The sequence below is a fragment of the Proteobacteria bacterium CG1_02_64_396 genome (genome assembly GCA_001872725.1).
GTDB lineage: Bacteria > Pseudomonadota > MNWR01 > CG1-02-64-396 > CG1-02-64-396 > CG1-02-64-396.
The window spans coordinates 1-48,234 of sequence record MNWR01000092.1; the positions used below are offsets into that span (position 1 = coordinate 1).

The window sequence follows — 48,234 nt, forward strand, 5'->3', positions numbered from 1 at the left end:
AATCGAGGCCAAATTTTCACGGTTTTGAGGATCATAGTGGTGGCTATGTGACGAAAAACCGGGGAAATTTGGACCGATTACCCGCCGGCGCACGACTGCATGGATGCAGGAGCAATTGCCGAGTAGGACGATCTCAAGTCCGACAGACTCCTAGGGGATCGGTGGTGCCGAGCAGCCACCCTTCGGGCATGTATTGGTCGCCAACATGTCGGGCCTCAGCACCACTGCCGCGACAGGTATCGGTCAGGCGACCACGAGGTAGGTAAACGCTGCGTTCATTCCTGACGATGTCACCTCGGCCAAGGCACCCTGGGGCGTTTTGCGGATGGTGCTGGTCCTCCCCTGTGGGGTGGTGACGGTGGTGGTTAGGGTGGCGGCGTCATAGGTGGAGGTGGTGACCCGACCGTTTTGATTCACGGCGCCCGTTTGGGTGAGCAGGCTCAGGGGTCGGCGGCGCTTGCCAGGGAGATCGTGTGGGTGGCCTGGGCCGCATAAGTCAGCCCCGAGAGCAGAACGACGGATTGCGCCGCGGTCATCGGGGCCTGCTGGCCGAAACGGGGATCAGGGCGGGGGAGTGGCATATCAAGACCCCGTTCTCTTGATATGGGGTGGTGGTTTTCGACATGAGGGGCCCCTACGGTTTGGCGGCGATGGCGTAGACGTGGTTGAGCGGGTGTTGATCCAGTTCCAGATGCAGCACTTCAAGCCCTCGCCCCCACAGAAGTTCAAGGTTTTGCCGGATCCCGATGGAGCTGTAATAAAAAGTGTCGTCGTGCCAGCGGTCGGTGTGTTCGCCGCTGGCGTTGCCGAAGGTGTAGATCAAAACCCCCTGCGGGCGGAGCCAATCGCACAGTTGGGTCAGCACCCGGGGATGTAGGGCCAGGGGCAGATGGAAGAGGCTGTCCCAGGCCACGATCAGATCGAATGGCTCATCGTTCTGCCAAGTGGCGATGTCGTGGTGGAAAAACCGGTGTTCGGGATGGGCCGCCCGCGCCAGATCCACCATCGCCCGCGACACGTCGACCCCCGTCACCGCAAACCCACGATCTTGCAGCAGCCGGATCACCCGCCCCCCCGCGCCGCAACCCACATCGAGCGCCTTGCCCCCCGTCGGCGCGAAACCCAGCGCCTGCTCGATCTGGGCAAGGCCGTAGTCGGAGCCGTCATGCCGGTCGCGCCACCAGTCGGCGATCTTGTCGTACTTGGTTCCAAGAACAGTGGGATCCATCGCACCCCTCCATTGCCACAAACATCCGCCTCAAAACAGCGACGGCCCGGACGGCAGATATTGCTCCAACGCCCCGAAAGGAGCCGAGGTCATGAACTGGGCGTGGGCGACGAGCTTGAGCCCCGCCGCCATCGCCAGCGTCTGCGCCGCGCGGTTGCACCCCGGCACCGCCAGCCGCACCTCGCCCCCCGCCCCCGCCGCCTCGCGCAGCGCCAGGGCGAGCACCGCGGGGCCGTCCGCGGGGGCGCGCCAGGCCACCGGACCGACCGTCCCCAACCGGTGGCGAAAATAGCCGATTTCCTCCCCGCCGCGCACGACGGCCCGTCCCATCAGCCCCCCCTCCTCCCAAAAACGGTGATCGACCATCCGTCCGGCGCCCCGCACCTGCCGGTCGAGCGCCTGCGCGACCGACGTTTCGAGGGGGACGGTTGTGGTGTCCGACGCCGCTTCGGGGAGCGATTTTGGGATCCCCTCGAATTGCAGAATCGGGCCGCCCGGCCACATCCCCAGCTTCAGGTAGGCCGCCATGGCGCTCGGGTCGATGGAGGACCAGGTGAAAAACCGCTCGGCCCCCCGCGCCGCCCCCTCCCTGTGCACCCGGCGCAGCAGCGGCATCCCGATCCCCTCCCGCTGCCGGGCGGGCAAGACCCAAAAGGCGCTCAGGAACCACAGCCGATCCCGCACCACCGCCCCGGCGATCCCGACGATCTCCCCCTCGATTTCGGCCACCTGGAAGATCCCGGTTTCGAGCACGTGGAGGTACCCCCGCTCCACCGCAGCGCGGGGGGGGATCGGGGTGGCGACGCCGTGGCGGTCGAACATGTCGGCCACCGCCTCCAGGAAAACCCCAGCCAGGGCGGGGATATCCTCGGGACGGGCATCCCGATAACCGATTGCGCTCATTGGATTTTCCTCACGGTGTGGTTGCCGTAGTCGCTCACAAAAAGGGCGCCGCCCAGACTCACCACCCCCGACGGATCGGTGAAGCGGGCCGCAGCGCCGCCCCCGTCGCTGGATCCCGCCATCCCCGCCGAACCGGCCAGGGTGGCGACCGCTCCGGTCACCGGATCGACGGTTCGGATCAACCGGTTGAGCGGTCGGTCACGTACAGGGTCGATCCGTCGCCGGCGATCCCCTGCGGATTGGCAAACCTGGCGGCGGCGCCGATCCCGTCGCTGGCCCCCCCCTGACCCGTCGTTCCGGCCAGGGTGGTCACCGTTTGGGGGGTAATCAGAATCTGGCGGATCGTGTTGTTGCCGCTGTCGGCCACGAACAACGAGGCGCCGTCGCAGGCGATGCCGTAGGGGCCGTTGAAGGTCGCAGCCGTGCCGACGCCGTCGTCGCTCCCCCACACCCCCGCGCTCCCCGCCAGGGTGGTGACCGCGCCGGTGATCGGGTCGATGCGGCGGATGGTGCTGTTGCCGTAATCGCTGACGTACAGGTCGATCCCGTCGGTCGTGATGCCGTAGGGGTTGTTGAAGCGGGCCGCCGCGCCGACCCCGTCGCCCGATCCCGACAATCCCGCCGTGCCCGCTAGGGTGGTCACCCGGGTCGTGGCCAGATCGATCTTGCGAATGGTGTGGTTGGCGTAGTCGGCCACATACAGGCTGGCTCCGTCGCAGACGATGCCACTGGGACCGTTGAAACTCGCCGCTGCCCCGATGCCATCCGCGCCGCCCCAGGTGCCAGGGCTCCCTGCCAGGGTGGTCACCATGCCGTTGGCGGGATCGATTCTGCGAATGGTGCTGTTGCCGAAATCGGCCACATACAGGTAGGTGCCGTTGCCGGTCAGACTGTAGGGGCCGTTGAACTGAGCCAGGGGACCGGCATTGTCGACCGCGCCGCCGATTCCGGCGGTTCCAGCCACGGTGGTCACCGCCCCGGCAAGGCTCAGGGAGGCCCCGATGATACCGCCCCCCACCAGCCCGGTACGCACCACCCGCGCCCGGATTTCGAGGGGAACTCCACCCAAGGGGGGGGCGGCGGCGAAGTTGTAGGCGGCCACGACGAGGGCATTCACCCCGGCCGGATCGAGCGGCGGCAGGGGAACGGTCGTCCCTGTACCGGTAGACACCGCAATTGCACCACCGCTCGCGCCGATCCCGTCGAGTTTGCCATCGGCCAGATCGTCGCTCAGAGCGACGTTCACCGCGAAGGGATCGGCGCCACCGAGCCCCGCCACCGTCAAGGCCGGGTCCCGACCGAGCAGCGCCAGCCCCCCGAGTAGGGCGGCATATTGTTTCTGAGCCGCGCTCGACCCGGCAGGCAAGTTCAGGGGATCGACCGGCTCCGTGGCAAAGGGGTCGATGCCGAAGCGGTTGCGGGTTTCGATCCGCGCCCGCGCCGCAGCGGTCGTGATCGCCATCCCCCCCGCGGCCAGACTGCGTGCTCTCAGATCGGCGGCGTGGGTCAAGGGAGTGACCGCCACCGTCAGGATAGCGTCGGCGCCGGGCAGGGTTTCGATCAAGCCGCGCAGCTCCCCACCCATGGCGACGCTGGCTCCAGTGGCCGGATCGACGTAATTCCCCCCGCTGGCGACCACCTCCAGCGGCAGGCTTGCCCCGGCGGGAATCCGCCCCACCCAGCTGCCGGAGCCGTTCGTTGCAAAGGGGCCGGCCACCGCCGCCCCCCGCGCCCCTCCGGTCTTCAAGGTGTACACGGTGACTGTCGCCCCGCCAACTGGGGTCACGACGACCGTTCCCTGGATGGTGACGGTGGGAACCGGCTTGGTGGACGAGGAGGCGACGAAGCAACCGCTCAAGGCAATGCAGACAGCGCTCCCGAACAAGAGCGATTTTATGGGAATCGAGGTATTCATCATCGGTCTCCTTGCTGGCATCACTGGGCTGTGAAGTCCCAGGTAGCGGTCAGGTCACGCCCCAGACAGCTCCAGGTCCCGGTCAGACGGGCGGCATCGGTGTGGTGGACCAACCCACTGCCGCCGGTGGAGCAGGCGGCTGTCCCCACCATGAAGAGCAGCCCCGAAGCGGGGTATGGGGTTGCCACACCACCGCAGGTCAGGTTGATGACGGCGGTCGGATCGACCTTGAGGGTGAAGTTGTGAGACAGGGTGTAGGGGGCGGTGGCCTGGCCGTTGAAAGCGGTCAACAGCGAATCGGGGTTGAGTGCGTCGCCGCTCGAAATGGCAAGCGAAAAGGTCGCCGGGGTGCAGCCGGGAACGGTCAGGGTGCCATCCAGAGTGCCGCTGCCCAGATAGCCGCCGTAGTCGATTTGGCTGTCGTACAGGCTCCAGTTCAAAGTGGCGACCGCGTCGAGATCGGAACGGAGCAGATGGACACTTCCGACATAGGTCACCGGGGTGGTGGCGGTGCTGCCGCTCCCCCCCGAAGGGTTGGCGACGGTCGTGTCGCCGCCGTTGCAGCCGGGCAGCAGCGCGACTGCCAAACCGGCAATCAGAAGGATGGGATCGATTTTCATGGCGGCTCCTTGGGCAGGCTCCTAGAACGGGGGTAAGAGGTTGACTCGCAAAGGTTTGCGACGGGGCGCAGTCTCGACACCCTCCACCGCAACCACATCGCCCAAAAGAGCCATTGCCCCCCTCGAAAAGAGCCATCACCCTTGCGTTTGTGAACGCAGTCACGCCATCCATCTCCTCCCCAGCGGTTGCCCCATGACCTTCGATCCCGCCACCCCTTTTTTGCGCGCCAAGACCCAACCTCCACGACTACGCACCGAGTTGATCCCCCGTCCTGCGCTGGAGGCACGGCTGGCCTCCGCAGTGGGGGCCACACGGCTGGTGCTGGTCTGCGCCCCGGCGGGCTACGGCAAGACCAGCCTGCTCAGTCGGGTGTTGACCGAGGGGCGGGAGGGGACGGTGCGGGGGTGGCTGTCGCTCGACGCCGAGGACGACCTGCCGAGGGTGTTGCTGGCGCTGGTCGAGGCGCTCGATCCCTTCGATCTGCCCTGGCGCATCGCCCCCGAGGCGCTGGCCCAAATGGCGGGGCGGGAGGACGGCGGGGCGCAGCGGGCCGCCGAGGTGGTGCTCGATGCCCTGGCGGGGTGCGAAGCGACCGCTGGGGTGGTGGTGTTCGAAGAGCTCCACCGCGTCGTCCATCCCCCCTTGTTTACCTGGCTGGAGCGGATGGTCGAGCGGCTCCCCCCCGGCTGGAGTTTCGTGCTCGCCACCCGTGTCGATCCCCCTCTCCCCCTGGCCCGTCTACGGGCTCAAGAGGAGCTCACCGAATTCCGGGACGAGGATCTGCGGTTTTCGAAACAGGAGGCGCTGGCCCTGGGGCAGCGGATCGGTAGCGACAATCCGGCCTTGATCGAACCGCTTTGGCAACGCACCGGGGGGTGGCCCGCCGGGCTGCGGCTGGCGCTGCAAACCGGTGATCTGGCCCATGCATCCTGGGCCACCGACCGCCACGCCTTCGACTACCTCGCCAGCGAGGTACTCGATCAAATGCCGACCGAATTGCGGATCTTCCTGCTGCGTTGTTCGGTATTGCCCGAACTGACCGCCGAGCGTTGCCAGGCGGTGAGCGGCGATCCCGAGGTGGCGGCCCGGCTCGATGAAATCGAACGGCGCCGCCTCTTCGTCGCGGTACTGGAGGGGGAGGAGCGGACCCTGCGGTTGCACGACCTCTTCCGCGATTTTTTGCAGATGCAACTGCGCCGCTGGCGGGGCGAGGAGCTGCCCGAGCTGCTGCGCCGGGCCGCCAACTGCGAGCGCGATCCGGCCCGCCGGGTCGATTGGTGGCTTCAGGCTGGCGACCTGACCGCCGCCCAACAATCGCTGGCCGAGGCGGCCCCGCTGCTGCTGCTGGCGGGGGACGATGGCCGGTTGCTTCGGTTGGTCGAGACTTTTCCCCCCGAGATCCGCAACAGCTCCCCAGTGCTGGCCTTCGTTCGGGGGATGTGGGCTTGGCCCCGTTTCAAATGGCACACGATGATCGATGCGATGGGGCAGGCGACGCAGGGGTTCTCGGCGCTGGGGATGGAGGAGCGGGCGCAACAGACCCGGGTTTTCGGCGCCCTGGGGGCCATCGCCGTCGGTCGGATCGAGCAGGCACAGGCACTGGAGCAAGAGGTCTTACAGGGACCGAGTTTCCCCGAGTTGGAGGTCATGAGCGCCCTGATGGCCTATTGGCTCGAAGGGTTGCGCGGCCCCGCCGAGGGGCCCGCCCGGCAATTGGAGCGGATGATCGACGGACTGATTCGGCTCCCTAGCCCTCAGCTTTGGCTGCGCTGCACCCCCCACTCCATCTTCATGGGCCGCCCCGGCGTCGCCTCGGCGATGGAGCGATTTGCCCGGCAGGCGGCGCTGCTGGCGGGGGAGGAGCACCCCCAATTGGCGGCGACCGCCCGCACCCTGATGGTGTGGGTTCTCTTTTGGCGGGGACGGGTCACCGAGGCGCAGCAAGCGATGCGGGCGTGTCTGAGCGACGAGCGCTGGTTTGGCCAGACGGCGCAAATGCGCATCGCCCGGGCCTCGTTCGAGTGCATCCTGCAACTGCTGCGGGGCAGCCACGAGGGGTGCCTTCAGGCGGGGATTGCTCTGGTGGCCGAGGTCGACCGAGACGAGCAGCGCAGCAAAACCGGACGGGGGGTCTACCTCTTTCAAGCGGGGAGAATCTCAGCCGCCGTCGGCGACTGGGATACGGTACGGCTTCGCCTCGACGACCTGGCGATCACCCCCACCGACACCGAGTGGCCCTACATGGCGGTGGCCCGCCCCAATCTATTGGCCCGGTTGGCGCTGCACGAGGGGGATTTTGAACGGGTGGTCGCCCTGCTCGAACCGGTGCTGGATTCCTCAGCCGCCCACGATCTGTTTTCGTGCGACGAAATGGTGCGGGCGACCCTGGCGGCGGCGCAGGTGGGTTTGGGGCGGATGGCTCAAGGCTGGAACAGCCTTGCCCCAGCGATTGCGGCGGCGCGTAGAAGCGGCGAAATCATGGGGTTGCTCATGGTGGGGAGCGAACTGCTCGAAACCCTAGCCCGGACCGACTGGGGGGCGGTCGCCCCCGAGGCCGACCGCATCTGGCTTTCGACCCTACTCAAACAAAGCCGGGCACTGCGCCAAGCCGAACCCGAAGCGCGCCCCCTCACCGACCTGGAGGCGCTTTCCCCCAGGGAGCAAGAGGTGCTGGCCCTGATCGCCGCAGGCAGCAGCAACAAACAGATCGCCCGCGACCTGGCCCTTTCGACCCATACGGTCAAGCGGCATGTCGCCAACATCCTCGACAAACTCGACCTTGCCACCCGAGGACAGGCCGCCGCATGGTGGCACAGCCATCATCCCGCCTGATCGGATCGTCCATGCCCCCTCGGCGCACCGCCTCAAAAAGTGGTCCCAAGAAAGCTGGTGCGGGTCGGCCCAAGGGCGGATGGAGGTGGTAATGCGCGACGGCACCCGCTGCGACTGCCTGACCGCGACCCACGCTGTCGAGATCGATTACGCCAAGAAGTGGGCCGAGGTGATCGGGCAGGCGTTGCACTACGGGGCGCTGACCGGCAAAGAGGCGGGGATCCTGCTGATCGTGCTCAAACCGGAGGAGGAGAAATACGTGCGCGGATCAAACACGACCGATGGGGATCAGGACCGATGGGGTCTACCATCGGATTTTCCAGCAAAGTCGGACTTGGGGTTCGGCCACGGGGTGGCCTCCTACGCGCAATGGTTCCTGCGTCGGTCCAGGCCTGACCTGCCCCCCCCATCCCGGCGTCATCCCCGCGCAGGCGGGGATCCAACGGTCGCGGGGGCGACAGCGCTGGGTGGGATGGGGTCGCTGCGGGGGCGAGGCTGCCCCGGTGAGCCCACCGTGCATTCGGGCTCCGAGTTCGGGCTCCGAACGGGACGCAATCGCGCCGAGGGCGGCGCTCCTACCACGCCGTCTCATGGCGCCTATTGTTGGTTTTTGCGAAGCGGCGCTGAAAAAGGCAGGAGACCTTTATTCAGCGTTTCTCTAAGAAGACGGTTGCATTGCTTGGTTTGGCCTGTGAGTCCCTTCGTCATCGGCACTCCAAACCTCCACCCGCCTTGCCCCCCTCGACACCCGATTCAGCCCATACACCCAAGCCTCGACCCTCCGACCCGAATCGAGCCTTACCTCCACCAACCGCCTGCCAAACAAACCCCGCCGCGATGCCACCCCGAGCGGTTCTTCGTAGTGATCGAGCAGCGGCAGCAATGCCGAGGGGCTGCGTAGACGCAGCAGCACGCCGCGCACCCGATCACCCTTGCCCCCCGAAAGAATCACGCCAGGGTAGGCCCCCAGGTCGTACAAACGCCCCCGAACGGATCCGCGCCCAACCCGGCTGCAGCCCAGCTTGACCCGGCTTTGAATCCCCGGATCGGCCCGCCCCCAGATCAGGGTGCCGTACACAAAAAGGTACCGGTTCATCGCCGCTTTAAACCCCCTCCTCCCATCCCGCCAGTTGCCGTTCCAGGGCTTGCAACCGCTCTGTCCACGGCACGATCCAGCTCTCTTCCACCAACGCCCCCAACCTGTGGGCGGTGGCGGAGTCGATGCGGGCTTCGGCCATGGGGTAGAGAACCCGATCCTCCTTGAGGATGTGTTGCCCGATCAAAAAGGTGTACTGGCGCACCGCTCGACAGAAGGCCTCGCCGCCCCCCCGCTCCCCTGCCGCGATTTGCTGGGCAGCAGCCCCCATTGCCTCAAGGTATTTTCGCCCGTTGTCATGTTCGAACAGCATCACCCCCAGCGGCCCCCCCTCGCGTGGCACCCCTGCAGCCTCCATGGCGGAGAAGAGCAGCTGTTCCTCCTTGTGGTGGTGCCAGTGGTCGGCGTATTCGACCAGCCACCCCACCCCCCGCAGCGCCGCCTGACCATCGACCGGCTCGCCCCCGCGAATGGCCACGCACCAGTGGTCGAGCACGTTGAGCATGCGCTCGATGGTGCGGTGTTCCTGTCGGAGGAGCTCGGTAAGCTTCATGGCAACCCCTTTCTGGGGTGAAAAACCCAGCCGTTCCAAAATCATCTGGTATCGACTAATTAAGGTATCGTAATACTTAAATAGAGATAGGGCCACGCAGGCTGTACAACCCACCCACGCACCAGTCAGGATGGTCAGGAACTGTCAACGTCGACCCGACTCAAGCAACACGGGACGTTGGCCCCAAGGGAACAGGAACCCACACTCGGAGCGACCATGACTGCCCTGCCGCTGGCCCAGCACCATTGCACCGCACTCCCCCCCGGCACCCCCCCTTTGAACGAAGAGGCGGCGGGGCTTTTGCTGCAACAACTCAACCACGGTTGGACCATCAAAGTCGGCCCCATACTGAACAAACGTTTCGATCTGCCCGACTTTGCCCGGGCCTTGGCCCTGACCCAAACCATCGGCGCCCTGGCCGAGTCCGAAAACCATCACCCCGAAATCTGCCTGGCCTGGGGCAAGGTTGAGGTCCGGCTGCGGACCCATTCGGTGGGGGGCTTGAGTTTGAATGACTTCATTCTTGCGGCCCGTATTGAGGAGCAACGGGGTTCGGGTTTGGGGTAAGCAGGGGTCAACGACGTTGTATCAAAAAGCGGCGTGGCGCACAGTTTGCACCACTTAAATATGCTCGGATCATGCAAATTTAGTCACCTATCGCGACAACGAGACTGAGGATGGACAAGCCCCCTTTCCCCGCGCAGATCCTCGACTCACGCAAGATGTTGACCGTCACCCTCACAGGCCTGGGGATCGCCCTGTTGGTCTGGTCGCAAGCGGTGAACTTCCTGATCTTCCACGCCCTCGTCGAATTCTTCTCGGTGGTGGTCGCCTTCACCATCGGGGTGGTCGCCTGGCAAACCCACCCCTTCACCCGCAACCACTTTCTGCTGTTTCTGGGCTGTATGTTTCCCTGGATCGGCGGCCTGGATCTGATGCACACCCTGCTCTACAAAGGGATGAATCTTCTGCCGACCGACGCCAATCCCCCCACCCAATTTTGGGTGGTGGCCCGCCTGCTTCAGGGGGTGGCGCTGCTCTGTGCCCCCGTTTACCTCACCCGAACCCTACGTCCCGTCCCGATCTTGATCGGGATCGGTACCCTCGCCGTCACCCTGTCGATCGCCATTCTCACCGGCCATTTTCCCGACGCCTACATCGAGGGGATGGGGCTGACCTCCTTCAAGGTGGGGATGGAGGTGGTGGTGATCGCCCTGCTCGTGGGGAGCCGGCTGTTCCTCATGGCCCGTCGCCGCCTGGTGGACGAACAAACGCTGACCTGGATGACCCTGGCCATCGGGTTTTCCATCGTCTCGGAGCTTGCCTTCACCTTCTACACCGACCTCTTCGGACTCTCGAACCTGATCGGCCACATCTTCAAGGTGGGCGCCTTCTGGTTCATTTTTTTAGCGCTGGTCCACACCACCCTGCACGAACCCTTCCGGCAATTGGCCCGACAGGTCTCCACCTACGACTCGATCCCCGACCCCATCGTGGTGGTCGACAAACAGGGGGTGATCCGCCAAAGCAACCGCGTTGCCGAGGCTGTGTCGGGCTCTGCCACCCTGGTCGGGGCAGCTTTGCATGAGCGGTTGCACTCCCCCTCCACCCCCATCGAGCAATGCCCGGTCTGCCGTCTGCTGGCGCTGGGGGAATCGAGCCATGGAGTGGAGCTGCACCTGCCCGAGGTGGGACGGTGGCAAATGGTGGTGGTCTCCCCCCTGTGGACCGGCACCGATCCCAGCGCCATGGTGTTGGTCGTCCACGACATCACCGCCAAAAAACGGGGGGAGTTCCGTCTGCGTCGTCTCAACCGGGCCCTTTACACCTTAATCACCTGCAACCACGCCATGATTCACGCCCACAGCGAGGAGGGTCTGTTCCAGGATGTCTGCGATCTAATCGTGCGCCGGGGGGGGTACGCCATGGCCTGGGTGGGGCTACGGGGGGATGACCCGGAGCGGCGGATCGTCCCGGTCGCCCATGCGGGAAAAGAGGATGGATTTCTCGAAACGGTCCCCTTCTTCTGGGACGGCCCCCCCGAAACCCATTGCCCGGCGACGCGGGCGCTGCGCCGGGGAAAAACCACTTATATCAACGATATCGTTCACGAAATTGTTTATCCCCGGTTGCGCGAAGAGGCGCTCAAACGGGGGTACGCATCGACCCTGGCCATCCCGCTACGCGGTGATGGGGGCCAACCCTGGGGGGTCCTGACCGTCTACGCCGACCGCCCCCACTTCTTCACCGACGACGAGCTGGTGTTGCTCGACAATCTGTCGGGCGATCTGGCCTTCGGGGTCGAATCGCTGCGTAACGAAAAGGCCCGCACTCAGGCCCAGCAAGAGCATCGCTCCAGCCTGGAACGGCTCAACCGCTCGATGGAACAAGTGGTGGAGGCGGTAGCCCGCACCATTGAAAAACGGGACCCTTACACAGCGGGGCATCAACAACGGGTCGCCACACTGGCGGTCGCCATCGCCCGCGCCATGAGCCTGCCCGAGGAGCAAATCCGGGGGATCGAACTGGGGGCCTCGATTCATGATCTGGGCAAGATCAACATCCCCACCGAAATCCTCACCCGCCCCGGCAAACTCAATCCCTACGAGATGGAGATCATCCGCACCCATTCCCAAAGCGGCTGGGAGATCATGGATGGGGTCGACCTGCCCTGGCCGGTGGCGACCATGATTTTGCAGCACCACGAACGGCTCGACGGTTCGGGCTACCCTCATGGCATTCAAGACGGGGAGATCCTGCTCGAAGCCCGGATCATCGCGGTGGCCGACGTGGTCGAGGCGATGAGCTCCCACCGCCCCTACCGAGCCCGCAATCCCCTGGATGCCGCCTTGAGCGAGATCGAAACCCACGCCGGGAGCTTTTACGACCCGGAGGTGGTACGGGCCTGTTTGCACCTGTTCCGAGAGGAGGGGTTCAACCTGGAGGGATGATCGCACGCACCGTTGAAAACCACGTCCCGAACCCGAACCAGATGAAGTAGCATCATCCGACGTACCCCCCGCCGGAGACCCCATGCCCCCCACGCACGACACCAACCTTGAACACCTGATGCAGCAGCTCCGCGACGGACGCCTGCCGGTTGAGGCGTTGCGTTCCGCTGTCACCGCCCTGCTCGACGCCCCCGACACCCCCCCAAAAACCTTGGTCCGGGTCGGCCACGACCTGCTCAACTTGGTGCAAGAGCTGGAGCTCAGTCGTCGGGGCATCGAACGGGCGCGCAGGGAGTGGACCGCAGCCATCGACGCCGTTACCGAGCCTGTGTTTTTGCACGACCGCGAATTCAACATCATCCGGGCCAACAAGGCCTACGCCGAAGCGGCCGGCCTTCCCCTGCCCGAACTCCTCGGGCGTCCCTACTACGAGGTCTTCCCTAAAAGCAAAGGGCCCACCCACCTCTGCCAAGGGGCGCTCGAAACCAAGCAGCTCGATCCAGCCCGCGAAGAGCTCCACCTGGTCGACGGCAAGGTGTTCGTCAGTCGCGACTACCCGCTGCGCGATCTGCGCGATCAATACCTGTATTCGGTCCACCTGCTCGACGACGTCACCGAGGCGCGCAGCGCCGAACAGGCGCTACGGCGCAGTGAGGCGATGCTCAACCGGGCCGAGCGCCTGGCCCATCTGGGCAGTTGGGCATTCGATCCCCGCAGCGGCAAGATGATCTGGTCGGCCGAGGTGGCCCACATCTTCGGGCTTGAGGAGCAAACCGAGTCCGGCAACTTGGAGACCCTGCTGCGGCTGGTCCACCCCGACGACCGGGAGCGGGTTGCCCAAACCCTGAAGGGGCACCTGACCGATGCGGTCGATCTCGATTTTCGCATCGCCCCCTTCGAGGATCTTGAGCTACTGATCCACGAACATGCCGAGCCGCTTGAAGGCGACGGCGCAGGGGTGGTCGGGACCTTTCAAGATGTCACCGAGAGCAGGGCCACCGAGGCGGCGCTGCTGCAACGTTCCCTCGATCTCGGGGAGCGGGTCAAAGAGCTCGACACCCTGTTCAAGCTCTCGCGGCTGATCGACGAACCGGGCATCGACGCCCCGCGGCTGTTGCAACAAACCGCCGCGTTGATTCCTGTCGGCATGCAGCACCCCGAGCGGGTTTCGGTCCTCGTCGAGTTGTCGGAACACCGCTTCCACGCCGGTTGCACCCCCTTCCTCCCCGGCCAGGCCGAAGAGCTGGCCCTGCCCATCAAAATCGAACATCGCCAAGTGGGCACCGTCGCAGTGGCGGTGCAGCGCGGGGCGGGCGAGAAGGAAACGATTCAGCCCGAAGAGCGCAATATGCTGGCCGCCATTGCCGAACGGCTGGGCCATGTGCTGGGACGCTGGCAACTGGCCCAAGCCCGACGCGAGGCGGAGCACAAGGTGCGCGACAGCAACGCCCTGCTCGAACAGGTCTTCGAAAACGTCCATCTGCTGATCGCCTACCTCGACGCCGATTTCAACTTCTTGCGGGTCAACAGCGCCTACGCCGCCATCGAGGGGCAGCTCCCCGCCTATTTCGTCGGCAAAAACCACTTTGCCCTGTACCCCAATGCCGAAAACGAGGCGATCTTCCGTCGGGTGGTGCGCAGCGGGGAGCGGTTTCAGGTACAGGCCAAACCCTTCAGCTACCCCAACCACCCCGAATGGGGAATCAGCTATTGGGATTGGACCCTGACCCCGGTGAAAAACGAGCAGGGGGTGGCGACAGGGGTGGTGCTGGCGCTGCTGGACGTCACCGAGCGCACCCGCGCCGAGGGTGAGGTCCACCGCAGCGAAACCAGCCTAAAACAGGCCCAAGCCATCGCCCATTTGGGCAATTGGGACTGGAACATCGTCAGCAACGAGCTGGCCTGGTCCGACGAGATCTACCGCATCTTTGGGCTACATCCCCAGCAGTTTGGCGCCACCTACATCGCCTTTTTAGAGAGGGTTCACCCCGACGACCGCCAGGCAGTGATCGACGCGGTGAACCACGCCGTCGCGCAGCATACCCCCTACGGCATCGTCCACCGTCTGGTTCGCCCCAACGGAGACATTCGGGTGGTTCGGGAGCAGGGGCAGGTGACCTACGGCCCAGAGGGGCAGCCGCTGCGTATGGTCGGGGTGATCCACGACATCACCCAGATCGTCCAGGCCGAGGCGATGAGCCAGCGGTTGGGCAGGATTCTCGACCACGCCCCCACCCTGGTGCTGGTCCTCGACGCCGCCACCCTGCTCATCGTTCAGGTCAACGAGGGGACGGCCCAGCGCCTGGGCTCCCCCAGTCAAAACCTGCTTGGGCACTCGGTGGCCGAGCTGCTGGGTGAGGTCGATCTGGCCCGTTTGCGGTCCGAAGGGGCGTGTCTGCGCTCGGGCGAAACAACCCAAGCGCAGTTCGACATCGAGCTGCACCCCCACCACGGCGACCCCTTTCCCGCCGAGGTGCGACTGAGTTACGCCGCCGACGAACCGACCCCCTTGCTGTTGCTCATCGCTCAGGACATCACCCAGCGCAAACAGACCGAGGCGGAGTTGCTGGCAACCCTGCGCGCCCTCAAGACGATCTCAACCTGCAACAAAACCTTGATCCACGCCGTGGACGAAACCCGGCTGCTGGGCGACATCTGCAAACTGGTGGTCGAGGTGGGGGGATACCCCATGGCATGGGTCGGACTGGCGCGGCAAGACGAACGGCGCACCGTGGATCCGGTCGCCTGGGCAAGCAACTCCGGGGAGGATGTCACCCAGGAGTTTATCGCCTCCCTCGAACCGAGCTGGTCCGTCGACACCCCCAAGGGATACGGGCCGGCCGGCCGGGCGATTCGCACCGGGGCGCCGGTGGTCCTCGATGTGACCGATCCCGACTTCGAGCCGTGGCGCGAACTGGCGACCGAGCACGGTTTCGCGTCGGCACTGGCGCTACCCCTGACTTCAGAAGGGATCCCCCTCGGCGCCCTGACCATCTACGCCGACCAGCCCCAACTTTTTACCGAGGCCGAGATCGCCATCTTGTCCGAGCTGGCCGACGACCTGGCCTTCGGCATGACCACGCTGCACACCCGCGCCGCCCGTCACCACGCCGAACATCTGGCCCACCAGCGCATGGAGCAACTGGGACGAGCGATGGAGCAGACGATTCGAGCCATTGCCCTGACCATCGAAAAACGGGATCCCTACACGGCGGGGCATCAACTACGGGTCGCCGATCTGGCTGCCCATATCGCCCAAGAGATGGGGCTTTTGCCGGAGCAGATCGAGGCGATTCATATGGGGGGGCAGATCCACGACATCGGTAAAATCTATGTCCCGGCCGAGATTCTGGGCCGCCCCGGCACGTTGACAACCAACGAAATGAACCTGATCCGAGCCCACCCCGAGATCGGCCACGAGATCGTGGCGGGGATCGAATTTCCCTGGCCGGTGGCCGACATCATTCGCTACCACCACGAGCGGCTCGACGGCTCAGGCTATCCCGACGGACTCAAGGGGGAGGCAATCCCCTTAGAGGCCAGGGTTCTGGCGGTGGCCGACGTGGTCGAGGCGATGGCCTCCCACCGCCCCTACCGACCCGGATGGGGCATCGAACCGGCGCTGGCCGAAGTCGAGGCCAACGCAGGCACCCTATACGACCGCGATGCGGTCGCCGCTTGTCTGCGTCTGTTTCGCGAAAGGGGGTATGTCATCCCTCCGCCCGAAGAGCGGGCCATCCCCAACCCTTGACCTAAGGAGACGCTGATTAAAGGCAAAACTCCGCCATTGAAGCGCCTGTAAATCCCCCCTGTCCCCCCTTGAACAGGGGGGGGAGGGACGCTCACGGGAGGCGTTCGGGTCGAGTGCATCAGCGCTTCCGAGCAGCCCAGGGATGGGCCGCCACAGTGGTGCGCAGTCGTAGGAGGCGACCTAAGTCGCCGAAGCTCTGCTTTTGGTTTTTGCGTAGCGTGCTGATTCAAGGCAGGAACCTTTAATCAGCGTTTCCCTAAGGAGTTCTCATGGCCCTGGTCGAATCGATCGACATCCCCCTCGGCACACCGATGCCCCCCTTCGATCTGCCCGACCCCAACGGCAACGTGCACACTTTGCGAGGGGCGCTCGGTCCCAAAGGGCTGTTGATCGCCTTTACCTGCAACCACTGCCCCTACGCCATTGCCGTCTGGCCCCGGCTTGTGGCGTTGGCAGCGCGGGGTCGGGCGCTGGGGATCGCCACCGTGGCGATCAATCCCAACATCCACCCTAGCTACCCCGACGACGCCCCCCCAAAAATGAAAGAGGCGGTGGCCCGTTGGGGGGTCGACTTCCCCTATCTGGTCGACGAATCCCAGACGGTGGCCCGCGCCTACAAGGCGCAGTGCACCCCCGACCTCTATCTGCTCGACGGGGGGGGCAAGCTGGCCTACCACGGCCGGATCGACGACTGCTGGCAGAACGAGGCCAAGGTAACCCGGCGCGAATTGCTGGCCGCCATCGAGGCGGTGGCGACGGGGCAAACGGTGGACTTGGAGCAGATCCCCTCGCTGGGGTGCTCGATCAAATGGAAGGGGTGAGTCCCAGTTTGGATGCGGGGGTAGGCTCGGGTACCATCGCGCCCCCTTGTCCCCCACCCCCCATCGATCTGAAATCCCATGCCTTTAGAAGCAACCGACAACTGGCTCGACCAAGCCGCCATGCGCCAGGCTTTTTCGAAGGCGGCCCCCCGCTACGAGGCTGCCGCCACCTTTCAGGCGGCGGTCGGGGCGGAGCTGGTGCAACAACTTGAGGTGATCCGCCGTTTTCAGCCCCGCCGCATCCTCGATTTGGGTTGCGGCCCCGGCAACGTGGGGCGCTTGGTCGCCAAGATGTACCCCAAGGCCGAGGTGGTGATGGCCGACATCGCCGAGGGGATGGTGGTGCAGGCCAGAAGCCACAAGCGCTGGTTGGCCAAACAACGTTTCGCCTGCGCCGACGCTCAATTGCTCCCCTTTGCGGGGCGCAGCTTCGATCTGGTGATTTCGAACCTGGCCTTGCAATGGTGTCCCGATCTGCCGCTCGCCCTGAAAGAGATTCACCGGGTGCTCGCCGGCGGCGGACTGCTGCTGGCCACCACCATGGGGGAGCGCACCCTCGAAGAGCTGCGCACCGCCGCCGCCCAGGCCGACCAAACCCTGGGGCACAATCCCGCCCCCCACACCTCCCCCTTCATCGACCTGCACCATTTCGGCGACCTGGTTTCGGTGAGTGGCTTTCGTCAGCCGGTGGCCGACTCCGACCGCTACCCCCGCCGTTTTGCCACCCTGCGCGATCTGATGGGGGAGCTCAAAGCCATCGGCGCCCACAACGCCGACCGCCGCCGCCGCCGCGGCTTGAATACCCGCCGCTGGCTGGAGGCGCTCGAATCCCATTACCCTCGCCGCGACGAGCAGGGAATCGTCGCTACCTTCGAGGTGCTGTCGGTACTGGGTTGGAAGGAGGAGGCGAGTATTGGGGGGATTCCGGTGGCGGGGGGATGAGTCCTCCATCGGGCGCAGTCCCAAAAACAAAAAGGCCGGGGAGACCCGGCCTTTTTGTTTTTGGGACTGCGCGACCTCGAAGGTTTTACCCCCGCATCGCTACCATCTCAATCTCGACCTGCGCCCCCAGAGGGAGCGCCGCCACCTGCACGGTGGACCTGGCCGGGCGGTGATCGCCCAGGGCGGATGCGTAAGCGGCGTTGACGACCGCGAAGTGAGCCAGATCGGTAACGAAGATGGTCGATTTGACCACGGCGGTGAAATCGAGCCCCGCTGCCGTCAGCACCGCCCGCAGGTTGGCCATCGCCCGCTCGGTTTGGGCTACCACGTCCCCCTCGATCATCTTGCCGGTGGCCGGATCCAGGGCGATTTGCCCCGAGGTGTAGAGCAGATTCCCGGCCCAACGGGCTTGAACATAAGGGCCGACCGCCTGGGGGGCATGAGGGGTGGCGACGATGGTTTCACTCATGGGTACTCTCCTGGATGGCGGATTGACTGGGCGATTCCAAACCACTTTTGTAAGCCTCGGCGGCGACCAGATCGTTTTGACGGTCTGGGTCCTCCTCCTCTTGCTCCTTAAACAAACGACCGATCTCCTGCACCCCCTCCAGGTAACGCAGGCGGGCGGTGAGCTCCTCGATTTGACCGGCGTCGTGCACCTGAACCGAGAAAATCAACTCGGCAATACGCCCCACCCGATTGACGGTGCGCGATTCGCGGATGTTGATCCCCAACTCGGCCACCGCGTTGGTGATCGAGGCGAGCATGCCGGGTCGGTCCTGGGCGACCAGGTGCATCCGGGCGGTGTAGACCTCCTCCCCCTTGGGGGCCCAGTTGACCTCAAGGCAGTGCACGGTGGGATCGCTCAACGCCCGCACCCGCGGGCATTCGCGGTGGTGGATCTCGACCACCAGCCGCCCCTCCTGAATCAACCCCACCAAGGGATCCCCATGGACCGGCATGCAGCAGGTCCCCAGGCGAATCAAGGCTCCATCCATGCGGGCGATCCCCAAGGGGCGGCGCACCCCCCGCTCCTTGCGGTGGGGCCACCCCTTTTCTTTGATGAGGGGGACCAAGGCATCGAGGGGGGTGACCCTTTGCAGACCGACCCGATGGCAGAGTTCGTCGACCGAAAAGCGCCAGTGGTCGCTGAGGATCTTGGACTCCTCCTCGGTCAGTTCGTCCAGGGTGTGATCGAAGCGGTGCAAGACCTGATCGAGCAATACCCGACCAATCTCGATGGCCTCCTCGTGCTCCTGCTTGCGAAACCAATAGAGGATGGCGCTGCGCGCCCGCGCCGAGACGACAAAGCGCAGCCAGCGCCGCTGCGGCTTGGCTCGGGGACCGGTGAGGATCTCGATCTGGTCGCCGCTGCTAAGTACCGTATCGAGGGGGAAGAAGCGACCGTTAATCTTGGCCCCAACGCAGGCGTGGCCCAGGTCGGTGTGGATGGCATAGGCCAGATCGACCGGGGTGGCGCCGCGCGGCAGGCTGCGCACCTCACCCTTGGGGGTGAAGACGTAGGTCTCGCCGGGGAATAGGTCGACCCGCACATGCTCGACGAACTCCTCGCTGCTCAGCGAGGTTTGCTGAAACTCCAGCAGCTGGCGAATCACCTTGTAGCCCTGGTTGACCCCATCCTGGGTCACCCCCGCCACATCTTTGTAAAGCCAGTGACTGGCCACCCCGAATTCGGCCACCCGATGCATGTCGCGCGAGCGAATTTGAATCTCGGCCTGATTGCCCAGCGGTCCGATCACTGCGGTGTGCAGCGATTGGTAGCCGTTGGGTTTGGGCAGGGCGATGTAGTCTTTGAAGCGGCCCGGAATCGGTTTGAAGGTCGTGTGGACGATCCCCAAGGCCCGGTAGCAGTCCTCCACCGAATCGACCAGCACCCGGTAGCCATAGATGTCGTGAATCGCTTGGAGGGTCATCCCCTTGTCGATCATCTTGCGGTAGATCGAATAAATCGTTTTGGTCCGTCCCGCCACCGCCGCACCGATCCCGGTGTCGTTGATCTTCTTTGAAATGATGGCGGTGACCTTGGCGATGACCTCTTCCCGCTCGGTCCGGTTGCGACCCAGGCTCTCGGCGATGCGCTGGTACTCCACCGGATTGAGGTGTTTAAAAGCCAGATCTTCGAGTTCGGAGGCGATGCGGGTCAGCCCCAGACGACGGGCGATGGGGGCGTACAGATCGAGGGTTTCGCGGCTGTTGCGGATGCGCGCCTCTTCGGAGAGGTGCTCCAAGGTGCGCATGTTATGCAGGCGGTCGAGCAGCTTGATGATGATGACCCGGATGTCCCGGCCCATCGCCATCAGAATCTTGCGGAAGTTCTCGGCCTGCTCCGCCTCGCGGGTCGAGAAGGCCAGCTGAGTCTTGGAGATCTTGGTGACCCCGGCGACCAAAAAGGCAACATCGGCGCCGAAGCTCTGCTCGATCTCCTCGCTGGTCAGACCGGTGTCCTCCACCGTGTCGTGGAGCAGACCCGCCGCGATGGTGTCGACGTCCATATGGAGGTCGGCCAGCATCGAGGCAACCTCCAGCGGGTGAATCAGATAGGGCTCGCCGGAGCGGCGCATTTGGCCGCCATGGCTGCTGGCCATGAGTACATAGGCCTGCTGCACCGGAGCCAGGTCGGCTTTGGGCTGGTAAGCCTCGATCTTTTCAAGCAATTCGTTGGCGCGAATCATGATGCGGACCGTCTCAAGCTGATCGGCTCAAACCCAGGGCCGAAGACCGCGCCCCACCCCCACGTTGCATCCCGATGGGCCGCCCGGCCCGAAACCATGGCTCGGATTCGGACCGGGCCGCACGGGATCACTCGGCGTCGTTGTCAGCCTCGGCGGGGGCGCCACCACTGAACAGGCTTTCGGCCTTCTCAAGGGCAGTCGCCTCGCGGGGCGCGCTGCTCACCGCCTTGCCGCTCATCGCACCGCGACCGGAATCCATCGGCGAGGTGCGGGGACGGGGGGGCGGGGTCAACCACAGCCTTTCTTTATCGAGCTTGCCGGTGGCGATCTCTTTCAGGCTGAGCACGGTCGATTTGTGATGCTGACGGGGGGCAACCGGATCGGCGCCACGCAGCAACTGCCGCGCCCGCGCCGAGGACTCCAGCACCAGATGGAAGCGGTTGGGCTCATGGACCAAGCAGTCTTCAACGGTAATACGGGCCATTTCGATTCTCCTCGAACAACGCAGTGCCGTGCCCCAAAAGGGACGGAAACCCCAACTTCTCGGTTATGAATTCAGTAAAAACAAACGTTTGGGCTGAACAGCGCCCTCTTGGGCCCAGGCGATCCCCAGCAACCGGTCGGGGCCGAACACCGCCACCTGACCGGTAACGCCCCCCCCTACCACCCCGGCGATTTTTATCCCCTGGGTAAAGCGGGCCGTCTGAGCGCCATCCAGGGTACACGAAGGAAGAAGGGCGAGCAGTCTGGCCACCGGCAAAACCGCTGCTGCCCTGGCCTCAACCCCCAGCGCCTCAAGTTGGTCGAGGGTGATCGCATCGGCCACATCGAAGGGGCCGGTGCGCAGACGGCGCAGCGCCGTCAAATGCCCCACCGTTTCCAGGCGCTTCGCCAACGTCTCACCCAGACTGCGGATGTAGGTCCCCTTCGAAACCTCGGCGGTCAACTCGATGCGGCCGGGGGCGATCCAGCGGCATTCCAACGATGCAACCTCGATCTCCACCGGGGTCAGCGCCACCTCGATCCCCTGTCGGGCCAGATCGTAAGCCCGCTTTCCATCAACTTTCTTGGCCGAATATACGGGAGGGGTCTGCATCTGCCGCCCCAATAGGGTGCTGCAGGCCTGCTCTACCAACCCTTGATTCAGCTCGGGGACCACACCCCGTTCGACCTCTTGCCCCTCGGCGTCGCCACTGTCGGTCGCCACCCCCAATTGCAGGGTCGCGGCGTAGACCTTGTGGGCGTCGCTGAGCAGCGCCGCCGCTTTGGTCCCCTCCCCCAACACCACTGGCAAAAGCCCCGTGGCCATCGGATCGAGGGTGCCGGTGTGTCCGGCTCGCCGCTGCCCGGTCAGTCGTCCCACCGCGCTGACCACGTCGCGGCTGGTTTTGCCCGAGGGTTTGTCGATCAGGATGACGCCGTGCAGGGGGGAGTCGCTTTTGCGCCGACGCCCCATCAATGCCCGCCTTGGGTCGCCTCGACCAGCGCCTGTTCCAGCTTTTCGAGCCAGCGTTCGGCGTTGCCCACGATGTTGAAGCCCGCAGCGAAAGGGTGTCCGCCGCCGTCGAAGTTTTCGGCCACTTTGGAAACATCGGCCCGGCGCTTGGCACGCAGGCTGACCTTCCACCGTCCCGGCTCCTCTTCACGGGCCAGGGCGGCGACCTCGACGGTGTCGATGCGGCGCATCAGGTCAATCAACCCCTCGACGTCGTCTTTGGTGGTACCGGTTTTGACAAACATATCGAAGGGGATCAGCGCCATCGCCACCTGCTGGGTCGCCCCCACCAACCGGGTGTGGGCCAGCACGTCGCCGGTCAGCGCCATTTTGCCCTGGGAGGCGGTCTCGAAGACCTCCAGCGCCACCGGCCAAGGCTCGACCCCCAGGTCGACCAGATGGGCGGCGATGCGGAAGGTGCGGGCGGTGGTGTTGGTGTATTTGAAGCTGCCGGTATCGGTGGTAATCGAGGTGTAGAGCCCCAGTGCCGATTCTCGTTTCAGGGGGGCGCGCAGCGCTTGCAGCAGGTCGTAGACGATCTCCCCCACCGCGCAGGCCTCGGGCAACACCAAATTCAGATCGCCGAACCGTTCGTTGGTCACGTGATGGTCGATGTTGACGACACTGCTGGCCCGATCGCGCAGATGCCAGGCGTCCCCCAGGCGGTCGCTGTCGCCACAATCGACCACCACCATCACGTCGACCTGATCGGGCAGATCGCCGCAACCCTGGATCCCCAACCGCTGCCAATCCGGCAGGAAACGGTACATGGCGGGGACCGGTTCGGCGTTGACCACCCAGACCTTTTTACCCATCGCCTCTAGAGCGTGGAGCAGGCCGATCTCGCTGCCCAGACCGTCGCCATCGGGACCAACGTGGGTGGCCAGCATCAGGGTTTTGGCCCGGCGCAGCCGCTCGACCACCGCATCGAAGGCGGCGCGGGTATCGGGGCAAGCGGGCAGAGGGAGAATCTTGGCGACGGCGTTCACAGGTTCCTCAAAAGCTCGTCGATCCGCGATCCCTGCTCGAAGGACTCATCCACTAAAAAGCGCAGTTCGGGGGCGCGGCGCAGTTCAAGCTCATGGGCCAGACGGCGTTGAATGTACCCGGCGGCATGGCCCAGCGCCTTGCGCTGTTCGGCCAACACCCCCTGATCGCGCTCCCCCAACACGATGAAGTAGATCGTGGCGACCTGAAGATCGCGGCTGACCTCAACCCCGGAAATGACAATTTGCTTCAACCTGGGGTCTTTCAATTCACCTTTGAGCACCATGGAAGCCACCGAGTCTCGGATGGCCGCCTCAATGCGTCGCGCACGGGGGAAAGCCCGTTTAACCGGTCGTTTCATCGCTCCTCCAAGGCCACGTCGAGCAATGCCAACCGGGGATCCCGAGACAGATCGTCGACAAACAGCGACAGACGGTCCTTCAGGCCCGAGCCGGGACGACCGACGGCGGCAAATGCCAACTCGGCCCGCTGCCAGCGATCCCCCTTGCTAAGGTCGGCGGCGGCAAAACCAGCTTTGGCGGCCCGTTCCACGATGGGATGGACCAGCGCCCGACGCCCCTTGAGCGACTGGGCCTCAGGCAAATGAAGGGACACCACGGCGACCCAAACATCGGCGTCGAGGGTCCCTTCAGGTAGGTTGTCGATCCGCGAAAAAGGCAATCAGGGCGGTCTCTTACAGATCGGCCACGGTGGCAGCGGTCTCCTCGACCACGTAGCACTCGATCACATCCCCGACCCGTAGGTCGTTGTAGTTCTCGATGCCGATACCGCACTCGTAACTCTCGCGCACCTCTTTGACGTCGTCCTTGAAACGGCGCAGCGAGAAGAGCTTGCCTTCGTAGACCACCACGTCGTCGCGCAGCACCCGGATTCCGGCATTGCGTTGCACGACCCCCTTGGTGACGTAGGAGCCGGCGATGGTCCCCATCTTGGGCACCTGGAAGAGATCGCGCACCTCGGCGTAACCGATAATCCGCTCCTTCTTGATGGGGGCCAGCAGCCCCGACATCGCCTCGCGGATCTCATTAACCGCATCGTAAATGATGCTGTAGTAGCGAACGTCGACCCCTTCGCGGTCGATCACCGGCTGCACCTTGGGATTCACCCGGGTGTTGAAGCCGATGATGATGCCGTTCGAGGCAGCCGCCAGCAGGGCGTCCGATTCGACGATGCCGCCGACACCCGAGTGGATGACCTTGACCTTGACCTTGTCGGTCGAAAGTTTCTCGAAGGCATCGCGCAGCGCCTCCACCGAACCCTGGACGTCGGCCTTGACGATGAGGCTGAGGTCGACCGCACCCCCCTCCTGCACCTGGGAGAAGATGTCTTCCAAAGAGGCGTGGACCTTCTTGGAAAGCTGGATCTCTTTGTACTTGCCCTGGCGGAAGTTGGCGACCTCGCGGGCTTTGCGCTCCGACTCGACCACGATGAATTCGTCGCCGGCGTGGGGCACACCCGACAAACCGGTCACCTCGACCGGGTGGGCCGGGGTGGCGCTGAGTACATCTTTGCCATGTTCGTCGATCATGGTGCGCACGCGACCGTACTCGCGTCCCATGACGTAGAAATCGCCCGGTTTAAGGGTGCCGCGCTCCACCAAAATGGTGGCCACGGCGCCGCGACCCCGGTCGAGCCGCGCCTCGATGACCACACCACGGGCCGGACCGGTGGGGTTGGCCTTAAGGTCAAGCACGTCGGATTGCAGCAACACCCCCTCAAGCAAGGCGTCGATGTTCATCCGTTGTTTGGCCGAAACCTGGACAAACATGGTGTCGCCACCCCACTCCTCGGAAACCAGACCGTTGTCGGCCAGTTGCTGGGTCACCTTCTCGGGGTTGGCGCCCGGTTTGTCCATCTTGTTGACCGCCACCACGATGGGAACCTCGGCGGCCCGAGCATGGTGGATCGCCTCAACCGTCTGGGGCATGACCCCGTCGTCGGCCGCCACCACCAGGATCACCACGTCGGTGACCTTGGCGCCGCGGGCACGCATCGAGGTGAAAGCCTCGTGACCGGGGGTATCGAGGAAGGTGATCTGACGACCATCCTCAAGGTGCACAACGTAGGCGCCGATGTGCTGGGTGATGCCGCCCGCCTCGCGGGAGGCGACGTCGGCCGAGCGGATGGCGTCGAGCAAGCTGGTTTTGCCGTGATCGACGTGGCCCATGACGGTGACCACCGGGGGACGGGTTTCGAGGTCCTCTTCGCGGTCCTCGGCAAGCCCCAGCTCTTCTTCGACCAAACTGTCGAGCACCATGACCGCTTTGTGGCCCATCTCTTCGACCACGATCTGAGCGGTCTCGGCGTCGAGGGTCTGATTGATGGTGACCATGGTCCCCATCATGAACAGCTGCTTGACCACATCGCCCGCCTTGACCCCCATCCGCTTGGCCAACTCGGACACGGTGATCGCCTCCGGAATCTTGACCTCACGGGCAATCACTTGGGTCGCAATGGGGGCAGCAACCTTCTTGCGCCCGGCCAAACCACGCCCACCCACCTCGTCGCGGAAACGGTCCTTTTCTTTGCGTCCCTTTTTGCGGCGACTGCGGTCGTCGGTCGGGGCGCCGCCGGGGGCTGCCGGTTGGGTCGCACCGGGAGCGGCAGGGGCGGCGGTCCGTTCGGGACGGGGGGGACGATCGGCCGTCGGCTGCTTGCCGGGACGGGAACGGCTCTCCGGCTCGGCCTTCTTGGCGGGCTCGGGCTTAGGGGCCGCTTTTTTGATCAGTTTGGGACGGAAGATCCCCAGGGTCGGCCCCAAATTGGGGGCGCTGGCCTCGGCATCGGCTTTGGCTTTGGCCTTCTCGGCCTGACTCGGAGCGGCGGGGACGGCGGCACCCTTTGCCCCGGTCTCGACCGGCGCTTTCTTCTCGTCTTTTTTGTCTTTGCCCTTGTTGGCGGGCTTGGGCTGTTCCTTGGGCTTCTCGGCCACGGATGCCACTTTCTTGGCCTCGGCAACCTTGGGCGCAACCGCTTGGGGCTCCACCACGGGGGTCTTCTCGACGGGGGCGACCACCTCGGATTCGGGTCCGGACACGGGAGGTGCAACCTCGACCGGCGCCTCGGGCTGACCCTGGACAACCTCGGGGGCTGCCGGGGTGGCCTCAACCTTGGTTTCGACCGTAGGCTCGACCGGCGCTGCCTCCACCACCGAGGCGGTTGGGACCGGTGCTGGGGTCACGACCTCGTCGATCGGCTCCTCACCCTTCGCCTCGTGTTTGGCATCTTCGGGGCGGACGAAGGTGCGCTTTTTGCGGACCTCGACCTGAACCGAGCGGGAGCGACCCCCCGCCAGACTCTGGCGGATTTCGTCGCTACGCACCTTGCGTTTTAGGGTGATCTTGGTCGGCGCTGCCACATCGCCGCCAGCCTCGGGACGCCCCTCCTCTTGGCGCAACAAGGCCAGAAGGCGGTGCTTGTCCTCATCGCTCACCAGGGAGGTCTCGTCGTCCACATCGACTTCAGCTCGCTTGAGCTGGCGCAGCAGACGTTCGCTGTCCATCCCCAGTTGCCGTGCCAGATCGCTGACCCGCACGTGACTCATGTGACGCCTCCAAACCAAGTTCCACTAAACACAATAGATATGCCGATCGCCGGACCGGCTGTCCACCCCTTGGGGGTGAACCGACGGGGTCCCACCCGGGACCACCGATGATCCAACGAAACCAATGCCGCGCCGTCTTATTCGGCGCTGCTTTCCCGGCTCCACAACCCCAGAGCCGTACAACGACGAGCCTGCCCGAGGAAGGTCGATTCGACCCCCACCACCGCCAATCGACCGCGATCGAGCACCAGCCCCATTCTTTCGGCGGGGGGGCCTAGCAACAGGGCAACCCCGGATTGATCCGACGCCTTTTCAAAGCGATGCCACATGCGCCCGGCAGCGTCGCAAGCAACGACCACCGCGCCACCTGCACCGCCCCCCTGGCGCAACCACTGCTCCACCTCGTCTCCCCCCATCTTCAGGGCGCCCGCCTTCACCGCCAATCCCATCCAGCCGTCCCAGCCTTCAAGCGCCGTCTGGCTGCGCAGGGATTCGAGCTGCCCCCAGTCGGGGGTCGCGGGCCCTTTGAGGCCACGGGGAAAGGGGTTGCGCTTATGGGCCTGAGCCCAGCACTCGGGCGAAAGGCACAGCCAAGCGCCGCGCCCTGGCAGACGGTGAAACCGATCCCACACCAACCGCCCCTCAGGCCCTTGCACAAAGCGCATCAGCGCCTCGGGCTCGAACACCTCACGGCAAACCACACAGGTTCGCTCCGGGGCCATCAGGATTGGGCCGCTTCTTCCTCTTGCCCCCGTTCATCCTCGGTGAACCAGGACTCGCGGGCCTTCATAATCAAACGGGAGGCCTGCGCCCGTTTCATGCCGGGGACCATCTCCATCAGTTCGTCGACCGCCAGTTCGGCAAGATCGTCGACATCTTTAACCCCGGCCTGACCGACGGCGACGGCGACCTCTTCGGTCATCCCCTCCATCTCAATCAATGCGGGGGCGACCCCCAGGTCGCGCAGTTTTTCTTCGCGGCGCAGGGCATCGACCAGCAAGAAGTCACGCGCCCGGTTGCGCAGTTCGCTGGCGATCTCCTCCTCCATCCCCTCGATGGCCATCATCTCCTCCATGGGGACGTAGGCAATCTCTTCGATGGTATGGAAACCCTCCTCGACCAGCACCAGAGCCAGCTCCTCGTCGACCTGCAAAGCGTCGATGAAGGTCTGGATCATGGTCCCGATCTCCTCCTCTTGCTGAGCCACCGCCTCGTCCTCGGTGAGGACATCGAGGCGCCAGCCAGTCAATTTGGAGGCGAGATTGACGTTCTGGCCGCCACGGCCAATGGCGATGGGGTATTGCTCCTCGGTCACCACGACCTCCATGGCGTGTTCGTCCTCGTCGACCACCACCTTGACCACCTCGGCGGGGGCCATGGCGTTGAGGACAAAGGCGGCGGCGTCGCCGCTCCATTCGATGATGTCGATCCGCTCCCCTTGCAGCTCGCCCACCACCGCCTGGACACGGCTGCCGCGTGGACCGATGCAGGCGCCGATGGGGTCGATGCCGCGCTCGGGGGTGAAGACCGCCATCTTGGCGCGCCGACCCGGATCGCGAGCGACCGCCTTGATCTGCACGAACCCTTCGCGGATCTCGGGGACCTCCATCTCGTAGAGACGGACCAGGAAGTTGTTGTGGGTGCGGGAGAGAAAAATCTGCGGCCCCTTCTGGGTCCGCTTCACCCGGGCGATCAAGGCGCGGATGCGGTCACCCTGTCGGAAGCTGTCGCGGGGGATCAAATCGTCGGGCTCGACAATCGCCTCGATGCGACCGATGTCGACCATAATGCCGCGATGATCGACCCGCTTCACCACGCCGGTGACCACCTCGCCGATACGGGGGGTGAAGTCGGAGACGACCCGGTCGCGCTCGGCCTCGCGGACCCGTTGCAGCAGCACCTGTTTGACGGTCTGCGCCTCGATCCGACCCAGGTCTTTGCCCAGGGAGGTTACGGTGATGACCTTGTGGACCTCGCCCCCGACCTCGGCCGCATCGCTGATCGCAAGGGCGGCGTCGAGCTCAAGCTCCTCGTCGGGGAATTCGACCTCGTCGACCACCCTCCAGCGCTCGAAATAGGTCAGCTGACCGTTCATACGGTCGAGTTTGGCCTCCACAGGACGGCCGGGACCCACCCGTTTGCGGGCGGCGGTGGTCAAACCCATTTCAAGGGCGCGGAAGACCGACTCTTTGTCGATCCCTTTTTCCCTGGAAAGGGCGTCCACCTGGCGCAGCAGATCACCGTTCATCTCGGGATGACTCCTTATCGAAACTGTTCGGCGCGGACTTAGGCCGCCACGCCATCGTATCAATGCAAACCTAAAGGGCGCCCCCCTCGGGGGCCGAATTTAATCCAGGTCGAGCTTGGCTTTCGCCACCGCGCCGAACCCGAGGATCAGCGCCTCTTCCCCGGTATCGGGGAGCAGGGTGATCTGTCCATCGACCGCCGCCTCAATCCGTCCCCGGATTTTGTTTTTTCCGGCCAGCGGCTCATGCAGAACCACCACCACCATCCGCCCCACCGCCCGGATCCAGTCTTCCCACTTTTTCAGGGGGCGGGTCAAACCGGGGGAGGAGACCTCCAGGTTGTAGCGGCTTGAGATCGGATCTTCGACATCGAACAGTACCGACAGCTCGCGGGACAGACTGGTCAGATCGTCGAAACCGATACCACCGCCGGGGCGGTCGGCCACGATGAGCAAATGAGCTCCGCCTCGATCCCGCCGCAATTCCACCGACCAGATTTCCAGACCGAGACCCTCGGCCACCGGCTGAGCCAACGCCATAATGCGTTCTTCCACCGGAAGTCCCATGCGCTCAACCCTGATGAACAAAGCCAATAAAAAAGAAAAAGCGGCCCTAGGTGGGGCCGCTTCATTGGGAAGCTTCCGATTCATTCAGAGAACCGACCGGGCGGGTCGACCCCCTTCCACCCGCACCCCTCTGTACAAAGTAGAGGCACGCGCCGCTTCGAAGCGCCCGATGACCCTTGCCGCCAAGCCAACGACCTCAAAGCGGGGCGAATGGTACACAAAGCCCTTTGAGGGTCAAGCCAGCCCGGGGGGAACCTAGGAGTCTGTCGGACTTGAGATCGTCCTACTGCGCCGGCGGGTAATCGGTCCAAATTTCCCCGGTTTTTCGTCACATAGCCACCACTATGATCCTCATTCCCCACTCGGCTCGCTACGGACGCTCAAGCCCGACAGACTCCTAGAAAAACCATCAATGTAGCGCCAGTTGGTGGATCTCCCGATCAGCCCAGCGCAGATGCTGCCCCAACTCTCGGCTCAACGCCTGCAACAGCGCCATCCCGGCATTTTGGTCGACCTGGAGCAGGCGATTGAACCCCTGCTGATCGAGCACCAACAGTTCACACTCCTGGGTGGCCACCGCGTCGGCGGTGCGAGGGCCGGGATCAAGAAAAGCGACCTCTCCGAAGAAAGTGCCGGGGCCGAAGGTCGCCAAACGACGGTGATGGTGGGAGGTGGTTGGCAAGATGATGTCGACTTCGCCACGCACCACCATGTAGAGGGCGTCCTCTTCGTCCCCCGCCTTAAATAGCTTGGTTCTGGGGGGAACCGTGCGCCGCTCCAACACCTGGGACAACAACGCCACCCCCCGATCCCCCAACCCGGAACACAGGGGGTGCTCTTGAATCGGCATCGCCTCCCCCTTGGTGTGGGTGATCAACCCCGCCTCGGCAAAGAGTTTGTCCTCGGCGTATTCGAGCGCCTCGTCGGCGTCGATGAAGGTCCTGGCCCTCTTGCCCGCCCCCGCCGGGTTGATTTTGGCCAACGCCTTGCCCCCCTTGCGCCCCATCCCCACCTGTTTGTGCAGGTTGGCAAAAATCAGCTCGCCTCCGTGATCGCGCAGCCGCCCCGCCATCTGATCGAGGATGCGCATTGCGGTCAGATCGACCTGATCGACCCGCTCCATGTCAAGGATCATCCAATTGGGGCCGTCGAGGTCGTCTTGCACCTCTTCGAGGAGCTTGTCGGCGGTGCCGAAAAAAAGATTGCCGCGCAGGGCAAAATGGACGATGCGCCCCCCTTGTTCGACCAACACGGTCCGCTGCTCCTGGGTGCGGCGCTTCAGCGATGGTCTCACCGCTGCCGTCATCCGCTGCATCACCACCGGCGCCTGCACCTGAAGCCGGACGAACTGCACTACCGCCAGCGCTACCCCGAAGCCGACCGCCACCATCAGGTCGTACCCGACCGTCACCCCAGTGACCAACAACGCCACCAAACCGTCGATCCGGGTGCGACGACGTTGCAGCCACCGAAACAGATCGACATTGAACATCGACCCCAAGGCGACCCCCAGGATGATCCCGGCCAGGGCGCTGATCGGCAGCAGGGCAGTGATCGGCGCAAAAAAGAGGACCATTGCCAGAAAGGTCGCCCCGGTCACCGGGCCGACCCAGCGCCTGCCTCCACTGCGAATCGCCACCACCGTCGCCCCGGTGGTCCCCGCCCCCGCCATGCCGCCCAGTAGCGAATTAACCATTTGGCCAAGCCCCTGACCTACAAGCTCTCTGCGAGCGTCATGGCGGGTACCGGTGGCGACATCGGCCACCACCGAGGTCAGCAGGGTATCGAGGGAGGCAAGGATCGCCAGCGCCAACCCCGAGGCGAGGATCGCCCCCCAAGGCAAACTCGACAGCGCCCCCAGGTGCCAGGGCAGCTCCAACGCCCCCAACGGCGGCAAAGAGCCGATCACCCAGGCCAAGGGAACCTCCCCCGGCCCAAACGCGGCCAGACCGTGGAAGGTCAAACTTCCCACCACCAATCCGGCCACAGAGCCGGGGATCTGCTTCAACCAGCGCGGCAAGAGCAGCATCACCGCCAGGGTGACCCCAGCGGTGAGGGCGGGCAGCCAGCGCCAATCGTTCCACCCCCCCTCCCCCCCCTTGCCCAACATCGGATCGAGCTGAGAGAGCACCATCAGAATCGCCGAGCCCGTGATGAACCCGTTGACCACCGGGAAGGGGATAAACTTAATCAGTCGCCCACCCCCCGATAACCCCAACAACATTTGGAAGACCCCAGCCAAAAGCAGCACCGCCGCAATCGCGGTGGCAAGGTGTTGTCCCGTCAGACCGAGCCCCATCAAGGTCGCCACCGCCCCACCCAACAACACCAAGGTCGGACCGGTGGGGGCGCTAATCAGCCCCAGAGTCCCTCGGAACAGCCCCGAGACCGCACAAAGCACCGCCGCACTGAGCAGCCCCGCCAAAGCGCCCGTGGCGGCCGCAACCCCGGTGGGGGCAAACAGGGTGACCCCAAAAGCCATCGCCTGGGGCAACACCACGGCGGTCGCCGCCAGCGCCCCCCAGCCATCACCCGCCACCAGCCCCCATTGAGCGTTTGTTGGCCCAGTCGATCCCATCGTGACCCCTTTGCGTTTCTGGTACGCCCCCTACTCGGGGCCGCAATGAACCCGATTGAGGATGACTCTACCGCGCCCAAAGGGCCAGCCTCCACCCCCGGGAACCGCACCCCCCCGTTACTTTCGCGGTGAAATGGATATAATCCCGCCCTCTTTCGGGGCCCGAAGGATGGCTCGATTCGCCCCGTGGAGCCTGCACGGTCGTTCCAAAGAATCATCCTCCGGTTCAACAACCTCCTTGAAGGAGTTCGAGTGTTCCGTCGAATCCTGGTCGCCAATCGGGGCGAGATCGCCACGCGCATCATCCGGGCCTGCAAAGAGCTCAACATCGAAGCCGTGGCCATCTACACCCCCCCGGATCGTTTGTCCCTGCATGTCAAAAAGGCCGATCAAGCCTTCCTGTTGGGGGACCATCCGGTTAAGGGTTATTTAAATCCCTACCGCATCGTCGAGCTGGCCCGCGAGGCCCGCTGCGACGCATTGCATCCGGGCTATGGCTTTTTGGCCGAGGATCCCCGGCTGCCCGAGCTGTGTGCCAAATACGGGATCACCTACATCGGCCCCAATGCCGAGGTCATCACCGCCATGGGCGACAAGACCATCGCCCGGCAGACGATGATTAAGGCCGGCATTCCGATCATTCCCGGCACCGAGGACAACTTGGCCAGCGCCGACGAGGCGGTTCAGTGGGCCGAAAAGGTCGGCTTTCCGATCATGCTCAAGGCGACCAGTGGCGGCGGCGGTCGAGGCATTCGCAAATGTGCCGATGCCGAGGAATTGCGGGCCAACTATGAGCGGGTCCTCTCAGAGGCCCAGGCAGCCTTCGGTCGGGCCGATATCTTCCTTGAGAAGGCCATCGAAAACCCCCGCCACATCGAATTTCAGATCATGGCCGACCATCACGGCAACGTGGTCCACCTGTACGAACGCGATTGTTCCATCCAGCGCCGCCATCAAAAGCTGATCGAGATCGCCCCCAGCCTTTTTCTCGACGATGAACTGCGGGCCAAGATGGGGGCCTGCGCCGTCGAGGTGGCCAAGGCGGTCGATTATCGCAACGCCGGTACCGTTGAGTTCTTGGTCGACAAGGACAAGAACTTCTACTTCATGGAGATGAACACCCGGATTCAGGTGGAGCATCCGGTCACCGAGGCGATTACCGGGATCGACATCGTTGCGCTTCAGATCCGCATCGCCGCCGGTGTCCCCATGCCCTACAAGCAGGAAGACATTAAAATTCGGGGCCATGCGGTTGAATTCCGCATCAACGCCGAAGATCCCAAAAACAATTTCACCCCCTCGACCGGCAAGATCTCCCGGTACCACTCCCCGGGCGGCATGGGGGTACGGATCGACGGCACGGCCTACCCCGGCTCTACCATCACCCCCTATTTCGACTCGATGTGCGCCAAAATGACCATCTGGGGCATGACTTGGGAAAAAACCGTTCGGCGCTGCCGTCGAGCCCTGGATGAGTTCGAGATCCGGGGGGTAAAAACCACGATCCCCTACTTCCGGCAGATCGTGCAAACCAAAGCGTTCGAACAGGGCGATTTCGATACTTCGTACATCGACAGCAATCCCGAGCTGCTCCAATACAAAGAGAAACTCAGCCGCGAGGATCTGGCCCTGATTATTTCGGCCACCATCGGCGCCCACCACGGACTCTGATAACAGTCCCTCAAAGAACACCCGATAACCCATATCAAATACTGCGTGGACACGCTGATCGTTTTTGGAGATTCCATGGCTGACATCCGGAACATTCGCATCACGGAAACCGCCCTACGCGACGCGCACCAATCGCTGCTGGCCACCCGCATGCGCACCGAAGACATGCTCCCCATCCTCGAAGAGATGGACCGCGCCGGATACTGGTCCATCGAGGCCTGGGGCGGCGCCACCTTCGACACCTGCCTGCGGTTTCTCAAAGAGGACCCGTGGGAGCGGCTGCGCCAGCTCAAGGCGGGACTGAAAAAGACCCCGATTCAGATGCTGCTGCGCGGTCAGAACATCCTGGGCTACCGCCACTACCCCGACGATGTGCTGCGCAAGTTCATCGACCGCGCTGCCCACAACGGGGTGGGGGTTTTCCGCATCTTCGACGCCATGAACGACCTGAGAAACGTTCGGGTCGCCATCGAACATACGGTGCGCATCGGCGCCCACGCCCAGGGGGCGATCAGTTACACCACCAGCCCGGTCCACACCTCGGCTCTGTTTGTCGAACAGGCCCAGCGCCTGGCCGAGATGGGCTGCCAATCGCTGGTCATCAAAGACATGGCCGGGTTGCTCGACCCCGACACCGCCTTTCATCTGGTTTCTGAGATCAAGCGCAAGGTCGCTCTTCCCCTACATCTGCATTCCCACGCCACCTCCGGCATGGCCTCCATGACCATGCTCAAGGGGATCGAGGCGGGTCTCGACGGTCTGGACACGGCGATCTCCCCCCTGGCGGAGGGGACCTCCCACCCCACCACCGAGGCGATGGTCGCGGCGATCAACGGCACCCCCGGCATCTCCACCGGAATCAAACTGGATTCGTTGTCGCCCATCGCCGATCACTTCCGCCAGGTGCGTAAGCGTTACAAACGGTTCGAGAGCGCCTTCAACGGGGTCGACCCCCGGGTGCTCATCAACCAGATCCCCGGCGGCATGATCTCCAACCTGGCCAACCAGTTGCGTGAACAGGGGGCGCTCGACCGCATGGACGAGGTACTTGCCCAGATTCCGGTGGTGCGTGAAGACTTCGGCTACCCCCCCTTGGTCACCCCCACCAGTCAGATCGTCGGCACCCAGGCGGTGCTCAACGTTTTGACCGGCGAGGAGTACAAGGTCATCACCACCGAGACCAAGAATTACCTCAAGGGGCTGTACGGCAAACCGCAGGGGATCATCGACGAAGAGGTGCGCAAGAAGGCGATTGGCGACGAAGGGGTGGTGACCTGCCGTCCCGCCGACCTGCTTGAGCCCGAGATGGACAAGCTCACCCGCGAGTTGGGCGACCGGGCCAGGTCGACCGAGGATGTGCTCTCCTACGCCCTGTTCCCCCAGATCGCCCTGGAGTACTTCGAAGAGCGGGCCAGCGGTCATTTCCGCCCCGAACCCCTCGAAGAGCCCCAAAAGAGCGCAACCACCAGTACCGGCGCCCCAATCCTGGCCCCCACCGAGTTCAACGTCTCGCTGCATGGCGAAACCTTCCATGTGGTGGTGGCCGGCGTCGGCCATAAAGAGAACGATCTGCGTCCCTATTTCATCCGCATCGACGATGCGCTTGAAGAGGTTCTGGTCGAACCGTTGGTCGAGGTACTCCCCTCCCAAGGTGGCGAGGTCGACACCAAGAAGCGCAAGGGTGGCGCCAGCCGCCGTCCCCGCCCCAGCCACGACGGCGATGTCGGCGCCACCATGCCCGGCACCGTGGTTGCGGTGAAGGTGACGGTGGGCGATAGCGTCAAGGCGGGCGATGCTGTGTTGGTGATCGAGGCGATGAAGATGGAGAGCGAGATCCACGCCGCCGTCGACGGCAAGGTTGAAGAAATTTTCGTTGAGGTGGGCGACGCCATTAACCCCGACGAGACCTTGATTCAAATCCGCTGACCGAGCCGTTTTGGCCAGCTTTGAGGCCCAAAACAAAAAAGCCCGAACCGGCTGCCGGTTCGGGCTTTTTTATTGGGATGATGGCGACGTCGGACTAGCGGCCCGTCCCCCCGAGAATATCGCGCACCGCCTGTTTCAGAGTAGCAAAGGTGTAGGGCTTGAGCAGGTAGCCGAGGTGGGGCTGATCCAAGGCATCGCGGCGCGGCTCGCTGCCGGTTACCAGCAACACCGGGCACACGGGGGCCAATGCATGGATTTGTTCGGCGACCTCAACACCGTTCAAACCCGGCATATGAAAATCGAGAATCACCAAATCGAAGGGTCGACCCGCCTTGAACAAGGCCAGCGCCCCCGCCCCATCATCGGCCACCTCGACCTCAAACCCGTCGCTTTCGAGGATTTCCCTACCCAACTCCAGCAACATGGGTTCGTCATCAACCAAAAGAACCCGTGTCTGCACGGCAACCCCCTCATCGATTATCGAAAACGTCAAAACATCTGTAAGACGGTAACACCCCCGATGTTAGGTGCAACCTTCGGTAGAACGTGGGATCCGCCGCACAACCGCTCAACATTTCATGCCGCTTTCGGTATCGTTGCGCCCCGCGTCGCACCCTTCACCCCCGGCGCGGCGCCGACACACGGATGTCACTTTCCCAGCCAATCGTTTATTGCCTTTTTCGCCCCCTTAACGGGGCTCGACACGGTAGATCCTCATGTCCTCAGCCCAGCTTGACAAAGCCTACGACCCCCGCCCCACCGAAACCCGCTGGTACCAGATTTGGGAGGCCTCGGGCGCCTTCGCCCCCAAAGGCGAGGGGGACGACCCCTTCTGCGTCATGCTGCCGCCGCCGAACGTTACCGGCAGCCTGCACATGGGCCACGCCTTCCAAGACACCATCATGGACATCCTCACCCGCTACCACCGCATGAAGGGGCGTCCCGCCCTGTGGCAGCCGGGGACCGACCACGCTGGGATCGCCACCCAGATCGTGGTGGAACGCCAGCTCGAAGGGGAAGGACGTACCCGCCACGACCTGGGGCGCCACGCCTTCATCGAGCGGGTTTGGCAGTGGAAGGGGGAATCGGGGGGGACCATCGTACAACAGCTGCGCCGTATGGGGGCCTCCTGCGACTGGTCGCGCGAGCGCTTCACCATGGACGAAGAGCTGTCTCAAGCGGTGGTCGAGGTCTTCGTCAGCCTCTTCGAAGAGGATTTGATCTACCGGGGCAAACGGCTGGTGAACTGGGACCCCGTTTTGCGCACCGCCGTAAGCGACCTGGAGGTGATCAGCGAAGAGGAGCAGGGGTCGATGTGGCATCTGCGTTACCCCATCGTGGGGGATAGCGGCTATCTGGTGGTCGCCACCACTCGACCCGAGACGATGCTGGGGGATCAGGCGGTAGCGGTTAGCCCCGAGGATGAGCGCTACAAAGATTTGATCGGACGCAGGCTCATCCTGCCGCTCACCGGTCGCACCATCCCGGTGATCGCCGACGATTACGTCGATCCCACCTTCGGAACCGGCTGCGTCAAGATCACTCCGGCCCACGACTTCAACGACTACCAGGTCGGCAAACGACATGATCTGGATCTGCTCAACATCTTCACCGAAGACGCCAAAATCAACGACGCCGCCCCCGAGCAATACCGGGGGCTGGACCGCTATGAGGCACGCAAGAAGATCGTCGCCGACCTCGACGCCGAAGGGCTGCTCGAAAAGATCGAACCCCACAAGTTGATGGTGCCCCGGGGCGACCGCACGGGGGTGGTGATCGAGCCCTACCTGACCGATCAATGGTATGTGCGGGTCGGCCCGCTGGCCGAAAAGGCGATCAAGGTGGTCGACAGCGGGCAGATCCAGTTCGTCCCCGAAAACTGGAGCAAGACCTACTACGACTGGATGCACCGCATCGAAGACTGGTGCATCAGCCGCCAGATTTGGTGGGGGCATCAGGTTCCAGCCTGGTACGGCCCCGACGGGGAGGTCTTCGTCGCCCGCAGCGACGAAGAGGCCCACCACAAGGCGGCGCAGCACTACGGCATGGCGGTGACGCTGGAGCGAGACCACGACGTGCTCGACACCTGGTTCTCGTCGGCTTTGTGGCCTTTCACCACCCTGGGCTGGCCCGACAAAACCCCCGAACTTGAGCAGTTCTACCCCACTTCGGTGCTGGTGACCGGTTTCGACATCATCTTCTTCTGGGTCGCCCGGATGATCATGATGGGCAACAAGTTCGCGGGGGATGTCCCCTTCCGTAAGGTCTACATCCACGGCCTGGTGCGCGATGCCGAGGGGCAGAAGATGAGCAAATCGAAGGGGAACGTGCTCGATCCCCTCGATTTAATCGACGGCATCGAGTTGGAGGCGCTGGTCGCCAAGCGGACCGGCAATCTGATGAACCCCAAGCAGGCCGAGAAGATCGCCAAGGCGACCCGCAAGGAGTTCCCGGAGGGGATCCCCTCCTTCGGCGCCGATGCCGTGCGCATGACCTTCGCTGCCTTGGCAACCCAAGGGCGGGACGTGCGCTTCGATCTCAACCGGGTGGGGGGCTACCGCAACTTCGTCAACAAAATCTGGAACGCCGCCCGCTTTGTGTTGATGCACACGGGCGAGCTGCAGAACACCGGGCCTGCGGGCAGCAACCACATCATCGACCGCTGGATCGTCTCGCAACTGGCCCGCACCGTGATCGATGTTGAAAAAGGGATCGAGGAGTACCGCTTCTCGGACGCCGCCCATCATCTGTATCAGTTCGTTTGGGGCACCTTCTGCGACTGGTACATCGAGCTAAGCAAGCCCCGTCTGGCGGAAGGGGGCAAAGCGGCCGAGGCGGCCATCGTCACCGCTGTCGATGTGCTCGAACAAATCCTGCGTCTGGCCCACCCGATCATGCCCTTCATGACCGAGGAATTGTGGCAGGCGGTGGCACGGACCCGCTTCGGGTCCGAAAACCGGGGGGGATACGACACCCCCACCGGACGGCTCTTGATGACCGAACCGTTCCCGACGGCGGGGGCCGTCGACGAGCAGGCCGAAACCGAGATCGCCCTGGTGCAGGGGGTGGTCGGTGCCATCCGCACCGTCCGCGGCGAGCTGAACGTCAATCCCGGCAAGCAGGTCGAGGCCTACCTTGCCGGGGCCGACGAGGCACAGCAGGCGCTGCTGACCGGCCACATCGCCCTGATCGCCTCCCTGGCCCGGCTCGAAACCCTGCGCTTCGCTTCACTGGAAGAGACCCCCGAGGGTGGCGTCGCCCAGTTCGGCAACCTGACCACCACCATCCCCATGGCGGGGTTGATCGACGTGGCTGCCGAGCGGGCGCGGCTCGAAAAGGAGCTGGGCAAGCTGCAAAAAGAGCTGGAGCGGACCGCAGGTAAACTGAGCAACCCCAACTTCCGAGACAAAGCCCCCCCCGAGGTGCTGGCCAAAGAGGAGGGCAAGCTGGCCGAATTTGAGGCCGAGATGGCAGGGATGCGGGAGTCTTTGGCAAAGTTGGAGCGGCTGTAGTCCATCAAACCCTTGAATCGCAGCTCCGAGATTCGTAGGAGCGCCGCCCTCGGCGCGATGATTCAAACCCCATCGCCCCGCCGCGATAACCCTGCCCTATCCGAGGCCCCCATGACCCTACGCGACCCCTTGATCGAAGAACTCGCCCGTCTGGCGGTGCTGGAGGATGTCGGCACCGGCGACCTGACCACCCGCGCCACCACCCCCCACGGCTGCGTCCGCGCCGATTTGGTGGTCAAGCAGGCGGGGGTGGTGGCCGGGTCGGCCTGGATCGCGGCGGTCTGCCGTCAGGTCGACCCCGACATCGCCATCGACTGGCATGCGGTCGACGGCGACTTCTTGCAGCCGGGGGCGATTTGGTGTTCGTGGCAGGGGGAGGCAGCCTCGATCCTGGTCGCCGAACGGCCCGCCCTGAACGGTGCCATGATGCTCGGCGGCATCGCCACCCTGACCCACCAGATGGTGAAGGCCATCGCGGGAACCGGCGCCAAACTGCTCGACACCCGCAAAACCGCGCCGGGAATGCGTGCCCTGGCCAAGGCTGCGGTACGGGCCGGGGGGGGATTCAACCACCGCATGGGACTCTTCGATGGGGTGTTGATTAAAGACAACCACATCGCCGCCGCCGGGGGGATCGCCGAGGCGGTGGCCCACGTGCGGGGCCGTATTCCGACCACCCTCAAGGTCGAAATCGAATGCGGCGAGATTGAGCAGGTCGAGCAGGCCTTAGAAGCGGGGGCCGAGATCATCATGCTCGACAATATGGATCTAGAGACCATGCGCGAGGCGGTGCGCTTGATCGGCGGGCGGGCCAAGGTCGAGGCAAGCGGCAACGTTACCCTAACGACCATCCGCGCCATCGCCGAAACCGGGGTCGATTACATCTCCAGCGGCGCCCTGACCCACTCGGCCCCAGCGCTTGATCTATCGCTACGCATCAATGCTCCCAACCCCTGACCCCCCATGCCCGATAACGCCTTAGCGACCACCATTTTGGGCGCCCTCATGGCCGCCAATCGCCCCCGCTCCGGGGGTGAGCTGGGGACGGTGGCCGGGGTGAGCCGGGCGCGGGTATGGCAGGCGATTGAAACGCTGCGCCGCCGGGGCCACACCATCCACGCCGTGGCGGGGGTCGGCTATCGCTGGGTCGACGACGGCGGCGCCGGGGAACGGCTCGATCCAATCACGGCGGCGGCGACCCTGTCCCAGCGCCTGCCCTGGCTCGGGCCGGTGGTCGCCACCGCAGAGACCCCCTCGACCAACGCCAGCGCCATGGCGGCGATTCGCGACGGCAACCCAACCGAATGGAGCCTGTGGCTGAGCGACCGGCAGACGGCGGGGCGGGGGCGCCTCGGGCGCACCTGGATCACCCCCCCCGGTCGCAACCTCGCCTTCTCGCTGATCCTCACCCCCCCCTGGCCCCCCGGCGAGGCGGCCAGTCTAACGCTGACCACCGCCGTGGCCCTCTTCGACGCCCTGTGCGACATCGCCCCGGCGCTGGCCCCCGATTTGAAAATCAAGTGGCCCAACGACCTGATGCTGCAAGGACGCAAACTGGCCGGGATCCTCACCGAGCTTGAGGCGGAGATCGATCGCATCCACGGAGTGGTGATCGGGCTCGGGGTCAACGTATTGGGCAGCAGCGACGATTTACCCGACGATCTAACGCGCCGCACCGTCACCGTTGCGCAGGTGTTGGGGCGCAAAATCGACCGGCTTGAGCTGCTGATCGCTTTTCTAGAACGACTGCGCTCCGCCTATCTGCTGCACCTGGAGCACGGATTCGAGGCGATCCGCCAAGGGTGGTGGGATCGGGCCGGGATCGAGCGGCAACGGGTGAGCGGTTTTGACAAGAACGATCCCACACACATCGCCTCGGTGGTGGGGATCGATCCCGGCGGCGCCCTGCTCCTACTCGACGAAAACGCCCATCTTGTTCGTATCTCAGCGGGGGAATTGACGTGGCACGATCTGGCCTATTGATCGCCATCGACATCGGCAACAGCCACTGGGTGGTCGGCCTGACCCACGGTCGCCAAACCCTGGGAGAATGGCGGATGGAAACCAAGGCCGAGCGGACCGCTGACGAATACATCGCCCTACTCAAATCGATCATGACCCTCGATCAGGCGGCCCGAGAGGTCGACGGGGTGGCGATCACCTGCGTCGTCCCCGCCATGGTGCCGGTGGCGGTCGAGCTGGCGCAGCGGCTCTTCCACAAAGAACCTCTGGTGGTGGGGCCTGGGGTTAAAACCGGGCTCTCGCTCAAGGTCGACCAACCCCGCGAGGTCGGTCCCGACCGCATCGTCAACGCAGTGGCGGGGGTCGACCGGGTCGGCTTCCCCATGGTGGTGGTCGATTTCGGTACCGCAATTACCTTCGATGTGGTCGACCAGGGGGGCAATTACCGGGGGGGGGCCATCGCGCCGGGGATCGGGCTTTCGGCCAAGGCGCTCTTTCAAGGGGCGGCCCGCCTGAGCGCCGTCGAGTTGACCCCACCCCCCAGCGCCATCGGCCACAACACGGTCGACGCCATCCGCTCGGGGCTGCTGCTCGGCTACGCCGGGCTGATCGAGGGGCTTTTGGCCCGTATTCAAGCCGAGTTGGGGGTCGACAAGCTGCCGGTGATCGCCACGGGGGGGTGGGGCGCCACCTTGGCCCCGCTGTGCCCCGCCATCGACCTGTACGATCCCCACCTGACCTTGACGGGGCTGGTTTTGATCTGGCATCGCCATTTCGGCCTGCCGCTGCCGGAGACCTCGGAAGTATGAGCCCCCGCGCCACCTTTGCGCTGGTTACCCTACTCTGTGCCGGAGCGCTGGGGGGGGGCTGGTGGTGGCAGCATCAAGGGGGGGGCAGCACCGCCATCGGCGGTCTCTTCCAGCAGCCCCCTCCCCCGCCACCCCCACCCGACCATCGCCTCTACCGCATTTTCGTGGCCGAATACCACCTGGATGCCGCCAAGAACCACCTAGTCGACCGGTTGCACGAGGTGGGGCTCGATCCCCAAGTAGAGACGGTGGTCGAGCAGAACACCCTTAAAGCGGTCGTCATCGGCCCCTACAACAGCCGGGCTGCAGCCGACCAAGCCACTGCCGAGATCCGCAAGATGGGGGGTCAACTCAAGGATGTCTGGGTCGCCGAGGAAGATGGCCATTTCTGGGCTCGAACCGGCGCCTTCTTCTATCCCCAGAACGCCTTGAATCTGCAAGCGAAGTTGCTGCAAGAGCAGTATCCGGCCCAAATTCGCCGCATCGGCACCGACCAAACCCAATTCCGCATCTATCTGGGTCCCTTCGAGGGTAAGGACCGTGCCCTGGCCATTGCCCAAAAGGTGCTGGATTTGGGGCTGCCCGCACCGGGGTTGATGCCGGTCGCTGAGAACACAGCGCCCCCTTGAGCGCCGCACTCCTGTTGAACGTCACGACATCGCCGATTTCCTCGATTTTTTCGCTTTTGACCGTTGACTTCCCGTCCTTGCTTCCTAGAATCCCGCTCCCGTTTCGGTTCGACCCTCCTTCCCCGAGTCGAAACGGATTGATGTGGCGGCGTAGCTCAGTTGGTTAGAGCAGCGGAATCATAATCCGCGTGTCCGGGGTTCAAGTCCCTGCGCCGCTACCAAACAAAAAAAGGGCTTACGAGCAATCGTAAGCCCTTTTTTTGTTGCCAAAGCCGACACGAACACCCTGCGTGGGAACACCTTAAGGAAACGCTGATTAAAGGCCTCCTGCCTTTTTCAGCGACGCTTCGCAAAAACCAAAAATAGTCGCCCTGAGGCGAGTGGTAGGAGCGCCGCCCTCGGCGCGATGGCGTCCCGCCCCCCGCAGCGGCCCCATCCCACCCAGCGCTGTCGCCCCCGCGACCGCGGGATCCCCGCCTGCGCTGGGATGACACGCCAGGATGGGGGCTTCGGCTCAGGCCTGGACCGACGCAGGCGCCACTGCGCGAGGAGGCACCCCGTGGCCGAACCTCAAGTGGCTGCTTCGGCGACGGGGTCGCCTCCTACGACAGCGCACCACTGTGGCGGCCCATCCGTGGGTCGCTCGGAAGCGCTAACCAATCAGCGCTTCCCTAAAAATCAATCAGGCCAGTCTGTCGCTCGCCACCCGGTAACGGGGGTCGGTCTGCATGTCAACCTCGACCAAATCCCCCGATTTTTCGAGCAGGGCGCGACATTCAGGGCTGAGGCGGGTCAGACGGATCGTCTTGCCCAACTTGCGGTAGCGCTCAGCGACGCTGTCGATCGCCTCAATGCCGGAGTGGTCGTAAACCCGGGTGTGGCGGAAGTCGATTCGCACCCGCTCGGGATCCTCGGCGGGATCGAAGAGCAGGCCAAAGTTGTGGATCGAGGCGAAGAACAGCCCCCCTTGCAGCTCGTAGACCCGCTCCCCGTCCTCAGCGTCGTAAACCTTGGCATCCATGCGCCGCGCCGCCTGCCAGGCAAACACCAGCGCCGAGACGATCACCCCGACGATCACCGCAATGGCCAGATCGGTCAGCACCGTGACCACCGCGACCAGAATCCCCACGAAGGTATCGGCGGGGGGGATCTTGCCGATCAGGCGGAACGAGCCCCACTCGAAGGTGCCGAGCACGACGATGAACATCACCCCGATCAGGGCGGCCAGCGGAATCATCTCGATCAACGAGGAGGCGAAGAGGATGAAGATCATGAGGAACGCCGCCGCCGAGATCCCCGACATCCGCCCAAGTCCCCCTGAGCTGATGTTGATCATCGACTGCCCGATCATGGCGCACCCCCCCATGCCGCCGAACATGCCAGTCACCACGTTGGCGCTCCCCTGTCCGATGCACTCCTTGTTGCCCCGCCCCCGGGTTTCGGTGATTTCGTCGATCAGGGTCATGGTCAGAAGCGACTCGATCAGCCCGATGATGGCGAAGATGAAGCTGTAGGGCAGGACGATCCACAGGGTTTCTAGGGTCAGCGGCACAGCGGGGATGTGGAATTCGGGCAACCCCCCGGCGATGGAGGCTAGGTCGCCCACCGAGCGCACATCGAGGTTCAGCCCCATCACCAAAGCGGTGACCACGATGATCGCCGCCAAGGATGAAGGGATCGCCTTGGTCAGCTTGGGCAGAAAATGAATGATCGCCATGGTCAGGGCGATCAGCCCCAGCATCAGCCCCAGCGCCGGGCCGCTCATCCAGTGTTGGACCCCGTCGGCACCCTCCACCTGAAAGTGCTGGAGCTGCGCCAAAAAGATGACCAGCGCCAGACCGTTGACGAAGCCGAGCATCACCGGGTATGGCACCATGCGGATGAATTTACCCAGCCGCAGCACCCCGAAGCCGATCTGAATGACCCCCATCAGCACCACGGCGGCGAAGAGGTACTCAACCCCGTGGGAGGCGACCAATTCGACCATGACCACCGCCAGCGCCCCTGTGGCTCCAGAAATCATGCCGGGACGCCCGCCGATGGCGGCGGTGATGAACCCGACCATGGCGGCGGCGTAGAGGCCGACCAAAGGGTGGACCCCGGCCACGAAGGCAAATGCGACCGCCTCGGGCACCAGGGCCAGGGCGACGGTGAGGCCGGAGAGGATGTCGTCTTTGAGGGAGGTGTGGTGACCGCGCAGGGAAAACATGGGGCTGCCGACTTTCTTCATAGGGGCGGGAGAAAAGCCGCGGACCCTACAGGAATGAACCCCTGAAAACAAACTGGAATGGTCGGGAATACACAAAGGGTTCAGGGAAGGGTGAACCGCAGGGGGACTCCCGGGTGAAGCGAGAATGGCAATCCCCTGGGACGCCAATCGATGATCCGGCGTCGCACTGCCACGGGGTTCCCGCCCGACTCGTGGTTACCTCAATACAGCCACACTACCGTTCTTGATGGCCTTCAGACCACGGTGGACACGAGGCCAGTCGATCGATTCTGGCTGGCGCGCCATATTGTGGTACGGGCCGCGTCGATCCAAGAACCACACGATGCGTGCATAGAGCATGTCGCCCGCCACCCCACCCAACCGATCCGCAGAGATCTCGGCAAATGCCTCCCACTCTCCGGGTTCTCCAAACCAACGCGGCATCAAATGCCATGCTTTGCGAAAATAGTAGGCGGTGTAGGTGGGCTCGTTGGCAATGGCCTGTTGAAACAGCCGCTCATAGGGTTCCCGTTCCCATCCGGAAAGGGCGATGCGCTGGAACGCCGCCAACCAACCGGGACAACGGGTCCCATGTTCTTGAACAGCCAGCAAAGCCTGGGTTGCCTCCTCCAATCGATCATCAAATAACTGCCACTGGCTCTGAGACACATCTTTGGACCAACCGTAGCTGCGTCCAAAAAAGGCGTACCCCACCTCACACTCGGCAAGCGCCACATGTGCGGTCACCGAGTCGGGGTTTTCGGCAACCCATTGCTTCAATCGCTTGAGCCGTTGTTCCCAGTTCTCCTCGGAAGCGGTGCGCAGGTAGTACGACATGCCGTCGTAAAAAACACTCAGCTTCCATTCCCCATCTGAAAACATCTCCTTCGAAGCGCGGAATTTCGAAGCCAATGCCTCAAGCTCGGCGAACTTCCCCGACAGCAACAACCGTTCGGCCTGTTGTTGCAACCCTTGCTTCATTGCCAACTCTTGCTGGTAGACGCCGGCCTCCTGTTGCCAAACGACCGAATCCGCCGCCCCTGCCGACAATGGTTGGAACAGCCCCAACAACATCGAGATGAGTATGACCGCGCGTTGGACGCGATCCCCTCTTGGAGATCGGGTGTTGGGTGCCGAACCTCCCGATTCAACCGAAGCAAAACCTACTTGGGCGGGTACGGCCATCGCGACTACGGGGATCAATCTAGGAGTCTGTCGGACTTGAGATCGTCCTACTGCGCCGGCGGGTAATCGGTCCAAATTCCCCCGGTTTCTCGTCACATAGCCACCACTATGATCCTCAAAACCGTGAAAATTTGGCCTCGATTCCCCACTCGGCTCGCTACGGACGCTCAAGCCCGACAGACTCCTAGGGAAAAACGAGGGCATCTCAACCTCCAGTGTCTGAGTGATTCAGTTGGGTCCATCGGAGTTTATCAACGTGCCATCGCTCTTGGCGAATGACAACCCTTTCCCACCATTCAGGGGGTGGCCGTCCCAGTCGAGCGGTGCCTCGAACAGGTGGATGTCGATGAAGCCCGACAAAAGGGGTCCGACAGGAAAACCGCCCCGTCCATTGCCATTGCAACCGCGTCCGCATCGAGTTGAAGATTGATCCCCAATGATGGACGGCGTTGGTCGGTGTCAACCCAAAACACGGTTAAACAACGCCCCGCTCCACCATCGGACCAAGAAAGGAATCTTCCACCATGCGCCGACGCCTCTCGATCCTGCTGCTTCTGCCCGTCCCTTGGATTGCCCACGCCGAGGTCTTTGAATCGGGGATGGGGATGCTCTTCGAGGCGGACCGACCGACCGCGCCATGACCGAACACGACATCATCGCCGCCTTTTGGCGTTTGTTTGAGGCCCCGCTGATTTGGACCGGCGAGATCATCCTGTTCATCGTGAGCTTTGGAAAACATCGCCCCCGTTGGGACCTCTACCAAACCGAACGGGGCAGCCGCTGGGCCTTTTTCTCAGAGATCAGCTGGTGGATCGGCGCATTGTTCTGGCTGGGGGTTATGGTTGCGGTGTGTGCGTCTTGGGGGACGTAACCCGTGCGAAATGGGTGCGCCCCATCCCTCGGCTCCACCCCGAAATGTTGGCGCGATGAACGTGGGGTCGGGCGGATCGGCGTCAGCGCGTCCACCCGACCGCCACATCCATCACCATCCTCCGTTTATACAAACCGCTTCACGTACTCCTCGACCCCCATCAACGCACCGCCCGCCAAACGCTCGGCATCGTGCGACGTCGCCGCCATCTCCCCCGCCGCCACCGCCGCGTACATCCCCAGAAGCGCCTCGACCAGGTAAGGAGGCAGGCCGAACTGGGCGAGCATGGCGCCGAACTGCTCGGGATCGGCATCGACCGCCTGAATCGTTTTGCCACTGGCCGCCGACAACGCCGCCGCCACCTCGCTCAAATCGAGCGCCCGGGTTCCGGCGATTTCGTAGGTTTTGCCCTCGTGCCCCGACTCGGTCAGCACGGTCGCCAACGCCCGAGCGATGTCACCCCGCCCGATGTAGGCGACCTTGCCCGTCGCCCCCGGCTGGGCCAGAACGCCGCTCTCCAAGGCGTGGGGGATGGCGCTGTCGAGGTTTTCGAAATACTGGTTGTTGCGCATCAAGGTGTAGTCGAGCCCCGAAGATTTCAGATAGTCCTCGGTGTCGCCGTGGACCGCCCCAAAGGTGAACAAACTCGCAGGACTGGGATTGCTGAAGCTGGTGTAGACCACCCGCTTGACCCCGGCGTGCTTGGCAGCATCGATGGCGGCGCGGTGCTGGGCGATGCGCAGCTCGTTGGGGGCGTCGCCCGAGATCAGCAGCAGCACCTCACCACCAGCAAAAGCGGCCTCCAGGCTGGCAGCATCGCCGAAGTCGGCCCGAACGGTGGCGGCCCCTTGCGCGGCAAAGGGGGCAAGTTTGGCGGGATCGCGGCTGGTCAGACGCAGCTTGTCGGTGGACAGCCCCCGGTCGAGCAACGCTTGGGTGGTCAGGGTTCCGAGGTGACCGGCGGCGCCGGTGATGACGATGAAGGGGGATGCGCTGCTCATGGATTGCTCCTTGGGGTTGGGAACCATCGGTTCCTTGAGTAGGATTGGTTCCTTCAAGATACCGATCAACATCCCACCCGCAAGAAGGGTGGAAAAAGTCACCTGGTTACCGCCACGTCACCTTTGGAGTCCGAAATGGTTCTACGCCCCTGCAAAGCCAGCGCCGACTGGTCTCACCGCTGCCCGGTTCGTGACGTTCTCGACCGGGTCAGCGACCGTTGGAGTGTGTTGGTCCTGCATACCCTGCAACCGGGGACAATGCGATTTACCGAACTCAAGCGGGCCATCGGCGACATCTCGCAGCGGATGCTGGCCCAGACCCTGAGGCGTCTGGAGGAGGACGGCATGGTCACCCGCACCGTCCACCCCACCGTCCCCCCCAAGGTCGAATACACCCTCACCCCACTGGGGGCCTCGTTGATGGAACAGATGGAGGGATTGGTGCGGTGGGCGTCGATCAACCATGACGCGGTGCGGCAGGCGCGCAGCAGGTATGCCGAGGCAGTGTCATTGGACTGAAAGGGGGAGTGCGAAAGGGAGGCGCTGATCCCAATCGGGCCACCGAAGGCTGTGGGAACGGATTTCGATCCGCGAATGAGGCGGCAACACTGGCGTCCCAACCCCACCCTCACTCGATGCCCCCAAAGATACAGGGAAGTTGGAGGTGAGGGATCATGCTACGGGCAGGGGGTGGGGGCGACAGCGCTGGGGGGGAT

The 48,234-nt window shown here is 64.0% G+C and carries 38 protein-coding genes and 1 tRNA gene; 16 read left to right on the top strand and 23 right to left on the bottom strand.

Annotation, left to right across the window (positions count from 1 at the left end; all coding sequences use genetic code 11):
• Nucleotides 1-634 precede the first annotated feature (634 nt).
• From AUJ55_10855 to AUJ55_10875, 5 genes are read right to left on the bottom strand one after another with little or no spacing between them, the layout of a single operon-like run.
• Nucleotides 635-1,228 carry an SAM-dependent methyltransferase gene (locus AUJ55_10855; protein ID OIO55046.1) on the bottom strand — a complete coding sequence of 198 codons (594 nt, stop codon included), beginning with the start codon at nucleotides 1,226-1,228 and terminating at the stop codon, nucleotides 635-637.
• 30 nt (nucleotides 1,229-1,258) lie between these two features.
• Nucleotides 1,259-2,131, bottom strand: a complete 873-nt coding sequence (locus AUJ55_10860; protein OIO55047.1) for a hypothetical protein — start codon at nucleotides 2,129-2,131, stop codon at nucleotides 1,259-1,261.
• Nucleotides 2,128-2,313 carry a hypothetical protein gene (locus AUJ55_10865; protein OIO55048.1) on the bottom strand — a complete coding sequence of 62 codons (186 nt, stop codon included), beginning with the start codon at nucleotides 2,311-2,313 and terminating at the stop codon, nucleotides 2,128-2,130. Before AUJ55_10865 ends, AUJ55_10860 begins: the two co-directional genes overlap by 4 nt.
• Nucleotides 2,310-4,046: a hypothetical protein gene (locus tag AUJ55_10870; protein ID OIO55049.1), complete on the bottom strand. Its 1,737-nt coding sequence runs from the start codon at nucleotides 4,044-4,046 to the stop codon at nucleotides 2,310-2,312. Before AUJ55_10870 ends, AUJ55_10865 begins: the two co-directional genes overlap by 4 nt.
• A gap of 20 nt (nucleotides 4,047-4,066) precedes the next feature.
• On the bottom strand, nucleotides 4,067-4,666 hold the full coding sequence (locus tag AUJ55_10875) for a hypothetical protein (protein OIO55050.1): 600 nt from the start codon (nucleotides 4,664-4,666) through the stop codon (nucleotides 4,067-4,069).
• A 193-nt stretch (nucleotides 4,667-4,859) separates the two neighbouring features.
• Here AUJ55_10875 and AUJ55_10880 point away from each other — a divergent pair, with 193 nt between their 5' ends.
• On the top strand, nucleotides 4,860-7,499 hold the full coding sequence (locus tag AUJ55_10880; protein OIO55051.1) for a hypothetical protein: 2,640 nt from the start codon (nucleotides 4,860-4,862) through the stop codon (nucleotides 7,497-7,499).
• 658 nt (nucleotides 7,500-8,157) lie between these two features.
• On the opposite strand, the gene AUJ55_10885 is transcribed toward AUJ55_10880, so the two are convergent.
• Both AUJ55_10885 and AUJ55_10890 read right to left on the bottom strand, forming a co-directional pair.
• Nucleotides 8,158-8,595, bottom strand: coding sequence for a hypothetical protein (locus AUJ55_10885; GenBank protein ID OIO55052.1), 438 nt, complete (start codon nucleotides 8,593-8,595; stop codon nucleotides 8,158-8,160).
• A 7-nt stretch (nucleotides 8,596-8,602) separates the two neighbouring features.
• On the bottom strand, nucleotides 8,603-9,193 hold the full coding sequence (locus AUJ55_10890; GenBank protein OIO55053.1) for a hypothetical protein: 591 nt from the start codon (nucleotides 9,191-9,193) through the stop codon (nucleotides 8,603-8,605).
• Between the two features lie 171 nt (nucleotides 9,194-9,364).
• Here AUJ55_10890 and AUJ55_10895 point away from each other — a divergent pair, with 171 nt between their 5' ends.
• From AUJ55_10895 to AUJ55_10915, 5 genes are all read left to right on the top strand, one after another.
• The gene (locus AUJ55_10895; protein ID OIO55054.1) at nucleotides 9,365-9,715 is read left to right on the top strand and encodes a hypothetical protein; all 351 of its coding nucleotides are present in this window, start codon (nucleotides 9,365-9,367) and stop codon (nucleotides 9,713-9,715) included.
• Between the two features lie 110 nt (nucleotides 9,716-9,825).
• On the top strand, nucleotides 9,826-12,099 hold the full coding sequence (locus AUJ55_10900) for a hypothetical protein (protein OIO55055.1): 2,274 nt from the start codon (nucleotides 9,826-9,828) through the stop codon (nucleotides 12,097-12,099).
• 82 nt (nucleotides 12,100-12,181) lie between these two features.
• Nucleotides 12,182-15,850, top strand: a complete 3,669-nt coding sequence (locus AUJ55_10905; GenBank protein OIO55056.1) for a hypothetical protein — start codon at nucleotides 12,182-12,184, stop codon at nucleotides 15,848-15,850.
• 269 nt (nucleotides 15,851-16,119) lie between these two features.
• A complete protein-coding gene (locus AUJ55_10910) occupies nucleotides 16,120-16,671 on the top strand; it encodes a thioredoxin family protein (GenBank protein ID OIO55057.1) in 552 nt (183 codons plus the stop codon).
• 78 nt (nucleotides 16,672-16,749) lie between these two features.
• Nucleotides 16,750-17,613, top strand: coding sequence for a malonyl-[acyl-carrier protein] O-methyltransferase BioC (locus AUJ55_10915; GenBank protein ID OIO55058.1), 864 nt, complete (start codon nucleotides 16,750-16,752; stop codon nucleotides 17,611-17,613).
• An 85-nt stretch (nucleotides 17,614-17,698) separates the two neighbouring features.
• On the opposite strand, the gene AUJ55_10920 is transcribed toward AUJ55_10915, so the two are convergent.
• From AUJ55_10920 to AUJ55_10975, 12 genes are all read right to left on the bottom strand, one after another.
• Entirely contained in the window at nucleotides 17,699-18,082 is a 384-nt protein-coding gene (locus AUJ55_10920; GenBank protein OIO55059.1) for a reactive intermediate/imine deaminase, read from the bottom strand.
• Nucleotides 18,075-20,306, bottom strand: coding sequence for a hypothetical protein (locus AUJ55_10925; protein ID OIO55060.1), 2,232 nt, complete (start codon nucleotides 20,304-20,306; stop codon nucleotides 18,075-18,077). The genes AUJ55_10920 and AUJ55_10925 overlap by 8 nt, the downstream gene beginning before the upstream one ends.
• A gap of 127 nt (nucleotides 20,307-20,433) precedes the next feature.
• Nucleotides 20,434-20,790: a DNA-directed RNA polymerase subunit omega gene (locus AUJ55_10930; protein OIO55061.1), complete on the bottom strand. Its 357-nt coding sequence runs from the start codon at nucleotides 20,788-20,790 to the stop codon at nucleotides 20,434-20,436.
• Between the two features lie 63 nt (nucleotides 20,791-20,853).
• Nucleotides 20,854-21,762 carry a tRNA pseudouridine(55) synthase TruB gene (locus AUJ55_10935; protein OIO55062.1) on the bottom strand — a complete coding sequence of 303 codons (909 nt, stop codon included), beginning with the start codon at nucleotides 21,760-21,762 and terminating at the stop codon, nucleotides 20,854-20,856.
• Entirely contained in the window at nucleotides 21,762-22,691 is a 930-nt protein-coding gene (locus AUJ55_10940; GenBank protein OIO55080.1) for a hypothetical protein, read from the bottom strand. The genes AUJ55_10935 and AUJ55_10940 overlap by 1 nt, the downstream gene beginning before the upstream one ends.
• 95 nt (nucleotides 22,692-22,786) lie before the next feature.
• The gene (locus AUJ55_10945; GenBank protein OIO55063.1) at nucleotides 22,787-23,149 is read right to left on the bottom strand and encodes a ribosome-binding factor A; all 363 of its coding nucleotides are present in this window, start codon (nucleotides 23,147-23,149) and stop codon (nucleotides 22,787-22,789) included.
• Complete coding sequence (locus AUJ55_10950; protein ID OIO55064.1) at nucleotides 23,146-23,469, bottom strand: hypothetical protein; 324 nt, start codon at nucleotides 23,467-23,469, stop codon at nucleotides 23,146-23,148. Before AUJ55_10950 ends, AUJ55_10945 begins: the two co-directional genes overlap by 4 nt.
• Nucleotides 23,470-23,482: 13 nt before the next feature.
• Nucleotides 23,483-26,353 (bottom strand): translation initiation factor IF-2, encoded by a 2,871-nt coding sequence (locus AUJ55_10955; protein OIO55065.1) that lies wholly within the window; start codon nucleotides 26,351-26,353, stop codon nucleotides 23,483-23,485.
• A 137-nt stretch (nucleotides 26,354-26,490) separates the two neighbouring features.
• On the bottom strand, nucleotides 26,491-27,075 hold the full coding sequence (locus tag AUJ55_10960) for a hypothetical protein (GenBank protein OIO55066.1): 585 nt from the start codon (nucleotides 27,073-27,075) through the stop codon (nucleotides 26,491-26,493).
• Entirely contained in the window at nucleotides 27,075-28,601 is a 1,527-nt protein-coding gene (locus AUJ55_10965; GenBank protein OIO55067.1) for a hypothetical protein, read from the bottom strand. Before AUJ55_10965 ends, AUJ55_10960 begins: the two co-directional genes overlap by 1 nt.
• 99 nt (nucleotides 28,602-28,700) lie before the next feature.
• Nucleotides 28,701-29,165, bottom strand: coding sequence for a hypothetical protein (locus AUJ55_10970; protein ID OIO55081.1), 465 nt, complete (start codon nucleotides 29,163-29,165; stop codon nucleotides 28,701-28,703).
• A 409-nt stretch (nucleotides 29,166-29,574) separates the two neighbouring features.
• Complete coding sequence (locus AUJ55_10975; GenBank protein OIO55068.1) at nucleotides 29,575-31,743, bottom strand: hypothetical protein; 2,169 nt, start codon at nucleotides 31,741-31,743, stop codon at nucleotides 29,575-29,577.
• Between the two features lie 252 nt (nucleotides 31,744-31,995).
• On the opposite strand from AUJ55_10975, the gene AUJ55_10980 reads away from it, so the two are divergent.
• Together AUJ55_10980 and AUJ55_10985 are read left to right on the top strand one after the other, a co-directional pair.
• Nucleotides 31,996-33,414, top strand: coding sequence for a pyruvate carboxylase subunit A (locus AUJ55_10980; protein ID OIO55069.1), 1,419 nt, complete (start codon nucleotides 31,996-31,998; stop codon nucleotides 33,412-33,414).
• A 75-nt stretch (nucleotides 33,415-33,489) separates the two neighbouring features.
• Nucleotides 33,490-35,340 (top strand): oxaloacetate decarboxylase subunit alpha, encoded by a 1,851-nt coding sequence (locus tag AUJ55_10985; protein OIO55070.1) that lies wholly within the window; start codon nucleotides 33,490-33,492, stop codon nucleotides 35,338-35,340.
• A gap of 94 nt (nucleotides 35,341-35,434) precedes the next feature.
• Here AUJ55_10985 and AUJ55_10990 read toward each other — a convergent pair whose 3' ends face one another.
• Nucleotides 35,435-35,800: a hypothetical protein gene (locus tag AUJ55_10990; GenBank protein OIO55071.1), complete on the bottom strand. Its 366-nt coding sequence runs from the start codon at nucleotides 35,798-35,800 to the stop codon at nucleotides 35,435-35,437.
• A gap of 256 nt (nucleotides 35,801-36,056) precedes the next feature.
• On the opposite strand from AUJ55_10990, the gene AUJ55_10995 reads away from it, so the two are divergent.
• The 6 genes from AUJ55_10995 (at nucleotide 36,057) to AUJ55_11020 (ending at nucleotide 42,473) form a co-directional block, all read left to right on the top strand.
• Nucleotides 36,057-38,852, top strand: coding sequence for a valine--tRNA ligase (locus tag AUJ55_10995; GenBank protein ID OIO55072.1), 2,796 nt, complete (start codon nucleotides 36,057-36,059; stop codon nucleotides 38,850-38,852).
• A 111-nt stretch (nucleotides 38,853-38,963) separates the two neighbouring features.
• On the top strand, nucleotides 38,964-39,809 hold the full coding sequence (locus AUJ55_11000; GenBank protein OIO55082.1) for a nicotinate-nucleotide diphosphorylase (carboxylating): 846 nt from the start codon (nucleotides 38,964-38,966) through the stop codon (nucleotides 39,807-39,809).
• A 6-nt stretch (nucleotides 39,810-39,815) separates the two neighbouring features.
• Nucleotides 39,816-40,835 (top strand): biotin--[acetyl-CoA-carboxylase] ligase, encoded by a 1,020-nt coding sequence (locus AUJ55_11005; protein ID OIO55073.1) that lies wholly within the window; start codon nucleotides 39,816-39,818, stop codon nucleotides 40,833-40,835.
• Complete coding sequence (locus AUJ55_11010) at nucleotides 40,814-41,623, top strand: hypothetical protein (protein OIO55074.1); 810 nt, start codon at nucleotides 40,814-40,816, stop codon at nucleotides 41,621-41,623. The genes AUJ55_11005 and AUJ55_11010 overlap by 22 nt, the downstream gene beginning before the upstream one ends.
• Nucleotides 41,620-42,252, top strand: coding sequence for a hypothetical protein (locus AUJ55_11015; protein ID OIO55075.1), 633 nt, complete (start codon nucleotides 41,620-41,622; stop codon nucleotides 42,250-42,252). The genes AUJ55_11010 and AUJ55_11015 overlap by 4 nt, the downstream gene beginning before the upstream one ends.
• Nucleotides 42,253-42,396: 144 nt before the next feature.
• A tRNA-Met gene (locus AUJ55_11020) sits at nucleotides 42,397-42,473 on the top strand.
• A gap of 461 nt (nucleotides 42,474-42,934) precedes the next feature.
• Here AUJ55_11020 and AUJ55_11025 read toward each other — a convergent pair.
• Entirely contained in the window at nucleotides 42,935-44,461 is a 1,527-nt protein-coding gene (locus tag AUJ55_11025) for a sodium-independent anion transporter (protein ID OIO55076.1), read from the bottom strand.
• 216 nt (nucleotides 44,462-44,677) lie between these two features.
• Complete coding sequence (locus AUJ55_11030) at nucleotides 44,678-45,535, bottom strand: hypothetical protein (protein ID OIO55077.1); 858 nt, start codon at nucleotides 45,533-45,535, stop codon at nucleotides 44,678-44,680.
• Nucleotides 45,536-46,283: 748 nt separating this feature from the next.
• Between AUJ55_11030 and AUJ55_11035 the strand changes: the two genes are divergently transcribed.
• Nucleotides 46,284-46,517, top strand: coding sequence for a hypothetical protein (locus tag AUJ55_11035; GenBank protein OIO55078.1), 234 nt, complete (start codon nucleotides 46,284-46,286; stop codon nucleotides 46,515-46,517).
• A gap of 125 nt (nucleotides 46,518-46,642) precedes the next feature.
• Here the strand turns inward: AUJ55_11035 and AUJ55_11040 are convergent, their stop codons facing one another.
• The gene (locus AUJ55_11040; GenBank protein ID OIO55083.1) at nucleotides 46,643-47,518 is read right to left on the bottom strand and encodes a hypothetical protein; all 876 of its coding nucleotides are present in this window, start codon (nucleotides 47,516-47,518) and stop codon (nucleotides 46,643-46,645) included.
• 135 nt (nucleotides 47,519-47,653) lie between these two features.
• On the opposite strand from AUJ55_11040, the gene AUJ55_11045 reads away from it, so the two are divergent.
• The gene (locus AUJ55_11045) at nucleotides 47,654-48,037 is read left to right on the top strand and encodes a transcriptional regulator (protein ID OIO55079.1); all 384 of its coding nucleotides are present in this window, start codon (nucleotides 47,654-47,656) and stop codon (nucleotides 48,035-48,037) included.
• Nucleotides 48,038-48,234 lie beyond the last annotated feature (197 nt).

What these genes read in the sequence shown, in the direction of transcription:
- AUJ55_10855 (OIO55046.1), bottom strand. Translation starts at nt 1,228, where the DNA reads ATGGATCCCACTGTTCTTGGAACCAAGTACGACAAGATCGCCGACTGG.
- AUJ55_10860 (OIO55047.1), bottom strand. Translation starts at nt 2,131, where the DNA reads ATGAGCGCAATCGGTTATCGGGATGCCCGTCCCGAGGATATCCCCGCC.
- AUJ55_10870 (OIO55049.1), bottom strand. Translation starts at nt 4,046, where the DNA reads ATGAATACCTCGATTCCCATAAAATCGCTCTTGTTCGGGAGCGCTGTC.
- AUJ55_10875 (OIO55050.1), bottom strand. Translation starts at nt 4,666, where the DNA reads ATGAAAATCGATCCCATCCTTCTGATTGCCGGTTTGGCAGTCGCGCTG.
- AUJ55_10880 (OIO55051.1), top strand. Translation starts at nt 4,860, where the DNA reads ATGACCTTCGATCCCGCCACCCCTTTTTTGCGCGCCAAGACCCAACCT.
- AUJ55_10885 (OIO55052.1), bottom strand. Translation starts at nt 8,595, where the DNA reads ATGAACCGGTACCTTTTTGTGTACGGCACCCTGATCTGGGGGCGGGCC.
- AUJ55_10890 (OIO55053.1), bottom strand. Translation starts at nt 9,193, where the DNA reads ATGATTTTGGAACGGCTGGGTTTTTCACCCCAGAAAGGGGTTGCCATG.
- AUJ55_10895 (OIO55054.1), top strand. Translation starts at nt 9,365, where the DNA reads ATGACTGCCCTGCCGCTGGCCCAGCACCATTGCACCGCACTCCCCCCC.
- AUJ55_10900 (OIO55055.1), top strand. Translation starts at nt 9,826, where the DNA reads ATGGACAAGCCCCCTTTCCCCGCGCAGATCCTCGACTCACGCAAGATG.
- AUJ55_10905 (OIO55056.1), top strand. Translation starts at nt 12,182, where the DNA reads ATGCCCCCCACGCACGACACCAACCTTGAACACCTGATGCAGCAGCTC.
- AUJ55_10910 (OIO55057.1), top strand. Translation starts at nt 16,120, where the DNA reads ATGGCCCTGGTCGAATCGATCGACATCCCCCTCGGCACACCGATGCCC.
- AUJ55_10915 (OIO55058.1), top strand. Translation starts at nt 16,750, where the DNA reads ATGCCTTTAGAAGCAACCGACAACTGGCTCGACCAAGCCGCCATGCGC.
- AUJ55_10920 (OIO55059.1), bottom strand. Translation starts at nt 18,082, where the DNA reads ATGAGTGAAACCATCGTCGCCACCCCTCATGCCCCCCAGGCGGTCGGC.
- AUJ55_10925 (OIO55060.1), bottom strand. Translation starts at nt 20,306, where the DNA reads ATGATTCGCGCCAACGAATTGCTTGAAAAGATCGAGGCTTACCAGCCC.
- AUJ55_10930 (OIO55061.1), bottom strand. Translation starts at nt 20,790, where the DNA reads ATGGCCCGTATTACCGTTGAAGACTGCTTGGTCCATGAGCCCAACCGC.
- AUJ55_10935 (OIO55062.1), bottom strand. Translation starts at nt 21,762, where the DNA reads ATGGGGCGTCGGCGCAAAAGCGACTCCCCCCTGCACGGCGTCATCCTG.
- AUJ55_10940 (OIO55080.1), bottom strand. Translation starts at nt 22,691, where the DNA reads ATGCTGGCCACCCACGTTGGTCCCGATGGCGACGGTCTGGGCAGCGAG.
- AUJ55_10945 (OIO55063.1), bottom strand. Translation starts at nt 23,149, where the DNA reads ATGAAACGACCGGTTAAACGGGCTTTCCCCCGTGCGCGACGCATTGAG.
- AUJ55_10955 (OIO55065.1), bottom strand. Translation starts at nt 26,353, where the DNA reads ATGAGTCACGTGCGGGTCAGCGATCTGGCACGGCAACTGGGGATGGAC.
- AUJ55_10960 (OIO55066.1), bottom strand. Translation starts at nt 27,075, where the DNA reads ATGGCCCCGGAGCGAACCTGTGTGGTTTGCCGTGAGGTGTTCGAGCCC.
- AUJ55_10965 (OIO55067.1), bottom strand. Translation starts at nt 28,601, where the DNA reads ATGAACGGTGATCTGCTGCGCCAGGTGGACGCCCTTTCCAGGGAAAAA.
- AUJ55_10970 (OIO55081.1), bottom strand. Translation starts at nt 29,165, where the DNA reads ATGGGACTTCCGGTGGAAGAACGCATTATGGCGTTGGCTCAGCCGGTG.
- AUJ55_10975 (OIO55068.1), bottom strand. Translation starts at nt 31,743, where the DNA reads ATGGGATCGACTGGGCCAACAAACGCTCAATGGGGGCTGGTGGCGGGT.
- AUJ55_10985 (OIO55070.1), top strand. Translation starts at nt 33,490, where the DNA reads ATGGCTGACATCCGGAACATTCGCATCACGGAAACCGCCCTACGCGAC.
- AUJ55_10995 (OIO55072.1), top strand. Translation starts at nt 36,057, where the DNA reads ATGTCCTCAGCCCAGCTTGACAAAGCCTACGACCCCCGCCCCACCGAA.
- AUJ55_11000 (OIO55082.1), top strand. Translation starts at nt 38,964, where the DNA reads ATGACCCTACGCGACCCCTTGATCGAAGAACTCGCCCGTCTGGCGGTG.
- AUJ55_11005 (OIO55073.1), top strand. Translation starts at nt 39,816, where the DNA reads ATGCCCGATAACGCCTTAGCGACCACCATTTTGGGCGCCCTCATGGCC.
- AUJ55_11015 (OIO55075.1), top strand. Translation starts at nt 41,620, where the DNA reads ATGAGCCCCCGCGCCACCTTTGCGCTGGTTACCCTACTCTGTGCCGGA.
- AUJ55_11025 (OIO55076.1), bottom strand. Translation starts at nt 44,461, where the DNA reads ATGTTTTCCCTGCGCGGTCACCACACCTCCCTCAAAGACGACATCCTC.
- AUJ55_11030 (OIO55077.1), bottom strand. Translation starts at nt 45,535, where the DNA reads ATGTTGTTGGGGCTGTTCCAACCATTGTCGGCAGGGGCGGCGGATTCG.
- AUJ55_11035 (OIO55078.1), top strand. Translation starts at nt 46,284, where the DNA reads ATGACCGAACACGACATCATCGCCGCCTTTTGGCGTTTGTTTGAGGCC.
- AUJ55_11040 (OIO55083.1), bottom strand. Translation starts at nt 47,518, where the DNA reads ATGAGCAGCGCATCCCCCTTCATCGTCATCACCGGCGCCGCCGGTCAC.
- AUJ55_11045 (OIO55079.1), top strand. Translation starts at nt 47,654, where the DNA reads ATGGTTCTACGCCCCTGCAAAGCCAGCGCCGACTGGTCTCACCGCTGC.